This is a genomic window from Zeimonas arvi (assembly GCF_008039575.1).
In the GTDB taxonomy this organism is placed as follows: Bacteria; Pseudomonadota; Gammaproteobacteria; order Burkholderiales; family Burkholderiaceae_E; genus Zeimonas; species Zeimonas arvi.
On the sequence record NZ_VDUY01000010.1, the window covers coordinates 1 to 55,743 of the forward strand.

At 70.1% G+C, this 55,743-nt stretch carries 50 protein-coding genes and 1 riboswitch (1 of these 51 only partly in view); of the genes, 26 read left to right on the forward strand and 24 right to left on the reverse strand.

Features of this window, described 5'->3' with window-relative positions; genetic code table 11:
• Positions 1-313: 313 nt before the first annotated feature.
• On the forward strand, positions 314-616 hold the full coding sequence (locus FHP08_RS17740; RefSeq protein ID WP_147705846.1) for a hypothetical protein: 303 nt from the start codon (positions 314-316) through the stop codon (positions 614-616).
• A 138-nt stretch (positions 617-754) separates the two neighbouring features.
• Here the strand turns inward: FHP08_RS17740 and FHP08_RS17745 are convergent, their stop codons facing one another.
• The gene (locus FHP08_RS17745) at positions 755-1,669 is read right to left on the reverse strand and encodes a DMT family transporter (protein ID WP_147705847.1); all 915 of its coding nucleotides are present in this window, start codon (positions 1,667-1,669) and stop codon (positions 755-757) included.
• A gap of 177 nt (positions 1,670-1,846) precedes the next feature.
• Here FHP08_RS17745 and trxC point away from each other — a divergent pair, with 177 nt between their 5' ends.
• Complete coding sequence (gene trxC / locus FHP08_RS17750) at positions 1,847-2,296, forward strand: thioredoxin TrxC (protein WP_147705848.1); 450 nt, start codon at positions 1,847-1,849, stop codon at positions 2,294-2,296.
• Between the two features lie 31 nt (positions 2,297-2,327).
• Here trxC and FHP08_RS17755 read toward each other — a convergent pair whose 3' ends face one another.
• From FHP08_RS17755 to FHP08_RS17765, 3 genes are all read right to left on the reverse strand, one after another.
• Positions 2,328-2,717 (reverse strand): DUF1850 domain-containing protein, encoded by a 390-nt coding sequence (locus FHP08_RS17755; RefSeq protein ID WP_147705849.1) that lies wholly within the window; start codon positions 2,715-2,717, stop codon positions 2,328-2,330.
• A gap of 19 nt (positions 2,718-2,736) precedes the next feature.
• Positions 2,737-4,797: a TRAP transporter permease gene (locus FHP08_RS17760; protein WP_147705850.1), complete on the reverse strand. Its 2,061-nt coding sequence runs from the start codon at positions 4,795-4,797 to the stop codon at positions 2,737-2,739.
• 125 nt (positions 4,798-4,922) lie between these two features.
• On the reverse strand, positions 4,923-5,876 hold the full coding sequence (locus FHP08_RS17765; RefSeq protein WP_147705851.1) for a TAXI family TRAP transporter solute-binding subunit: 954 nt from the start codon (positions 5,874-5,876) through the stop codon (positions 4,923-4,925).
• Positions 5,877-5,990: 114 nt separating this feature from the next.
• Between FHP08_RS17765 and FHP08_RS17770 the strand changes: the two genes are divergently transcribed.
• The 3 genes from FHP08_RS17770 to FHP08_RS17780 all read left to right on the forward strand — a co-directional run bounded on the left by FHP08_RS17770 (position 5,991) and on the right by FHP08_RS17780 (position 7,537).
• Positions 5,991-6,428 (forward strand): RrF2 family transcriptional regulator, encoded by a 438-nt coding sequence (locus FHP08_RS17770; RefSeq protein ID WP_147705852.1) that lies wholly within the window; start codon positions 5,991-5,993, stop codon positions 6,426-6,428.
• Positions 6,429-6,549: 121 nt separating this feature from the next.
• Complete coding sequence (locus FHP08_RS17775) at positions 6,550-7,185, forward strand: sigma-70 family RNA polymerase sigma factor (RefSeq protein WP_147705853.1); 636 nt, start codon at positions 6,550-6,552, stop codon at positions 7,183-7,185.
• Positions 7,186-7,243: 58 nt separating this feature from the next.
• Positions 7,244-7,537: a hypothetical protein gene (locus FHP08_RS17780; RefSeq protein WP_147705854.1), complete on the forward strand. Its 294-nt coding sequence runs from the start codon at positions 7,244-7,246 to the stop codon at positions 7,535-7,537.
• Between the two features lie 407 nt (positions 7,538-7,944).
• Here FHP08_RS17780 and FHP08_RS17785 read toward each other — a convergent pair whose 3' ends face one another.
• Together FHP08_RS17785 and FHP08_RS17790 are read right to left on the reverse strand one after the other, a co-directional pair.
• Positions 7,945-8,445, reverse strand: a complete 501-nt coding sequence (locus tag FHP08_RS17785; RefSeq protein ID WP_147705855.1) for a group I intron-associated PD-(D/E)XK endonuclease — start codon at positions 8,443-8,445, stop codon at positions 7,945-7,947.
• Between the two features lie 93 nt (positions 8,446-8,538).
• Positions 8,539-9,747 carry an amino acid aminotransferase gene (locus tag FHP08_RS17790; RefSeq protein ID WP_147705856.1) on the reverse strand — a complete coding sequence of 403 codons (1,209 nt, stop codon included), beginning with the start codon at positions 9,745-9,747 and terminating at the stop codon, positions 8,539-8,541.
• 284 nt (positions 9,748-10,031) lie between these two features.
• On the opposite strand from FHP08_RS17790, the gene uvrB reads away from it, so the two are divergent.
• The 6 genes from uvrB (at position 10,032) to FHP08_RS17820 (ending at position 15,253) form a co-directional block, all read left to right on the forward strand.
• Positions 10,032-12,119: an excinuclease ABC subunit UvrB gene (uvrB, locus tag FHP08_RS17795; RefSeq protein ID WP_147705857.1), complete on the forward strand. Its 2,088-nt coding sequence runs from the start codon at positions 10,032-10,034 to the stop codon at positions 12,117-12,119.
• A gap of 91 nt (positions 12,120-12,210) precedes the next feature.
• Positions 12,211-12,702, forward strand: coding sequence for a low molecular weight protein-tyrosine-phosphatase (locus FHP08_RS17800; RefSeq protein WP_147705858.1), 492 nt, complete (start codon positions 12,211-12,213; stop codon positions 12,700-12,702).
• Between the two features lie 292 nt (positions 12,703-12,994).
• The gene (iscR, locus tag FHP08_RS17805; RefSeq protein ID WP_147705859.1) at positions 12,995-13,525 is read left to right on the forward strand and encodes a Fe-S cluster assembly transcriptional regulator IscR; all 531 of its coding nucleotides are present in this window, start codon (positions 12,995-12,997) and stop codon (positions 13,523-13,525) included.
• Positions 13,526-13,617: 92 nt separating this feature from the next.
• Positions 13,618-13,941 (forward strand): iron-sulfur cluster assembly protein IscA, encoded by a 324-nt coding sequence (gene iscA, locus FHP08_RS17810; RefSeq protein WP_147705908.1) that lies wholly within the window; start codon positions 13,618-13,620, stop codon positions 13,939-13,941.
• 50 nt (positions 13,942-13,991) lie between these two features.
• Positions 13,992-14,939, forward strand: a complete 948-nt coding sequence (locus FHP08_RS17815; RefSeq protein WP_147705860.1) for a sodium-dependent bicarbonate transport family permease — start codon at positions 13,992-13,994, stop codon at positions 14,937-14,939.
• An 11-nt stretch (positions 14,940-14,950) separates the two neighbouring features.
• The gene (locus FHP08_RS17820; RefSeq protein WP_147705861.1) at positions 14,951-15,253 is read left to right on the forward strand and encodes a P-II family nitrogen regulator; all 303 of its coding nucleotides are present in this window, start codon (positions 14,951-14,953) and stop codon (positions 15,251-15,253) included.
• Here FHP08_RS17820 and FHP08_RS17825 read toward each other — a convergent pair.
• From FHP08_RS17825 to FHP08_RS17845, 5 genes are all read right to left on the reverse strand, one after another.
• Positions 15,234-16,484 (reverse strand): MFS transporter, encoded by a 1,251-nt coding sequence (locus FHP08_RS17825; RefSeq protein ID WP_147705862.1) that lies wholly within the window; start codon positions 16,482-16,484, stop codon positions 15,234-15,236. The genes FHP08_RS17820 and FHP08_RS17825 overlap by 20 nt on opposite strands.
• 10 nt (positions 16,485-16,494) lie before the next feature.
• A complete protein-coding gene (lysS, locus tag FHP08_RS17830) occupies positions 16,495-18,060 on the reverse strand; it encodes a lysine--tRNA ligase (protein ID WP_147705863.1) in 1,566 nt (521 codons plus the stop codon).
• A gap of 4 nt (positions 18,061-18,064) precedes the next feature.
• Positions 18,065-19,169, reverse strand: a protein-coding gene (gene prfB / locus FHP08_RS17835) for a peptide chain release factor 2 (RefSeq protein WP_147705864.1) whose coding sequence is annotated in 2 segments (ribosomal slippage) — positions 18,065-19,087 and positions 19,089-19,169 — 1,104 coding nt in all. Because the reading frame shifts where the segments join, the coding sequence is not laid out codon by codon here.
• 39 nt (positions 19,170-19,208) lie between these two features.
• Positions 19,209-20,915, reverse strand: a complete 1,707-nt coding sequence (recJ, locus tag FHP08_RS17840; RefSeq protein WP_147705865.1) for a single-stranded-DNA-specific exonuclease RecJ — start codon at positions 20,913-20,915, stop codon at positions 19,209-19,211.
• Positions 20,912-22,072, reverse strand: coding sequence for a hypothetical protein (locus tag FHP08_RS17845; protein WP_147705866.1), 1,161 nt, complete (start codon positions 22,070-22,072; stop codon positions 20,912-20,914). The genes recJ and FHP08_RS17845 overlap by 4 nt, the downstream gene beginning before the upstream one ends.
• Positions 22,073-22,126: 54 nt before the next feature.
• On the opposite strand from FHP08_RS17845, the gene FHP08_RS17850 reads away from it, so the two are divergent.
• The 5 genes from FHP08_RS17850 (at position 22,127) to FHP08_RS17870 (ending at position 29,079) form a co-directional block, all read left to right on the forward strand.
• Entirely contained in the window at positions 22,127-23,383 is a 1,257-nt protein-coding gene (locus FHP08_RS17850) for a lipoprotein-releasing ABC transporter permease subunit (RefSeq protein ID WP_147705867.1), read from the forward strand.
• Positions 23,376-24,122 (forward strand): ABC transporter ATP-binding protein, encoded by a 747-nt coding sequence (locus FHP08_RS17855; RefSeq protein ID WP_147705868.1) that lies wholly within the window; start codon positions 23,376-23,378, stop codon positions 24,120-24,122. Before FHP08_RS17850 ends, FHP08_RS17855 begins: the two co-directional genes overlap by 8 nt.
• 49 nt (positions 24,123-24,171) lie before the next feature.
• Positions 24,172-24,966: a TatD family hydrolase gene (locus tag FHP08_RS17860; protein WP_147705869.1), complete on the forward strand. Its 795-nt coding sequence runs from the start codon at positions 24,172-24,174 to the stop codon at positions 24,964-24,966.
• A gap of 55 nt (positions 24,967-25,021) precedes the next feature.
• Positions 25,022-26,389: an MFS transporter gene (locus FHP08_RS17865; RefSeq protein ID WP_147705870.1), complete on the forward strand. Its 1,368-nt coding sequence runs from the start codon at positions 25,022-25,024 to the stop codon at positions 26,387-26,389.
• A 68-nt stretch (positions 26,390-26,457) separates the two neighbouring features.
• Positions 26,458-29,079 carry a DNA internalization-related competence protein ComEC/Rec2 gene (locus FHP08_RS17870; protein ID WP_147705871.1) on the forward strand — a complete coding sequence of 874 codons (2,622 nt, stop codon included), beginning with the start codon at positions 26,458-26,460 and terminating at the stop codon, positions 29,077-29,079.
• Positions 29,080-29,096: 17 nt separating this feature from the next.
• On the opposite strand, the gene FHP08_RS17875 is transcribed toward FHP08_RS17870, so the two are convergent.
• On the reverse strand, positions 29,097-29,879 hold the full coding sequence (locus FHP08_RS17875) for a 3-hydroxybutyrate dehydrogenase (RefSeq protein ID WP_147705872.1): 783 nt from the start codon (positions 29,877-29,879) through the stop codon (positions 29,097-29,099).
• 103 nt (positions 29,880-29,982) lie between these two features.
• Here FHP08_RS17875 and FHP08_RS17880 point away from each other — a divergent pair, with 103 nt between their 5' ends.
• Together FHP08_RS17880 and FHP08_RS17885 are read left to right on the forward strand one after the other, a co-directional pair.
• Positions 29,983-30,876, forward strand: coding sequence for an alpha/beta fold hydrolase (locus tag FHP08_RS17880; protein WP_147705873.1), 894 nt, complete (start codon positions 29,983-29,985; stop codon positions 30,874-30,876).
• Positions 30,873-31,220, forward strand: a complete 348-nt coding sequence (locus FHP08_RS17885; RefSeq protein ID WP_147705874.1) for a RidA family protein — start codon at positions 30,873-30,875, stop codon at positions 31,218-31,220. The genes FHP08_RS17880 and FHP08_RS17885 overlap by 4 nt, the downstream gene beginning before the upstream one ends.
• 69 nt (positions 31,221-31,289) lie before the next feature.
• On the opposite strand, the gene FHP08_RS17890 is transcribed toward FHP08_RS17885, so the two are convergent.
• Both FHP08_RS17890 and FHP08_RS17895 read right to left on the reverse strand, forming a co-directional pair.
• Positions 31,290-32,375: a Fe(3+) ABC transporter substrate-binding protein gene (locus tag FHP08_RS17890; RefSeq protein WP_147705875.1), complete on the reverse strand. Its 1,086-nt coding sequence runs from the start codon at positions 32,373-32,375 to the stop codon at positions 31,290-31,292.
• A 249-nt stretch (positions 32,376-32,624) separates the two neighbouring features.
• Entirely contained in the window at positions 32,625-33,233 is a 609-nt protein-coding gene (locus FHP08_RS17895; protein WP_147705876.1) for a C40 family peptidase, read from the reverse strand.
• A 232-nt stretch (positions 33,234-33,465) separates the two neighbouring features.
• On the opposite strand from FHP08_RS17895, the gene FHP08_RS17900 reads away from it, so the two are divergent.
• The 4 genes from FHP08_RS17900 (at position 33,466) to FHP08_RS17915 (ending at position 38,169) form a co-directional block, all read left to right on the forward strand.
• Entirely contained in the window at positions 33,466-35,412 is a 1,947-nt protein-coding gene (locus FHP08_RS17900; RefSeq protein ID WP_147705877.1) for a propionate--CoA ligase, read from the forward strand.
• 5 nt (positions 35,413-35,417) lie between these two features.
• On the forward strand, positions 35,418-36,308 hold the full coding sequence (locus tag FHP08_RS17905; RefSeq protein WP_147705878.1) for a YdcF family protein: 891 nt from the start codon (positions 35,418-35,420) through the stop codon (positions 36,306-36,308).
• A 69-nt stretch (positions 36,309-36,377) separates the two neighbouring features.
• The gene (locus FHP08_RS17910) at positions 36,378-36,788 is read left to right on the forward strand and encodes a GlcG/HbpS family heme-binding protein (RefSeq protein WP_147705879.1); all 411 of its coding nucleotides are present in this window, start codon (positions 36,378-36,380) and stop codon (positions 36,786-36,788) included.
• A gap of 25 nt (positions 36,789-36,813) precedes the next feature.
• On the forward strand, positions 36,814-38,169 hold the full coding sequence (locus tag FHP08_RS17915) for an MFS transporter (protein WP_147705880.1): 1,356 nt from the start codon (positions 36,814-36,816) through the stop codon (positions 38,167-38,169).
• Positions 38,170-38,175: 6 nt separating this feature from the next.
• On the opposite strand, the gene FHP08_RS17920 is transcribed toward FHP08_RS17915, so the two are convergent.
• From FHP08_RS17920 to FHP08_RS17930, 3 genes are read right to left on the reverse strand one after another with little or no spacing between them, the layout of a single operon-like run.
• A complete protein-coding gene (locus FHP08_RS17920) occupies positions 38,176-39,702 on the reverse strand; it encodes an amidase (protein WP_147705881.1) in 1,527 nt (508 codons plus the stop codon).
• A 54-nt stretch (positions 39,703-39,756) separates the two neighbouring features.
• A complete protein-coding gene (locus tag FHP08_RS17925) occupies positions 39,757-40,554 on the reverse strand; it encodes a type III pantothenate kinase (protein ID WP_147705882.1) in 798 nt (265 codons plus the stop codon).
• A gap of 24 nt (positions 40,555-40,578) precedes the next feature.
• Positions 40,579-42,087: a M81 family metallopeptidase gene (locus FHP08_RS17930; protein WP_147705883.1), complete on the reverse strand. Its 1,509-nt coding sequence runs from the start codon at positions 42,085-42,087 to the stop codon at positions 40,579-40,581.
• A 148-nt stretch (positions 42,088-42,235) separates the two neighbouring features.
• On the opposite strand from FHP08_RS17930, the gene FHP08_RS17935 reads away from it, so the two are divergent.
• Both FHP08_RS17935 and FHP08_RS17940 read left to right on the forward strand, forming a co-directional pair.
• Complete coding sequence (locus tag FHP08_RS17935; protein ID WP_147705884.1) at positions 42,236-43,678, forward strand: amidase; 1,443 nt, start codon at positions 42,236-42,238, stop codon at positions 43,676-43,678.
• A 49-nt stretch (positions 43,679-43,727) separates the two neighbouring features.
• Positions 43,728-44,129: a TM2 domain-containing protein gene (locus FHP08_RS17940; RefSeq protein ID WP_147705885.1), complete on the forward strand. Its 402-nt coding sequence runs from the start codon at positions 43,728-43,730 to the stop codon at positions 44,127-44,129.
• 298 nt (positions 44,130-44,427) lie between these two features.
• Here FHP08_RS17940 and FHP08_RS17945 read toward each other — a convergent pair whose 3' ends face one another.
• The 7 genes from FHP08_RS17945 to FHP08_RS17975 form a co-directional block, all read right to left on the reverse strand.
• The gene (locus tag FHP08_RS17945; RefSeq protein ID WP_147705886.1) at positions 44,428-45,003 is read right to left on the reverse strand and encodes a TMEM165/GDT1 family protein; all 576 of its coding nucleotides are present in this window, start codon (positions 45,001-45,003) and stop codon (positions 44,428-44,430) included.
• Between the two features lie 3 nt (positions 45,004-45,006).
• Positions 45,007-45,185: riboswitch (yybP-ykoY riboswitch) on the reverse strand.
• A 409-nt stretch (positions 45,186-45,594) separates the two neighbouring features.
• Positions 45,595-47,250, reverse strand: a complete 1,656-nt coding sequence (locus tag FHP08_RS17950) for an ABC transporter ATP-binding protein (protein ID WP_222707933.1) — start codon at positions 47,248-47,250, stop codon at positions 45,595-45,597.
• 4 nt (positions 47,251-47,254) lie between these two features.
• A complete protein-coding gene (locus FHP08_RS17955; RefSeq protein WP_147705887.1) occupies positions 47,255-48,196 on the reverse strand; it encodes an ABC transporter permease in 942 nt (313 codons plus the stop codon).
• Positions 48,196-49,137, reverse strand: a complete 942-nt coding sequence (locus tag FHP08_RS17960) for an ABC transporter permease (RefSeq protein ID WP_147705888.1) — start codon at positions 49,135-49,137, stop codon at positions 48,196-48,198. Before FHP08_RS17960 ends, FHP08_RS17955 begins: the two co-directional genes overlap by 1 nt.
• Before the next feature lie 153 nt (positions 49,138-49,290).
• Complete coding sequence (locus FHP08_RS17965; RefSeq protein ID WP_147705889.1) at positions 49,291-50,883, reverse strand: ABC transporter substrate-binding protein; 1,593 nt, start codon at positions 50,881-50,883, stop codon at positions 49,291-49,293.
• A gap of 128 nt (positions 50,884-51,011) precedes the next feature.
• Positions 51,012-52,535, reverse strand: a complete 1,524-nt coding sequence (locus FHP08_RS17970) for a fumarate hydratase (RefSeq protein ID WP_147705890.1) — start codon at positions 52,533-52,535, stop codon at positions 51,012-51,014.
• Between the two features lie 91 nt (positions 52,536-52,626).
• Positions 52,627-53,229 (reverse strand): TIGR00645 family protein, encoded by a 603-nt coding sequence (locus FHP08_RS17975; RefSeq protein WP_147705891.1) that lies wholly within the window; start codon positions 53,227-53,229, stop codon positions 52,627-52,629.
• Between the two features lie 247 nt (positions 53,230-53,476).
• Here FHP08_RS17975 and acs point away from each other — a divergent pair, with 247 nt between their 5' ends.
• On the forward strand, positions 53,477-55,459 hold the full coding sequence (gene acs / locus FHP08_RS17980) for an acetate--CoA ligase (protein WP_147705892.1): 1,983 nt from the start codon (positions 53,477-53,479) through the stop codon (positions 55,457-55,459).
• Positions 55,460-55,469: 10 nt separating this feature from the next.
• Positions 55,470-55,743, forward strand: the 5' portion of a protein-coding gene (locus FHP08_RS17985; RefSeq protein ID WP_147705893.1) for a hypothetical protein. 11 nt of this gene lie beyond the right edge of the window; the window shows 274 of its 285 coding nt (coding positions 1-274); the start codon lies at positions 55,470-55,472; the stop codon falls past the right edge of the window.

Below are 55,743 nucleotides of genomic sequence, written 5' to 3' on the forward strand. Positions count from 1 at the left end.
CCGTGAAACGCCGCAGCGCCGATGATAGTGAGCACCTCGCTCGTGAAAGTAGGACATCGTCAGGCACTCTCAACGCAAAAAAGCCACCCCTCGGGGTGGCTTTTTTGTTTCAACAGCGCGATCGCGCAGGGCTCCTCGTCCCGGGAGCGTCTGCCGACGCTGACGGATCTCGGGTGCCGTCTTCCGGGCACTGGCGCGGTACATTAGATATTCACAGTAAGAATATGGAATATCCGAAATATCAATTGGAATAATAACGCGACAAGCTCCATAATTCTTGTATTGCAACGCAACATGAATTTGGGAGTGAAAAATGAGCACGCTGGTCACCCATCACAACGGCTTGGATCGCGTCCTGCGGGGCTTGGAGGTCGTGGTCCAGGGTGTCTACGGAGGTGTCCTCGATGCCCGTAATGCTGCGGCGCAGCGAGACGCGCAGGCCGCCGTTCGGACGGCTGAGGTTCCGCGTGCAGCGGCGAAGCCGTCGCTGTTCGCACGGTACAAGGCCGACAGGGCGAAGCGGCGCGCCGATCGCGAGTTCGAGGCGCTGATGCAGTCGGATCCGAGAGTGCGCGCCGAGTTCATGGCCGCGAAGGCGCGCGCCGAGTGGAACTGATGCGCGCGTGATGAATTCCGGGGGATGCGGAAGCCTCCCTCGACCGATGTCTCCTCCTCCACCTCCCAGGTGGATTGAGCCCGAACCCCCGGTTCGGGCTTTTTTTCGTCCCTTGCTTGCGCCCCCCGGCTGGAGGCTTCACCGGCCGGCGCCGGTCGGCGCGCCGCGGGCGGTGGCGAGCCATATCCCCGGAAGCAGCAGGGCAGTGCCCGCCCAGTGGTACCAGCAGGGTTGCTCGCCGAGGATCAGCCAGGTAGCGGCGGCGGCGTAGGGCGGCCCCAGGTAGAGCACCAATCCGGTCCGGGCGGGGCCCAACTGCTTCTGCATGAAAGAGTAGGCCTGGTAGGCGCCGAAGCCTGGCAAGAGCCCGGCCGCGAGGACCAGCAGCACGGTCTGCGTGTCGATCCGCGGCAGGCCGAGGACCAGTGCCTCGACGATCGTGAAGGGCGCGAGCACCAGCAGGCCGGCCATGACGATCGCGGTCAGCCGGGCGAAGGGGTCCAGCACCGTCGGCCGCGCCTGCAGCATCAGCGAGTAGACGGTCCAGGCGCCCGCGGCGGTGACGACCCAGAGATCGCCCGGAGTGAAGCGCAACTGCAAGAAGGCGGCCGGATTGCCCTTAAGGATGATCAGCAGGACGCCGGCGATCGCGATGGCCAGTCCGCCTTTCTGGCGGAGCGTGAGGCGGTCGCCGAACCAGCGGGCCGAGGCCGCGGCGATCAGGACCGGGGAGACAGCGTAGATCAGGCCGATGTTGGTGCCGCTGGTGGTCCGCGCCCCGATGTACACGAAGGCGCCGCAGATCCACATTCCGAGGGCGCCGAATGTCAGCAGGTCCCGCCACTCGCGCCGCCAGGCCGGCCAGTTCGCCCGAAGCGCAGGCCATGCGATCGGCAGCATGAACAGCAGGGCGACCAGCCATCGGAAGAAGGCGAGCGCATGGGGTTCGATCACGCCCACCGAGAGGCGGGCGATCACGTAGTTCGCAGCCCAGAGCGAGGGGGTCACGAAGAGGAGCAGCTGGGCGATTCGGATGCGGGCGTCGAGTTGCATGGCCGGTCGGATGAGGCGAGGCCCGGATGATGTCACGAGTGGCCCGGTGTACGGCTGCTGCGAATCGGGAGGAGGCGCATGCGGTCAGGAACCCGGGGCTCGTCGCCCGGGAGGCGGCGCTTGAATCGCGACGTTCCGGAACCATCTGCCGAGTCGATGCCTCGCGAAGGAGCGACGATGAATCAGGAAAACGGCTCGACGACCCAGGTCCTTTGCCCTGCCTGCCACACGGCCAATCGCGTGCCGGGTGCGCGGCTGTCCGAAGGGCCGATCTGCGGCCGGTGTGGCGAGGCGCTCTTCGCCGGCAAGCCGGTCGAGCTCGATGCCGGAGCGTTCGAGCGCCACGTCGGGCGCGGGGATCTGCCCGTGGTCGTGGACTTCTGGGCGCCTTGGTGCGGGCCCTGCCGGGTGATGGCGCCGGCCTTCGCGCAGGCCGCGGCGCAACTCGAGCCGGCGGTCAGGCTGGCCAAGGTAAACACCGAGGAAGCGCAGGCCCTTGCGGCGCGCCATGTGATCCGGAGCATCCCCACGATGGTGCTCTTCAGGCAGGGCAGGGAGGTGGCTCGCACATCCGGTGCGATGGGGGCCGCCGACATCGTGCGCTGGGTGCGCAGCCGGATCGGCTGAGACCCTGCGCGCCGCCGCGCGACCGCGTGCGTCACCGCCGGCCGGTTCGGCAAGGCACCAGTTCGATCGCGCTGGCACCGGGCGGCGCGAGAGCGCGTAACGGGCGGCAGGCGCCATTCGCGCACAGGCGCCAGTCTTCGGTGAAGTCCGACAGCGCCAGGCTCAGCCGCGGCACCTCGACCCCGCCCGGCGCATGCCAGGCGCCATCGCGCAGGACGGCGCCCTCCGGCGGGTCCATGCCGGCGCCGGAGCCGCGCACGCGCGACTCGACCAGCACCAGGCTGCGTCGCGCGGCGTCGATTCGCCAGTCTTCCTGCCAGCGGATTTTCTCGACCGAGTGCATCCAGTCGAGGGTGAAGCGCTCGACCGGCAAGGCGGCGACGATGGCGGTCGCCACTGCGAGGCACAGCCCGATCGTCATCCGAGGCGCAGCCCGATCGTCATCGCTTGCGCGAACGCAGCCAGTGGATGCCCAGCGCGGCAGCGCATAGCGCGAAGCCGATCTCGTCGGTGATCGGCAGGGCCACGACCAGCATGAATGCGCCGGCCGCCGCCAGGATGCGCTCGGGCCAGCCGAGCGGAGACCACAGGTACCCGATGCTTGCTGCGCCCCACAGCCCGATCGCCAGCAGCGCCTTGAACAGCACGTAGCCGGTGTCGAGCCAGGTGCCGGACTGCAGCATCAGGGCGGGCGCGTAGACGGCCATGAACGGGACCACGAAGCCGGCGATCGCGATGCGCATCGCCTGCACGCCGATTGCCAGGCCCGATGCGCGGGCAATCGGCGATGCCGCATAGGCGGCCAGCGCCACCGGCGGGGTCAGGTCGGCCATGATGCCGAAGTAGAAGACGAACATGTGCGACACGATCAGGGGCACGCCCATCTCCAGCAGCGCGGGGGCGGCCAGCGAGCTGGTGATGATGTAGTTCGGGATCGTGGGGATGCCCATGCCGAGCACCAGACAGGTGAGCATGGTGAGCAGCAGCGACAGGAAGAGGCTGTGCTCGCCGAGCCGGATCACGTAGCCGCCGAAGGTGGTGGCCGCACCCGTCAGCGTCATCACGCCGATGATCACGCCGACCAGGGCGCAGGCTACGCCGACCGACAACGCGTTCTTGGCACCCTCGGACAGGCCGTTCAAGGCCAGGCGCAGCACCTCGCGGCCACCGTGCACCCACAGGTTGACCACGATCAGCAGCCCGATCACCGCGAACACCGCGGTGATGCCCCAGCGCAGGAAGGACGAGGCGAGCAGCCCCAGCCCGGTCCAGAAGATGAAGCGCAGCACGGTGTTCGGCGCGCGCGAGATCGCGGCCGCGCCGAAGATCAGGATCACGGTGGCCGCGAGGCCCACCGTGCCGGAGAACAGCGGCGTGTAGCCGGCGAACAGCAGCCAGACCAGCGCCGCCAGCGGCAGGATCAGGTGCCAGCTTCGCCGCACGGCCGCCCACGGATCCGGGCATTCTTCCTTGGGAATGCCGTGCAGTCCGAGCCGGCCGGCCTCGAGGTGGACCATCCAGAACGCAGTCGCGAAATAGAGGATGGCGGGGATCAGCGCCGCCTTGACGATCTCCAGATAAGGCACACCGATGGTCTCGGCCATGATGAAGGCCACCGCTCCCATCACCGGCGGCATGATCTGACCGCCCATGCTCGCGGTGGCCTCGACGCCGCCGGCGAAGGCCGGCCGGTAGCCGAAGCGCTTCATCAGCGGGATCGTGAACTGACCGGTGGTGACCACATTGGCCACGCCCGACCCGTTGATCGTGCCCATCAGGCCCGAGGCGACGACCGCCACCTTGGCGGGCCCGCCGCGGGTGTGGCCCACGGTGCCGAGCGAGAAGTCGGTGAACAGCCGGATCATGCCGGCCTGCTCGAGGAAGGTGCCGAACAGGATGAACAGGAAGATGTAGGTCGACGAGACGTAGGTCGGAATGCCGTAGATGCCCTCGGTGCCGAAGGACATCTGGTTGATGACCTGGTCGAGGCCGTAGCCGCGGTGCGCGAGCGCGCCGGGCAGGTACTGGCCGAACAGCGCATAGGCCAGGAAGGCCGCGCAAATGAGCGGCAGGGCGGGCCCCATGACCCGGCGCGCGGCCTCGAAGACCAGCACCAGCGCCGCGATGCCGATCCAGAGATCGAGCGCCGTCAGCTCGCCCGAGCGAAGGATCAGCTCTTCCTCGAAGATCCACTGGTAGAAGCCCAGCGCGAAGCCGGCGATGCCGAGCGTCCAGCCGAGCCAGTGGCTGCCGCGCCCGCCGCGCGACCAGGTCGGCAGCGCCGCGAAGGCCAGCAGCATCAGGAAGCCGACGTGCAGCGAGCGCATCACCAGGCTGGACAGCGGCGCATAGGCGGCGGTGTAGATCTGGTAGGCGGAGAAGATCGCGGCGATCCAGAAGATGGTCCGCGTTGCGCTCGGCGAGCGCTGGCCGAAGATGTTGTGAGGGTCGTCGGCGGCGGGGCTTGCGGCCGCTGCGGTCTGGCTGGCCTGGTCGGACATCGGTTGTCTCCGAGCGAAACGAAAGAGGGACGCGACGGTCGCGTCCCTCGGAGCGATTCAGGCGGGCCCGCGCTCGGGTCGCGAGGCGGGCTCCGGTGCGCCTGCTCGAGCGCGATTCCTTCTTCTTACTTCAGGACACCCTTCTCGCGGTAGAACTTCTCCGCGCCCGGGTGCAGCGGCAGCGGCAGGCCCTTCACCGCGCCCTCGAGCGAGATCCGCTTGGCCGCGGCATGCGCCGAAACCATCTGCTCGAGGTTCTCGAACAGCGCCTTGGTCATCTTGTAGGCGACGGTGTCCGAGACGCCTTCGTGGGTGACCAGGAAGTTGTTGATCGCCGCGGTCGGCACGTCGCCCGACTGACCGTCGTAGGTGCCCGCCGGGATGACGGCGGACTGATAGGCCGGGTCGCCGATCTTGGCGATCACGTCGGCCGGCACCGGCACGACGACGATCTTCACCGATGTGGCCAGGTCTCGGATCGAGGCCACGCCAAGGCCCGCCGACTGCAGCGTGGCGTCGAGCTGGCGGTTCTTGATCAGCTCGACCGACTCGCCGAAGGGCAGGTACTCGACCTTGGCGAAGTCCTTGTAGGTCATGCCGGCGGCCTTGAACACGGCGCGCGCGTTCAGCTCGGTGCCCGAGCGCGGCGCGCCGACGGACACGCGCTTGCCTTTCAGGTCGTCCAGGGTCTTGATGCCGGAATCGGCGCTGGCCACGATCTGCACGTAGTTCGGGTAGATGCCGGCGATGGCGCGCAGCTTCTTGAGCGGGGCCTTGAAGCCGACTTCCTCGTTGCCTTTCCAGGCGTCGGAAAGCGCATCGCCGAGCGTGAAGCCGATCTCGCCGCGGCCTGCCTGCAGCAGGTTCAGGTTCTCGACCGAGGCCTTGGTCGACTGGACCGAGGATTTCGCCTCGGGGATCTCCTTGCCGAAGATCTGCGACAGCGCGACGCCGAGCGGGTAGTAGATGCCGCTGGTGCCGCCGGTGAGGACGTTGACGAATTGCTGGGCCTGGGCGGCGCCGCTCAGGCCGAGGCCGATCGCTGCGGCCGCGATGAACCCGCGGATGTGACGGTTCATGGGGTCTCCTCTTCGGGGAATCGGTGAAATGGAACCGGGATTATCTCAAAGATTGGTGGAGATGCCGGCGGGGGCCGTCCCGGGACCGGGCCGGGATTCGGATAAGCTGATGTCATGCGAATCACCCAACATACCGACTACGCGCTGCGCGTGCTGATGTACGTGGGCGGCAACCCGGATCGCCTGGTCACCATCGCCGAGATCGCCGAGCGCTTCGCGATCTCTCGTACCCACCTGATGAAGGTGGTCAACCAGCTGGTGCGCGACGGATTCCTTCACGGCCGGCGAGGCAAGGGCGGGGGGTTGCGGCTGGGCATGAAGGCCGAGGAGATCCGGGTCGGCGCGGTGCTGCGCAACATGGAGACGGACCTGAACCTGGTCGAGTGCTTCGATGCGGGCGGCGCCTGCCTGGTCGATCGCGGCTGCCGGCTCAAGCGGGCGCTGAGCGAGGCACTCGATGCCTTCCTGGCGGTGCTGGACCGCTACACGCTGAAGGACCTCCTGGACAGCCCGGCCACGATGCGGATCGTGACGATGTTGAAGCCGGCCTGACCCGAGAGTCGCCGCTTTCCGGTGGCGCGCCGCGGCGAAGCGGCGCATCATCGACGCTCGCGCAAGGCTCGGGCCCGAACGCCTCGGTCCGCCTCGCACGGGTCTGGGGGCTGGCCGAAAGATGGCGCGCTCCTTTCAGCACCGCGACCTCGAACTGGCGTCGTTGCGCGCGCGCCTGATGCGGTACGCGCGCCTGCTCGCCGCCGACCCGGCGCTTGCCGAAGACCTCGTCCAGGAGACACTGCTCGCGATCGCCGAGGGCCGCGCGGCCTGGCGAGGCGACGCCAGCCTGGCCACCTGGGCGCTCGGCATCCTCAAGCACAAGGCGGCGGACTGGTGGCGCTCGAACGAGAGCCGGTGGCTGACCAATCTCGATGACGGCGGCGCGGTCGACGGAGGGCCGCTCGATTCGCTCTGCCGCGACTGTCCGCACCAGGGTTTCTGCGCGCCCCTCGGGTGCGAGCCCGACGGTGTGCTGGAACGTCGGGAACTGGCCGAGGCGATCGCCCGCTGCGCATCGAGACTGCCTGCCAGGGCCACGCAGGTGTTCGTTCTGCACGAGTGGTATGGCTTCGGCACCGACGAGATCTGCGAGCGGCTCGGCTTGTCCGCGCCGAACTGCCGCACGCTGCTGCATCGAGCCAGGGTGGGCCTGCGCCGGTGCCTGGAAAGAGACTGGCGGCCCGGCGGCGGCGAATCGCTCTCGCATCCGGCGTCACGAATGCCGGGCCGGTCGCGACCAATCCCGGGACGGTAAGACGCGATGCCGCAAGGCCTGTCGCGCACGTCCATTCCGACGTTCATGAGGAGCAATGATGAGAGCGCTGTTGTTCACCGCGCTCGTCGCGGTATCGTCTTCGGCGCCGATGGCGCAGGAGATCGTCGAGGCGAACGACTACTTCGTGCCCAGGCTCACCCGGGCCGAAGTGATCCAGGAACTCGAGCGCGCGCGCCTGCGCGACGAAATGGTCACCCAGGGAGAGGTGACGGTGTTCGCGACCGGCCGTGAGGGCTGGGAGCGCAGCGCCGTGGAGGTCCGGGCGGAAGGCCGCGAGGCGGCCCGCACCTATGCGGCCGGCACCGTCTACGACGGCAACTACCGGAACTGAAACCCGCCGATCGCCGCGGTGACGAGGCGGGCGCGGCGAGCGAGAACGAAAGAGGAATCGAACTGCAGGGGGTTGGAACGACAGGGGGAAGCTGGAACGACAGGGGGCTGGAACGAAAAAGGCCGCGCAGCGATGCGCGGCCTTTCCGTGTAATCTGGCTCCCCGACCAGGGCTCGAACCTGGGACCTGCGGATTACAAGTGCCCGGAAGTTTCCAACCGGCTTGGACTTTCTCTTCGCCTTGGCTTTCGCTTTAGGCGCGCCCCGTAAAGTCTCTACACATGCCCGGCTTCGATCTGAAGATCTCTACCTGCTTGCTCGGGATTGCCTTGGCGCTTTCGGCGCTTTAGGGTTCCCCGAATTAGGGGTGTTTTCACCGTATGGTTTCCCATACGGGCTGCCATTAAGTTAACAGTCCGTCGCTCTACCGACTGAGCTATCGGGGAACAGACAACGATTATAGCCAGACTTTCTCGAATCTGTCGAATCGCGTTCCAGAATGAAGGCAGCGGCGTCGCGCGTGCCACTGACCTGCCCGTTTCGCGCAGGTATCACGCGCAGCCTCACCTCACGGTTGCAGCTCGACACCGACTCGATCGGTACGAAGTAGACCTTGCCCGTGTCCGGGCAGAACACTCCGAACGCGTCGACCTGGTCGCGGTAGTGACGGCGACCGAGGCCGCGGTGGTTTGCCGAAGAGCTCGCCGGAAACGCGATCGACCCCTTGTCGTCGAGGCGACCCGTCCTGCACTGGATTCTGACGAGGCGCTGGCCGTCGTCCGCAATCAAGTCGTACCGAAGGTTGTCGCCGAAGGGCAGGCTGACGCCGTAACCGCACTCGAGTAGCTGCGCCAGGATGCGCGCCGTGCTCAGCTCGCCGACGGACTTGGAATTGAAAAGCGGCGTCATACTGTAAATATATACAGAACGACGCCGATCGTGAAGTCCGGTGCGGCTTGCCGCAGCCGCAGCCGCAGCCGCAGCCGCAGCCGCAGCCGCAGCTTACTCCGCGACCACCTTCGCGATCGCGTCGGCCACCGGGTCGATGTTCCTGCTGTTCAGCGCCGCCAGGCAGATGCGGCCGGTGGCGATCGCGTAGATGCCGAACTCCTCGCGCAGCCGATCGACCTGCGCCGACGTGAGGCCCGAATACGAGAACATGCCCCGCTGCGTCGTCACGAAGGAGAAGTCCTGCTTGACGCCGCGGGCCTTCAGCTTCTCGACCAACTGCACGCGCATCTGCCGGATGCGCTCGCGCATGCCGGCGAGCTCCTGCTCCCAGAGCTTGCGCAGTTCGGGCGTGGACAGCACGGCCGCCACGATCGCCGCGCCGTGGGTCGGCGGGTTCGAGTAGTTGGTGCGGATCACCCGCTTGACCTGGCTGATCACCCGGGTGGTCTCGTCGCGATCGAGCGTGACGATGGACAGGGCGCCGACCCGCTCGCCGTACAGCGAGAAGGACTTCGAGAACGAGCTCGACACGAAGAAGGGCAGGCCGGAGTCCGCGAACAGGCGCAGTGCCGCCGCGTCTTCCTCGATGCCGTCGCCGAAGCCCTGGTAGGCCATGTCGAGGAAGGCGACCAGGCCGCGGCTGCGCACCGCCTGGACCACCTGCTTCCACTGCTCGACGCTCAGGTCGACCCCGGTGGGGTTGTGGCAGCAGGCGTGCAGCACCGCGATCGAGCCGGAAGGCATGGCGTTCAGGGCGGCCAGCATGCCCGCGAAGTTCACGCCGTGCGAGGCCGAGTCGTAGTACGGGTAGGCGTTGACCTTGAAGCCGGCGCCTTCGAACAGCGCGCGGTGGTTCTCCCAGCTGGGGTCGCTGATCCAGACCTCGGCGTTCGGGGCGAGCCGTTTCAGGAAGTCTGCGCCGATCTTCAGGCCGCCGGTTCCGCCCAGGGCCTCGAAGGTGGCGACCCGACCCGCGGCCAGCAGCGGGGAGTCCTTGCCGAACAGCAGTTGCTGCACCGCCTGGTTGTAGGCCCCGAAGCCTTCGATGGGCAGATAGCCGCGCGCCGGCGCCGCCTCGAGGCGGGTCTTCTCGGCTTCCCGCACCGCGGCGAGCAGCGGCAGCTTGCCGTTGTCGTCGTAGTAGACGCCGACGCCGAGGTTCACCTTGTTGGTGCGCGTGTCGGCGTTGAAGGCTTCGGTCAGGCCCAGGATGGGGTCACGGGGCGCCAACTGGACGGCGGCAAACATCGACTGGCTCATGGCGATCGACCAAGTTCCTGATTGTTAAGAAAAATTACCTAATGAAACACAAGTATCTGCACAAAAAATGTGCAGGGCACTAGCTTTTTGGGGGGCGCGCAGCGATAATTCGTCTTTGGCCGAGCGGCGGCGAAAGCGCCGTGAGGCCCAGATGAAAAGCCCTTGCCGGCACGTGGATTTCGGCCGGATTCCGGACTGTCGGGAATCCCGCGAATTCATGCGGCAGCGCAGCAAGGGTCGGTTTTGTCAAGTCTAACACGCTGCCTCCGGAACCCTCCGCCCAGATGACCGATCTCGCGCTCGACAGCACGAAGTTCGTCAGCTTCCCGGGAAGCCCTTTCCAGCTGTACCAGCCTTTCCCCCCGGCTGGCGACCAGCCGGAGGCCATCGCTCGCCTGATCGAAGGCATCCAGGACGGCTTGAGCTTCCAGACGCTGCTGGGCGTGACCGGCTCGGGCAAGACCTTCACGATGGCCAACGTCATCGCGCAGCTCGGCCGGCCGGCGCTGGTCCTTGCGCCGAACAAGACGCTGGCCGCGCAGCTGTACGCGGAGATGCGCGAGTTCTTCCCGAACAACGCGGTCGAGTACTTCGTCTCCTACTACGACTACTACCAGCCCGAAGCCTACGTGCCCCAGCGCGACCTGTTCATCGAGAAGGACTCGTCGATCAACGAGCACATCGAGCAGATGCGGCTGTCGGCCACCAAGTCGCTCCTCGAGCGCCGCGACACGGTGATCGTGGCGACCGTGTCGTGCATCTACGGCATCGGCAACCCGAACGACTATCACGCGATGGTCATGACGCTGCGCGTGAAGGACAAGATGTCCCAGCGCGACGTGCTGGCGCGGCTGGTGTCCATGCAGTACAAGCGCAACGAGACCGATTTCGTGCGCGGCAGTTTCCGGGTGCGCGGCGACACGATCGACATCTTCCCGGCCGAGCACGCCGAGCTCGCGGTGCGGGTCGAGCTGTTCGACGACGAAGTCGAAAGCATCCAGCTCTTCGATCCGCTCACCGGCCGGGTGCAGCAGAAGATCCCGCGCTTCACCGTGTACCCGTCATCGCATTACGTGACGCCGCGGGCGACCGTGCTGCGCGCCATCGAGACGATCAAGGAAGAGCTGCGCGAGCGGCTCGCCTTCTTCAACGCCCAGGGCAAGTTCGTCGAAGCGCAGCGGCTCGAGCAGCGCACCCGCTTCGACATCGAGATGCTGCAGGAGCTCGGCTTCTGCAAGGGCATCGAGAACTACACCCGGCACCTGTCGGGCGCGGCGCCCGGCGAGCCGCCGCCCACGCTGGTCGACTACCTGCCCTCCGACGCGCTGATGATCATCGACGAGAGCCACGTCACGATCGGCCAGCTCGGCGGCATGTATCGTGGCGACCGCTCGCGCAAGGAAACGCTGGTCGACTACGGCTTCCGCCTGCCCTCGGCGCTGGACAACCGGCCGCTCACCTTCGAGGAGTTCGAGTCCAAGGTGCGCCAGTGCGTGTTCGTGTCGGCCACGCCGGCCGTCTACGAGGCGCGCCAGTCCGGGCAGGTGGTCGAGCAGGTGGTGCGGCCCACCGGCCTGGTCGACCCGGTGGTCACCGTCAGGCCGGCCACCAGCCAGGTCGACGACGCGTTGTCCGAGATTCGCGTGCGGGTGGAGCGCGGCGAGCGGGTGCTGGTCACCACGCTCACCAAGCGGATGGCCGAGGATCTCACCGACTACCTGGGCGAGAACGGCGTGCGGGTCCGCTACCTGCACTCGGACATCGACACGGTGGAGCGGGTCGAGATCATCCGCGACCTGCGCCTGGGCACCTTCGACGTGCTGGTGGGCATCAACCTGCTGCGCGAGGGCCTGGACATTCCCGAGGTCTCGCTGGTGGCGATCCTCGACGCCGACAAGGAAGGCTTCCTGCGTTCCGAGCGCAGCCTGATCCAGACGATCGGGCGGGCGGCGCGCAACCTGAACGGCACTGCGATCCTGTACGCCGATCGGGTCACCGACTCGATGCGCAGGGCGATCGACGAGACCGAGCGGCGGCGCCTGAAGCAGGTGGCGTTCAACGTCGAGCACGGCATCGTGCCGCGCGGGGTCAGCAAGCAGATCCGCGACATGATCGACGGCGTCTGGGATCCGCAGCAGGCGCGGCAGGAGCTCAAGGCCGCCGAGCAGCAGGCGGGCTACGACGCGATGTCGGAGAAGGCGCTCGCGAAAGAGATCAAGCGGCTCGAGAAGCAGATGCTCGAGCATGCGAAGAACCTGGAATTCGAGAAGGCCGCGCAGCTGCGCGACCAGCTCGCTGCATTGAAGGAGCGGTTTTTCGGTTCGAACGGAGGGGGCAATGTCGTTCCGTTCGTGGCTGGGAAGGCTGCTTGAATGGCGCCGCTCGCGGAGCGGCGCAAGAACCAAGGATCCTGTTTTCGAGTCTGGAGTTGAAATGGCAAAACGTGAACCGATTTCGCTGGCAATGAACACCCGCATCCTGTTCGTCTGCATGGGCAACATCTGCCGCTCGCCGATGGCCGAGGGCGTGTTCCAGCAGATGGTGCGCCAGGCGGGCCTCGACGAGGTCGTGCAGGTCGGCTCGGCCGGCACCCACGCCTTCCACGCCGGCGAGGCGCCGGACAAGCGCGCGCAGGCCACCGCGAGCAAGCGCGGCTATGACATTTCGGGGCTGCGTGCCCGGCGCATCAAGGACAAGGACTTCGAGGATTACGACATGATCCTCGCCATGGACTGGGACAACCTCGCGCTGCTCCAGCAGATGGCGCCCAAGAGCGCGCACCACAAGCTGCAACTGCTGATGCGCTTCGCCAGCGACCACGAGTCGGCCACGATTCCCGACCCGTACTACGGCAACCAGCAGGGCTTCGAACAGGTGCTCGACTACATCGAGGACGCCTGCAACGGCCTGCTCGAGGTCGCCAAGCGCCGCGCCACGCAAGTTGCCGCGGCCTGAGCGTGTTGCGGGCCACGGGTGGCTCGCAAGCCCGGTCCCGGATTGCGCTGCAATCCGGCGGCGGCAAGCCGGCTGACGGTCGGTTCGGACTCGCCCGGCCGCGGGAGACCGCGGCCGGGCTCCGGCGCCTGTAAGGCAGGCCGGCCGGCGTCGACAATACCCGAGTGAGTTGAATGGGAATTTGTCCACGACAAACCCCCTTCCATCCTCGCGAATTCTCGACTAAAATACTCGGAAACTCGCCGAGCGAGAGCCCGAGTCACCGACTGGCCTCTACCAGACTGGAGCAAGCATGAGACTGACCACCAAGGGGCGTTTCGCGGTCACCGCCATGATCGACCTGGCCATGCGCCAGCATCAGGGTCCCGTCACGCTGGCCGGGATCAGCCAGCGCCAGAAGATCTCGCTGTCCTACCTCGAGCAGTTGTTCGGCAAGCTCCGTCGGCACGAGCTGGTCGAGAGCACGCGCGGGCCGGGCGGTGGCTACACGCTGGCACGTCCTGCCAAGAACGTCACCGTGGCGGACATCATCTTCGCGGTCGACGAGCCGCTCGACGCCACGCAGTGCGGCGGCAAGGAAAACTGCAACGACGACGGCCCCTGCATGACGCACGAGCTCTGGTCGAACCTGAACAAGCGAATGGTCGAGTACCTCGACTCGGTCACGCTGGGCGAGCTGGTCGAGCAGCAGAAGGGCCGCGAGGCGAGCAGCCGGCAGCCCCGCGAGATATCGGTGCTCAAGGAGCACCGCGCCGCGCTGGAGTTCCCCACGTCCACGCTGCAGCCGATCAAGATCGAGAAGGGCCGGATCACCACCATCTGAAGGTCCGGGCGGCGCCGGGGCGGATTCCCTGGCGCCAGCCGGACAGGGCCTCTGTCGTGGACAGGGGCCGAAGCATCGAAGGAGCGCAGCACATGGCAGTCACCTTGACCGAGTCCGCCGCCCGGCACATCGCGGCGCAGTTGCAGCGCCGCGGCAAGGGCGTGGGCCTGCGCCTCGGGGTACGGACCTCGGGCTGCTCGGGATTCGCCTACCAGATCGACTTTGCCGAGCAGACCGATCCGGCGGACGCCGCCTTCGAAAGCCACGGCGTGAAGGTCTTCATCGATCCGAAGAGCCTGCCGTTTCTCGAAGGCACCGAGCTGGACTTTGTTCGCGAGGGGCTCAACGAGGGGTTCAAGTTCAACAATCCGAACGTCACCGCATCGTGCGGTTGCGGCGAATCCTTCTCGGTCTGAGTTCCCTTCGGCTCGGGGCGCCGGTTCCCTGAAGCGGTCGCTCGCCGCGCATGACGCTGGACCCCGTCGTCCTGTTCTTCCTGCTGGGCGTCGGGGCGCGGCTCGCGCGCTCCGACCTGCGCCTGCCGGACGCGCTGTACGAGACGCTGTCGATCTACCTGCTGCTTGCGATCGGGCTGAAGGGCGGCGTCGAGCTCGCGCGGCAGGATCTCTGGTCGCTGCTGCCGGTGGCGTTCACCGCCTTCTTGCTGTCGGCGACGATCCCGCTGATCGCCTTCCCCTTGCTGCGCGGCCCGGTGGGCCTGCCGCGCGCCGATGCGGCGTCGATCGCCGCGCACTATGGCTCGGTGTCGGTCGTGACCTTCGCCGTCGCCCAGAGCGTGCTCGCGCGGGCGGGCGTCGAGGCGCCGCCCGAGTTCGCGGTGCTGGTGGCGATCATGGAGGCGCCGGGCATCGTGGTGGGCATCCTGCTGGCGCGCGGCCTGTCGGGCGGGCAGGGTCCTGCGGCGGGCTGGGGCGTGCTGCTGCACGATGCCCTGTTCGGCAAGGCGGTCTACCTGCTGCTCGGCGGCCTGCTGATCGGCGCGCTGGTGGGCGAGGCCGGGATGGCGCCGCTGCGCCCGCTCTTCGGCGACCTGTTCCGCGGCGCGCTCGCGCTCTTCCTGCTGGAGATGGGCCTGGTCGCGGGCGGCCGGCTGGGTGACCTGCGCCGCGCCGGGCCAAGGCTGGTGGCCTTCGGCCTGCTGGCGCCGCTGCTGTTCGGCGCGATCGGGCTCGGCGCGGGGCTCGCACTCGGCCTCGGTGCGGGCGGCGTCACCCTGTTGGCCACGCTGGCGGCCAGCGCCTCCTACATCGCGGCGCCGGCAGCGATGCGGGTCGCCGTGCCCGAGGCCAACCCCGCCTTGTCGATCGGTGCGGCGCTGGGCGTGACCTTTCCCTTCAACGTGACGATCGGCGTCGGCCTGTACCTCTGGCTGGCGCAGCGCCTGACATCCTGAGGCGATCGACGATGGAAAAGCATCCGAGGAAGCTGCTGGTCGTGATCACCGAAGCGGCGATCGAGAAGGCGGTGGTGCAGGATGCCCGCAGGCTGGGCGCGCATGGCTACACCGCGTCGGCGGTGCGCGGCGGCGGCCTGCAGGGCGAGCGCGAAGGCGCCTGGGAGGCCGACCGCTCGGTCGAGCTGAAGATCGTCTGCGGGCGCGACACCGCCGAGCGGATCGCCGAGCACCTGCTCGCCGCCTACGCGCCCCACTATGCGATGACGGTCTGGCTGGCCGACGTGCAGGTGTTCAGGGCCGAGAAGTTCTAGCGTTCCGGCACTGGCGATCCGGCGCTTTGGTCGTGCGCGGCGGCCGGCCGCGCACGACCAGCGCCATCGCGGCGATCGAGGCCAGCGAACCCGCGGACAGGCCCGCCAGCAGCCACAGCCCGGTCCGCGGGCCGGCGGCCTCGACCAGCGCGGAGAACGCCATCGGCGCCGCGGCCGCCACGGCCAGTGCCGGGCCCGCCACTGTGCCCAGCAGTTCGCCGTAGCCGCGGCTGCCGAACACCGCCAGCGGCAGCGAGCCGCGCACGATGGTCATCAGGCCGTTCGCGCAGCCGTAGAGGATCACGAACAGCGCTGCTGCCGTCGCGTGGCCGGGCCAGGCCAGGGCGACTGCGAAGGCGGCCGGCAGCAGCGCCACCGAGGGCGGGGCGGTCGCCAGTGCGCTGAAGCGGCTCTGCATCAGCATCTCGACCAGGCGCGCGCCGACCTGCGCCACGCCCATCAGCGCCGCGGCCGAGACGACGACCGCGGTGCCCAGGCCCAGGCCGTCGAGCAGCATCGGCAGGTGGGCGGCCATGGTCGACGCGACGAAGGCGTGCAGCGTGAAGGTCGCGGCCAGCAGCCAGAGCGCCAGCCGACGCTGGCGGGCGGGCAGCGACATGCCGGGGTGCGCCGGTGCGGCGGGCCGATCGTCGGCGCCGCGGGCGCCGGCAGGTCCTCCGGCGAAGCGCCAGTGCAGGGGCAGGCAGATGGCCAGGTTGAGCACCGCGTAGACGACGAGCGTGGCACGCCAGCCCAGCGCGGTGTCGAGCCAGTGGCCGATCGGCCAGAACGCGGTCGAGGCCAGGCCGCCCAGCAGCGTCAGCAGCGAGATCGCGCGCCGCGCGTCCGCCCCGGCCAGCGCGGTCAGCGCCGCGAAGGCGCCGTCGTAGAGGATGGAGCGAAGCGCCAGGCCGAGCAGGGTCCAGCCCGCGAGCAGCCCGGCCAGGCCTTGCGCCGCGGCCAGCACCAGCAGCCCGGCGGCGGCGATGACCGAAGCGGCGCTCATCACCTTGCGCGCGCCCAGGCGGTCGATCAGCCGTCCGGCGGGGCGCGCGGTCAGCCCCGCGACCAGGATGCCCCACGAGAAGGCGCCGAGCACGGCGGTGGCGCCCAGCCCGAGGCCGGCGGCCGTCGGGGCGGCCAGCACCGCCGGCATGTAGTGCGTCGTGCCCCAGCCGACGATCTGGGTGACGCCGAGTGCGGCGATCACCGGCCCGAGGGGCGTCGCCATCGCGCGGGCGTCAGTCTTCGCGCTTGAGCGCCGGGAACAGGACCACGTCGCGGATGCTCGGGCTGTCCGTCAGCAGCATGACCAGCCGGTCGATGCCGATCCCGCAGCCGCCGGTCGGCGGCATGCCGTACTCGAGCGCCCGGATGTAGTCGGCGTCGTAGAACATCGCCTCCTCGTCGCCGGCGTCCTTGGCGGCCACCTGGGCATGGAAGCGCTCGGCCTGGTCCTCCGGGTCGTTGAGCTCGGAGAAGCCGTTGGCGATCTCGCGGCCGGTGATGAAGAGCTCGAAGCGCTCGGTGATGCCGGGGCGCGAATCGGAGCTGCGGGCCAGCGGCGAGACCTCGACCGGGTAGTCGACGATGAAGGTCGGGTCCCAGAGCTGGCTTTCGGCGACCTCCTCGAACAAGGCGAGCTGCAGCGCGCCCAGCCCCGCGTTGGCGAGCGGCGGCTGGTCGACCGCCGCGCCGAGCCGCTCGAGCTCGCCGCGCAGGAAGCCGGCATCCTGCAGCTGCGCCGGCATGTACTGCGGCGCGTACTTGGCGATCGCGCCGGTGATCGACAGCCGCTCGAAGGGCCGGCCCAGGTCGATGCTGCGGCCCTGGTAGCTGACCGTGGTGGCGCCGGTGGCGGCGCGCGCCGCGTCGCGGATCACTTCCTCGGTGAAGTCCATGATCCACCGGTAGTCGGTGTACGCGGCGTAGAACTCCATCATCGTGAACTCGGGGTTGTGCCGCGGGCTGATCCCTTCGTTGCGGAAGTTCCGGTTGATCTCGTACACGCGCTCGAAACCGCCGACGATCAGCCGCTTCAGGTACAGCTCGGGCGCGATCCGAAGGAACATCTGCTGGTCGAGCGCGTTGTGGTGCGTCACGAAGGGCTTGGCCGCCGCGCCGCCCGGGATCGGGTGCAGCATCGGCGTCTCGACCTCGAGGAAGCCGTGCGAAGCCATGAAGCTGCGGATCGCGCCCATCGTGCGGCTGCGCGCCACGAAGGTGTCGCGCGACTCCGGCGTGACGATCAGGTCGACGTAGCGCTGCCGGTAGCGCAGCTCCTGGTCGGCGATGCCGTGGAACTTGTCGGGCAGCGGCCGCAGCGACTTGGCGAGCAGCCGGATGGCGGTGCAGCGCACCGACAACTCGCCCTTCATCGTCTTGAACAGCACGCCTTCGCAGCCCACGATGTCGCCGAGGTCCCAGTGCTTGAAGGCCTCGTGGGTCTCGACGCCCACGCCGTCGTCGTTCAGCCAGAGCTGGATGCGCCCGTCGGCGCCGCCGGCGCCGGTGGCCGAGCCGTCCTGGATGGTGGCGAAGCTGGCCTTGCCCTGCACCCGTTTGAGCACGATGCGCCCGCCCAGCGACACGGAGACATGCTCGCCCTCGAGCTGCTCGCGCGTCTTGAAGCCGTAGTGCTGATGCAGCGCGGCCGCGCGGTGCGCGGGCCGGAAGTCGTTCGGGAAGGCGACCCCGTTCTCGCGCAGCCGGGCGAGCTTGGCCCGGCGCTCGGCGACGATCGCGTTGTCCTCGTGGGCGGGGAAGGGGGCGTGCGGCTCGTGCTGCGGGTTCGTTTCGGCGGACAAGGCGTCAGACTCCCTGCTTCAGGCTGGCGGTGATGAACGGATCGAGGTCGCCGTCGAGCACCGCGCGGGTGTTGCTGATCTCGACATTGGTGCGCAGGTCCTTGATCCGCGAGTTGTCGAGCACGTAGGAGCGGATCTGGTGGCCCCAGCCGATGTCGGCCTTGCCGGCCTCGATCTTGTCCTGCTCGGCGCGGCGCTTGCGCATCTCGTGGTCGTAGAGTCGCGCGCGAAGCATCTTCATCGCCGCGTCCTTGTTGGAGTGCTGCGAGCGGTCATTCTGGCATTGCACGACGATGCCGGTCGGGTTGTGAGTGATCCGCACCGCGGACTCGGTCTTGTTCACGTGCTGGCCGCCCGCGCCCGAGGCGCGATAGACGTCGATGCGCAGGTCGGCAGGGTTGATCTCGACCTCGAAGGAGTCGTCGACCTCGGGGTACACGAAGACCGACGCGAACGAGGTGTGCCGCCCGCCGCTGGAGTCGAAGGGCGACTTGCGCACCAGCCGGTGGATGCCGGTCTCGGTGCGCAGGTAGCCGTAGGCGTACTCGCCGATGACCTTGATCGTGGCGCCCTTGATGCCGGCCACGTCGCCCTCGGATTCCTCGAGCACCTCGGTGTCGAAGCCCTTGCGCTCGCAGTAGCGCAGGTACTGGCGCAGCAGCATCGACGCCCAGTCCTGGGCCTCGGTGCCGCCGGCGCCGGCCTGGATCTCGATGAAGCAGTTGCTCGGGTCGGCAGGGTTGGAGAACATCCGGCGGAACTCGAGGTCCTCGACCATGTGCTCGACCTCGTGCACGTCGGCCTCGACCGCGACGAGCGTGTCGTCGTCGTCTTCGCCGCGCGCCATGTCGAACAGCTCGCTGCTGTCGGTGATCTTCGAGTCTATCTCGACCAGTCGCTCGACGACGTTCTCCAGCGATTTCTTCTCCCGGCCGAGCTCCTGGGCCCGGGCCGGGTCGTTCCAGATGTCGGCGGTCTCGAACTCGCGGTTCAGGACGTCGAGCCGGTTCTTCTTCCGGTCGAAGTCAAAGATACCTCCGGAGTTCGGCGGCCCGCTCGCGCAGGTCGCCGATGAGGGAATCGATCTGATTCAGGCGTTCGGCTTCCATGGCGTGATCCTTTCTCTGCGATTCGTGAAAAACCCGACATTATAAGACGGGTGCCACCGCCTCGACCACCAGTTGCACGCGGGCCCGGCCCTGCCAGTCGTCGCGCAGCAACCGGTAGGCCAGCAGGGCTTGCGCGGGCACGGGCTCGGTGCGGCCGAACGCAATCGCCTCGAGCCGTCGCGCGCCGAGCCGCAGCGCGAGCTTCAGGTGGCGCTCGCCGACGATCGACTGGCGTTCCACGACGAAGCGGTCCGAGAAGAGCGGTTCCGGGAAACCCTGGCCCCAGACCTGGGACTCGAGCGTCTCGAGCAGTTCGAGGTCGATGCTGTCGGGGTCGAGCCCGCCGTCGGTCGACAGCACCCGCGCGAAGCAGGCGGGGTCGGCGAGCTCGGCCAGCGCCGCCTCGAAGGCCGCGGCGAGCCGCGCGACCCCGTCGGCGCGCATCGACAGGCCGGCGGCCATCGCGTGGCCGCCGAAGCGCAGCAGCAGGCCGGGCTCTCGCTTGTCGACGAGGTCGAGGACGTCGCGCAGGTGCACGCCCGGAATCGAGCGGCCCGAGCCGCGCAGCACCAGCGGATCGGCGCTCGACGGCGCGAGCGCGATGGCCGGCCGGTGCCGGCGCTCCTTGACCCGGCTTGCCACCAGGCCCACCACACCCTCGTGCCAGCCCTCGCGGAACACCACCAGGCCGAGCCCGCCCTCGGGCAGCGCGTCCAGGTCGGCCATCGCCTCGTCGCGCATCGAGGCTTCGATCTTGCGGCGCTCGCGGTTCATCGCGTCGAGCTCGCGGGCCAGCGCGTCGGCGCGTGTCTCGTCGTCGGCCAGCAGGCATTCGATGCCCAGGGAGGCGTCGGCGAGCCGGCCGGCCGCGTTGATCCGCGGGCCCAGCGCGAAACCCAGGTCGGTGCCGACCGTGCGCCGCGCGTCGCGCTCGGCCACCTGCAGCAGCGCGCGAATGCCGGCGCAGGCGCGCCCGGCGCGGATCCGGCGCAGGCCGGCCGCGACCAGCAGCCGGTTGTTGCGGTCCAGCCTGACCAGGTCGGCCACCGTGCCCAGCGCGACCAGGTCGAGCAGGTTCTGCAGCGGCGCGTCGGCGGCCGCCGCGAGCCCGCGCCGGCGCATCTCGGCGCGCAGCGCGATCAGCAGGTAGAACATGACGCCCACGCCGGCCAGGTGCTTGCTGCCGAAGCCGCAGCCGGGCTGGTTCGGGTCGACGATCGCGTCGGCCGCGGGGAGTTCGGGGCCGGGCAGGTGATGATCGGTGACGATCACCCGCATGCCCGCCGCCCGTGCCGCGCGCACGCCGTCGACGCTGGCGATGCCGCTGTCCACCGTGATCAGCCAGTCGGGCCGGCCCAGGCGCGGGTGTCGCGCAGCCAGTGCGACCACCGGCTCGCCCAGCCCGTAGCCGTGCTCGAAGCGGTTGGGCACCAGGTAGTCGACGCGGGCGCCGAGCATGCGCAGCCCGCGCACCGCCACTGCGCAGGCGGTCGCGCCGTCGCAGTCGTAGTCGGCCACGATGCACAAGGACTCGCCGCGGACGATCGCGTCGGCCAGCAGCCGGGCCGCTTCGGCCAGTCCCTTCATCGCGTCCGGCGGCAGCAGTCCGTCGAGGCCTTCGGCGATCTCCTCCGGGGCGGCGATGCCGCGCGCGGCGAGCAGCCGGGCCAGCACCGGCGGCAGGCCCGCGTCGACCAGCCGGGAGTAAGCCGGCCCGGGCACGGGGCGGACTTCGATCGCGGTCATCGGTGAGCGGCCAGCAGCGCGGCCAGCGAGCGCCTGCGCCACAGGGCCCAGCGGTCGGAGGGCCGGGGCGAGAATTCGACCAGGTCGCGTTCGCCGGCCAGCAGGATCGCCTCGACGGTTTCGCCCGCGGCGGCGAGCCGCTCGACGAGCGCATCGAGCCGGGTCCAGCCCTCGCGCCAGGCGAGCGGGTCGGCGCGCGAGACGGCGAGCCGCCACCAGCCCGGATCGAGCAGCACGGTGTCGGCGTTCTCCTGGATCGCGACCATGCGCACGAAATCGTCGGCGCTGGCCATCGGGTCCAGCGCGCTCACCTCGCTGCCGGCGGACAAGGCGATGCCGGCCACCGCGTCGTCGGCGGTGACCACCGCGTCGAAGGCGCGCACGCCGGCGATGCCGGGGCGGCCTTCGAGCCAGGCGCTGTTCAGCACGGGTCGGCCGGCGGCCTCGCGCGCGAGGTTCACCGGATGCTGGAACCAGAGCATCTGCAACTCGTTGACGATGGCGCGCCAGGCGCGGGCCGCATCGCCCTCGGGTTGCCAGGCGTCGATGTTGCGCCCCGAGGCCAGCCGCGCGCTGCGGCAAGCCAGTCCGCCGAGCGCCTCGAGCCGGGCGCGGCCCGCGTCGGTCGTGGCCCGCAGCGTCCAGGCGTGCGGTGCGTCGGCCGACCAGAGCAGGCCATCGTCGGCGAACAGCACGTTGGCCGCCTCGGCCAGCGCGGCGGCTTCGACCGCTTCGATCTCGTCGGCCTGCGGCACGGCGAGCACCAGGTGGTCCAGGCCCACGTGCAGATGAACCGGTCGCACCAGCAGCGCGGGCAAAGCGGCAGGCGTCGGCCGGTCTCGCGGCCCGGCCGCCTCGGCCTGCCCGGCGCCGCCGGCGATCGGTTGCGCCGTGCCGCCGATCGCGTGAGCTGCATGCGCCGCGATGCTCGCGCCCGGTTCCGCGCCGAAGCGCTCGCGCAGCCAGGCCTCGTCGGGGAGTTCGCGCGGGGTCAGCGCGTCGTCGCGGCGATGGCGGGGCGCGCGGGCGCGCGCCAGCAGGCGCGCCAGCGGGCCGCCTTCGGGCGGCGCGTGGCGGGCGAGCAGGGCAGGGCGGGCGTCGTCGTCTGCGCCGCCCGGAAGGGCCAGCGCGCCGGCGCACAGGATCGTGATCGTCACCCCGGCATTTTAGGGCTTGTGCCGCGGGCGCTGTGGCAAACTGCCGCGTCCGTCATGCAAACTCCCTACGAACTCTTCATCGGCCTGCGCTACACGCGGGCGAGCCGGCGCGCCGGGCGGCGCAACGGCTTCATCTCCTTCATCTCCGGTCTGTCGGTCGCGGGGATCGCGCTCGGCGTGGCGGCGCTGATCGTGGTGCTGTCGGTGATGAACGGCTTCCAGAAGGAAGTCCGCGACCGGATGCTGTCGGTGCTCTCGCACGTCGAGGTGTTCGCCGGGCGCGAGCCGCTTCACGACTGGCAGAAGGTGCTGGCCGACGCCCGCAAGCATCCGCGGGTGATCGGCGGCGCGCCCTACGTGGCGGGCCAGGCGATGCTCACCGTGGACGAAAGCGTGCGCGGCGTGCTCGTGCGCGGCATCGACCCGGCGCTGGAGCCGCAGGTGGCCGACTTCGCCGCGAAGATGGACCGCGGTTCGCTCACCGAGCTCCGGCCGGGCGAGTTCGGCGTGGCGATCGGTCGCGAACTGGCCGGCCAGCTCTTCCTCGACGTCGGCTCGAAGCTCACGCTGATCGCGCCCCAGGGCACCGCCACGCCGGCGGGCCTGGTGCCGCGGCTGCGGCAGCTGACCGTCGTCGCGGTGTTCGCCGCCGGCCACTTCGAGTATGACTCGAGCCTGCTGTTGATGAACATCGACGACGCGGCCAAGCTGTTCCGGGTCGACGGCGTGACCGGCGTTCGCCTGAAGACCGACGACATGATGCAGGCGCCGCGCGTGGCGGGCGACCTCACGAAGATGCTGACCGGGGACCTCTACGTGCGCGACTGGTCGGCGGAGAATCGCAACTGGTTCGCCGCGGTGCAGATCGAGAAGCGGATGATGTTCATCATCCTCACGCTGATCATCGCGGTCGCCGCCTTCAACCTGGTGTCGATGCTGGTGATGACGGTCACCGACAAGCAGTCCGACATCGCGATCCTGCGCACTCTTGGCGCCTCGCCGGCGTCGATCATGAGGATCTTCGTGGTGCAGGGCGCGTCGGTCGGCCTGCTGGGCACCTTCGCCGGCGTGCTGCTGGGCGTGCTGCTCGCGCTGAACGTGGGGCCGGCGGTGAGCTTCGTCGAGACCCTGTTCGGCTTCGAGGTGCTGCCCAAGGGCATCTACTTCATCAGCCACCTGCCGAGTGACCTGCGCGCCGACGACGTGCTGCGGATCGGCCTGACCGCCTGCGTGCTGGCGCTGGCCTCGACCCTGTATCCGAGCTGGCGCGCCTCGCGGGTGCGGCCGGCGGAGGCGCTGCGCCATGAGTGAGGCGATCGTGGCGAGCGAGCCCGGGCAGGCGAATGCGCGCGGCCGGGCCCCGGGAGGCGGCGACGAGCCGCCGGTGCTGGCCTGCTCCGGCCTGCGCAAGACCTACGGCAGCGGCGAGGTGGCGGTGCCGGTGCTGCACGGAATCGACCTGGCGCTGCGCGCGGGCGAGCGGGTCGCGGTGGTCGGCGCCTCGGGCTCGGGAAAGAGCACGCTGCTGCACCTGCTGGGCGGGCTCGACGAGCCCAGTGCCGGCGAGGTGCGCTGGCAGGGCGAGCCGATCGCCGGGCTGTCGCAGGCAGAGATCGGCGCGCGGCGCAATCGGCTGCTCGGCTTCGTCTACCAGTTCCACCACCTGCTGCCGGAGTTCAGCGCGCTCGACAACGTGGCGATGCCCTTGCGAATCCGCCGGGTGCCGACGTCGCAGGCGCGCGAGGCCGCGCGCGAGATGCTCGGCCGGGTCGGGCTGGCCGCGCGGGTCGCGCACACGCCGGGGCAGCTGTCGGGCGGCGAGCGGCAGCGGGTCGCGCTGGCCCGGGCGCTGGTGACCGAGCCGCATGCGGTGCTCGCCGACGAGCCCACCGGCAACCTCGACAGCGCCACCGCCGAGGGCGTGTTCGGGCTGATGAACGAGCTGGCGGCGCACTTCGGCACCGCCTTCGTCGTGGTCACCCACGACATGAGCCTGGCGGCGCGGCTCGACCGCACGATCGTGCTGCGCGACGGTCGGATCGCCGGATAACGGCACCGACCGGCCGCGGCGCGCGGCCCCGGCCTGCGACAATCGCAGCATGCTGATCGACACCCATTGCCACCTCGACGCCGCGGAGTTCGACGTCGATCGCGAGCGCGTCGTCGCGGACGCGAAGGTGGCCGGCGTCGGCATGATCGTGGTGCCGGCCGTCGACGTCGCGAGCTTCGCCCCGGTGCGGTCGCTGGCCGCCGGCCGGCCCGGCATCGGCTACGCACTGGGCATCCACCCGATGTACGTGGATCGAGCGGGGGACGACGATCTCGCGACGCTCAGGCGCGAGGTGGAGGCGGCCATGGCCGATCCGCGCTTCGTGGGCATCGGCGAGATCGGCCTGGATCACTTCGTGCCAGGGCTGGACCACGCACGGCAACTGCGCTTCTTCGAGGCGCAGCTCGCGCTGGCCGCCGAGTTCGGCTTGCCGGTCATCCTGCACTTGCGCCGCGCGCAGGACGCCATCCTGAAGCAGCTCAGGCGCTACCGACCATCCGGCGGCACCGCGCACTCCTTCAACGGGAGCGCGCAACAGGCGGCCCGGTTCCTCGAGCTCGGCTTCGTGCTGGGCTTCGGCGGCGCCATGACCTTCGACGGTTCGTTGCGGATCCGCCGGCTCGCCGCCAGCCTTCCGGCCGACGCGCTGGTCGTCGAAACCGACGCGCCCGACATCCCGCCGGTCTGGCTCGACGGCGGCCGCAACCAGCCGGCCGAACTCGGCCGCATCGCGCAGACCCTGGCCGGGCTGCGCGGCGAGCCGCTCCAGACCGTCGCCGAATTCACCACCCGGAACGCGCTGCGCGCGTTGCCTCGACTTGCCGGCATCGCGCCACTCGCCTGACCGGGCGCCCGCGCCCGGCGGCGAAGGCCTGCCCGCGGCGGCGCGCGCCCGGGCGATGCTCGCGATCGTCGTCGGGCTGACCGCATCGGTGCTCCAGTCCGGAATCGTCAACCTCGCGCTGCCCGACATCGCACGCGAGCTCGAGGCCAGCGCCGCCTCGGCCATCTGGGTGATCAACGCCTTCCAGCTGGGCACGCTGGTCATGTTGCTGCCGCTGGCCGCCTTCGGCGACCGGGCCGGCTACCGCCGGGTCTACCTGGCGGGGCTCGCGCTCTTCACGCTGGCCTCGTTCGCCGCGATGCTGGCCGACTCGATCGGAATGCTGATCGCGGCGCGCGCCGTCCAGGGCCTGGGTGCGGCCGGGGTGCTCAGCGTGAACACCGCGCTGGTCAGGCAGATTCATCCCCCGGCGCTGCTCGGGCGCGGGATGGCGATCCTGTCGATGGTGGTGGCCACCTCGGCGGTGGCGGGGCCGTCGGTGGCCGCGGCGATCCTGTCGGTCGGCGACTGGCCGTGGCTGTTCGCGGTGAACCTGCCGGTGGGCGCCGCGGCCTTCTTCCTCGCGCGCAGCGCCTTGCCGGCGGACCGGCCGCCGCCCGCAGACGCGGACGCAGGCTCGAGCTCGAGCTCGAGCTTTCCGGTCGGCGACGTGCTGATGAACATCCTGATGTTCTCGCTGGTGTTCATCGGGGCGCAGCGGCTCGGCGTCCATGCGGCGGCTGGCCAGGAAGCGCCGTGGCTCGCCTGGGGGTTGCTGGCGGCGGGCCTCGCGGTCGGCGCGGTCTACCTGCGCCGACAGGCGCGCCGCGACGCGCCGATGTTTCCGGTCGACCTTCTGCGGATCCCGGCCTTCTCGCTGTCGATGGGCACGTCGATCTGCGCCTTCTGCGCGCAGGCGCTCGCCTACGTCTCGCTGCCCTTCCTGATGCTCGAGAGCTACGGCCGCTCCCACCTGGACACCGGGCTGTTGATCACCGCCTGGCCGCTCGCCATCGTGGTCCTGGCGCCGGTGGCCGGGCGCCTGATCGGCCGCGTGCCCGACGGCCTGCTGGCCGGCTCGGGCCTGGGCATCCTGGCCGTGGGGCTGGCCCTGCTCGCGACGCTGCCGACCCAGCCGGACAACGCGGACATCGTCTGGCGGATGCTGATCTGCGGCGCCGGCTTCGGCCTGTTCCAGACGCCGAACAACCACGCGATCGTGACCTCGTCGCCGCGCCATCGCAGCGGCGCCGCCAGCGGCATGCTCGGCACGGCCCGGATCACCGGCCAGACCGTCGGCGCAGTGATCCTGGCGGCGATCTTCTCGGCCTGGGGCCGGCACGACGGCTCGGCGGAGAGCGCCGCCATGCTGATCGCATCGGGCTTCGCCGCGGGCGCCGCGGTGTTCAGCGTGCTGCGGGTCCGCCCTCGGCGTCCCGCCTAGGCGCTGGCCAACGGGCCTAGGCAGCGGGGTGGATGCGGGCGGCCGCGCGCCCCGCCTAGCATGGGGCGATGCGCCTGCCCGTCTTCCCGATCGGCCTCCTGCCTCCGCTGCCGGCTGCGGTCCTGGTGGCGGCGCTCCTCGCGCACCGGTTGCCCGAGCTCCCGCCGCGCTGGGTCTCCGCCGTGCTGCTCGCGGCAGGCCTGCTGGCGCTGTCCGCCGCGCGCGGCCGCCGTTCGCGGCTCGGCCTGGGAGTGCCGCCCGGCGTCGGGGCGCCGGGCGGCGGCAGCCCGGCCGCGGTGCCGCGGCGCGAGGCCATCCTGGCGCTCGTCCGGTTCGTGGCGTTGCTGCTGGCCGCGGGCGCCTGGACCATGCTGCGCGCGGGGCAGTCGCTCGAGCTGCGGATCGCTCCGGATCAGGAGGGCGTCGACTTCGTCGTTCGGGGGCATGTCGCCGGCATGCCGCAGGCCTTCGAGCGCGGCGAGCGCTTCCTGTTTCGCATCGAGCGCTGCGTCGGTCCTTCGGCCGGTCCCGCGTCGGTCGACTGTCCGGAAGGGCGCGACGTGCGATTGGCCTGGTACCGACATTTCGGGCAGGCCGGCAAGGTGGAAGACGGCGAACGAACGGGCGGTCCGCGGCGCCAGCCGGGCCCGCAGCCCGGCGAGCGATGGCAGCTGACGGTCCGCCTGAAGCGTCCGCATGGGCTGCTGAATCCCGGCGCCTTCGATTCCGAACTGCGCGCGCTCGAGGAGGGCATCGCCGCGACCGGCTACGTGCGCGCGAGCCGGGACCCGGCCTGGCCGAACCGGCGGCTGGCCGGGCGCAGCTGGCGCCCGGGCCCCGCGATCGAGGCCGCGCGGACCGTGCTGCGCGACGCGATCCTGGCCGCACTGGCCGGCGAGCGAGCCGATGCGGCCGGCGTGGTCGCGGCCTTGTCGATCGGCGACCAGGCCGCGATTCCGGGGGCCTGGTGGGAGACCTTCAACCGGACCGGCGTCGGTCACCTGATGAGCATCTCCGGTCTGCACATCACGATGCTCGCCGGCATGGCCGGCGGCCTCGCGCGCAGGGCGCTGCGCCACCCTCGCATCGGCCGGCCGGCGCTGCTCGAGCGCTGCCCGGCCGACCGCCTGAAGTGGGCCTTCGCGCTGGCCGCGGCCTTCTTCTACTCGGCGCTGGCCGGATGGGGCATCCCGGCGCAGCGCACCTGCTGGATGCTGGCGGTGGCCGGGCTTGCGCTGCTGGGCGGGCGCAGCCAGTCGCTCGCCCGCGTGCTGGCGCTGTCCGCGGCAGTGGTCACCGTGCTCGACCCGTGGGCGCCGCTTTCCGCCGGGTTCTGGCTGTCCTTCGCGTCGGTGTCGGCGATCGTCTGGTACGGCAGCCAGGAAACCCGGCAGCCGCGGCCAGATCCGGGCCGACCCGTGCTCGCGCAGGCGCGCGCGAAGCTCGTTGCGGTCCTGACCGATGCACTCCGCACGCAATGGGCGGCCACGCTGTCCCTGCTGCCGCTGGGCGCGCTGTTCTTCTCCAGCTTCTCGCTGGTAGGGCCGCTCGCCAACGCGTTCGCGATCCCGCTGGTCTCGATCGTGATCACGCCGCTGGCGCTGCTCGGCACCGCCCTGCTGCTGCCGGTCCCGCCGGTGGGCGGGCTCGTGCTCGGCGCAGTCTGCACGGCAACCGGCTGGCTGCTCGACGCGCTCGTGCCGCTGGCCGAGCCGCGCCTGGCGATCGCGGTGCTGTCCGCGCCCGGCTGGCCGGCGACGACCGTCGCCGCGCTCGCCATCGCGGCGCTGCTCGCCCCTTTCCGGGTGCCGGGCCGGCCCGCGGCCTTCGCCGCGCTGCTGCCCCTGTTCGCGCAGGCCGACTCCGGACCGGCGCCGGGCAGCCTGGTGGTCACCGCGCTCGATGTGGGGCAGGGCGCGGCCATCCTGGTCGAGACCCCTTCGGGGCGGCTGCTGTTCGATACCGGCCCCCGCTATGGCGGCGAGTCCGAGGCCGGCGCGCGCGTCCTGGTGCCGTGGCTGCGCTCGCGCGGCATCGAGCGGCTCGAGGCGGTCGTGGTCTCGCACGCCGACGACGATCACGCCGGCGGCAGCGCGAGCGTGCTGGCCGGCATGCGCGTCGACTGGGTCGCCAGCCCGCTGCCCGACGATCATCCCGCGGTGGCCCCCGCGGCCGAGCGCTATCGGTGCTGGCGCGGCGATCGCTGGCGCTGGGGCGAGGTGGCCTTCGAGTTCCTGCATCCGGGGCCCGAGCGCACCACCGCGCAGAAGTCCTCGACGAACGCCACGAGTTGCGTGCTGCGGGTGGAGTCGCCGGCCGGCGCGGTGCTGCTCACCGGCGACATCGAGGCCGCCCAGGAGCGTTTCCTGGTCGAGAAGCTCGAGCCGCGCTGGTTGCGCGCCGACCTTCTGGTCGCGCCGCACCACGGCAGCAACGGCTCCTCGTCGATGCCCTTCCTGCGCGCGGTCTCGCCGACGCTCGCGATCGTGCAGGCCGGCTACCGGAACCGCTTCGGGCATCCCGGCGACAAGGCCCGCGTGCGCTATGAGGCGGCCGGCGCCGCACTGATGCGCACCGATCGCGACGGCGCGATCTCGGTCACCTTGCGCGGGCCGGGGCAGGCGCCGCAGGTCACGCGGCTGCGGCAGGACGACCGCCGCTACTGGCGGGTCCGAGTGGACGCGCCATAGGGCGGGCGAGCTCGTGTCTACTGTGCGGTCCAGCCGCCGTCCATGGCCCAGGCCACGCCGCGCACCTGGCTGGCGGCGTCGGAGCACAGGAAGATCGCCAGCTCGCCGAGCTGCTGGGGCGTCACGAATTCCTGCGAAGGTTGCTTCTCGGAAAGCAGCGCCACCTTGGCCTCGTCGGCGCTGATGCCGGCCGCCGCCGCGCGTGCGTCGATCTGCTTTTGCACCAGCGGGGTCAGCACCCAGCCCGGGCAGATCGCGTTGCAGGTCACGCCGGTGCGCGCGGTCTCGAGCGCCACCGTCTTGGTCAGCCCCACGATGCCGTGCTTGGCGGCGATGTAGGCGGCCTTCTCGACCGAGGCCACCAGGCCGTGCACCGACGCGATGTTGATGATCCGGCCCCAGTCGCGGGCCCGCATGCCGGGCAGCGCGCAGCGGGTGGCGTGGAAGGCGGCCGACAGGTTCAACGCGATGACCGCGTCCCAGCGGTCGGCCGGAAAGCTCTCGACCGGCGCCACGTGCTGGATGCCTGCGTTGTTGACGAGGATGTCGATCGCGCCGTGGCGCTCGACCAGCCGCGCGACCAGCGCCTCGACCTCGGCGGTCTTCATCAGGTCGGCGTGCTCGAACTCGACCTTCACGCCGTGGCGCTTCTCCATGTCGGCGCGCAGCCGCTCGATCTCGGCAGGGTCACCGAAGCCGTTCAGCGCCACGTTGGCGCCGCGGGCGGCCAGCGCATCGGCGATGCCCAGGCCGATGCCGCTCGTGGATCCGGTCACCAGTGCCAGCTTGCCTTCGATCATCTTCGCTCCCTTGTACAATGCCCTGCGATTCTAGCCGCTCGGGGGCAGTCGGCCGCGCGGGCGGTCGCCGTCCCCGGCGCGACACTCAGCCGCCGACCCTGCGATGCAGCCCGACCTCTCCTCGATTCCCGAGCCCGTCCTGCGCCACGTCACCTGCGCTAGCCCCAAGGGGCTGCACCGGATGGCCTACTGGCAGTGGGACGCCCGCAGCGGCGGCCCCGGTGGCGCCGGGACGGTCGTCTGCGTGCACGGCCTCACCCGCAACGGCCGCGACTTCGACGCGCTGGCTGCGCGCCTGTCCGAGCACTATCGCGTCGTCTGCCCGGACATCGCCGGGCGCGGCCGCTCCGCGCGGCTCGCGGACCCGATGCTCTACACGGTGCCGCAATACCTGGCCGACTGCGTCACGCTGATCGCGCGTCTGGACGTCGAGCGGGTGGACTGGGTCGGCACTTCGATGGGCGGGCTGATCGGCATGTCGATGGCCGCGCTGCCCGGCAATGCCGTCGGCCGGCTGGTGCTCAACGACATCGGGCCGCACATCGATCCGGCGGGCCTCGAGCGGATCGCCGGCTACGTGGGCGACGACCCGCGCTTCGACAGCTTCGAGCAGGGCGAGGCCACGCTGCGCGAGCTGATGCGCGACTTCGGCCCGCACACCGACGCGCAATTCAGGCTGCTTTCCCGCCACTACGTGATCCGCAAGGGCGGCGCCTGGGGCTATCACTACGACCCGGCGATCGCCGTGCCTTTCCGGGCGCTGGCCGGGCTGTCCCAGCCCGACCTGTGGCCGATGTGGGACGCGATCGCCTGCCCGGTGCTGGCGATCCGCGGCGCCGAATCGGACATCCTGACCGCCGAGGTCGCTGCGAAGATGGCCGCGAGCGGGCCGCGCGCCCGCGTCGTGGAATTCGCCGGCATCGGCCATGCCCCCACCCTGATCGACGGCGCGCAGGTCGCCGCGGTCGAAGCCTTTCTCAACCAGGAGCGAAAATGACGATCGAGCGTCTGCATGTCGGCCGGAGGATGTCCGAGGCCGTGATCCACAACGGCACCCTCTACCTGGCCGGCCAGGTGGCAGAGGACCCCAGCCAGGACGTCGCCGCGCAGACGCGCCAGGTGCTCGCGGCCATCGACCGCCTGCTGGCCGAGGCCGGCAGCGACAAGACCCGCATCCTGCAGGCCCAGATCTTCCTGGCCGACATGGCCGACTTCGCGGCGATGAACGCGGTCTGGGACGCCTGGGTGCCCGAGGGTCACACCCCGGCCCGCGCGACCGTCGAGGCCAAGCTGGCCACGCCGGCCTACAAGGTGGAGATCAAGGTCGTCGCGGCCAAATGAGGAAGGGCGCCCCGGCGAGCCCGGGGCGCCCTGAAGCCAGGAGGGGGCCGCATCGGGCGCCCCCGCGACTCAGCGCCAGCCCACCCGGTCGATGATCTTCGCCGCGGTGACCTGGGCCCGGCCGATCGACGCCACCGACAGGTCGTCGGCCTTGAACTCGCCCAGCGACTGCAGCGCCTCGTTGGTGGACTTGACGCCCTTGGCGGCCGGCCACTCGTTGCTGCCGTTCGCGAAGTGGAGCTGGGCGCTGTCGCTGGCCAGGTACTCGAGGAACTTGATCGCGGCGTCGCGATGCGGGGCGTTCTTCGCCACGCCGGCGCCCGACACGTTCACGTGGGTGCCCTTGCCCGACTGGTTCGGCCAGATGATCCCGACCTTGGCCATCACTTCGCGGTCGGCCGGCTTGTCCGATTTCATCAGGCGCACCAGGTAGTAGCTGTTGCTCAGCGCGACCTGGCACTCGCCGGTGGCCACCGCGCGAACCTGGTCGGTGTCGCCGCCGCGGGGCTTGCGGGCGAAATTGGCCACCACGCCCGCGGCCCATTGCTCGGCCTTCTGCTCGCCCAGGTGCTCGGTCATCGCGCCGATCAGCGACAGCATGTACGGGTGGGCGCCCGAGCGGGTGCAGACCTTGCCCTTCAGCTCGGGACGGGCGAGGTCTTCATAGTTGCGGACCAGGTCGGGATTCACCGAGGCCTTGTTGTAGACGATGACCCGGGCGCGGGTCGCGAAGCCGTACCACTCGGCGCCCTTTCCGTCGTCCTTGCCGCGCAGGTGGGCCGGGATCCGCTCGTCGAGCACCTTCGACTTCACCGGCTGGAACAGGCCTTCCACCTGCGCCTTCCACAGGCGCGCGGCGTCGACCAGCAGCAGCACGTCGGCCGGGCTGTTCGCGCCCTCGTTGCGCAGGCGCTCGAGCAGCGCCTCGTCGCCGGCCTCGATCCGGTTGACCTTGATGCCGGTCTGCTTCGTGAATTCCTCGTACAGCGCCTCGTCGGTCTGGTAGTGGCGGGCGGAGTAGAGGTTGAGCACCTTGTCGTCGGCCGCTGCGGCCGGCGCCGGCAGGGCGAGGCTCGTGGCAAGGGCGGCCGGCAGAGCGGCGGAGAGGAGGGCGGACAGGAAGGTCCTGCGAAGCGTGGTCGTCACGATGTTCATGTTCCTTCGGTTCGTTGCAGTGTGAGCGGAAGATTAATGCAAACGAGAAGGATTCGCAATACAAGTCGAACAAGGACAAATCCGAGAGCGAGGGCGAGAGCGAGGGCAAAGACCGGGGGAGAAGGGCGAGACCGCTGCGCGGCCCGGGCTGCAGGGCGGGCGGCCCCGCTGTCCCGGGTCAGGCGAGACGGCCGGACGGCCGGAGGGATTCGGCAGGACGGGCGCCCCGGCCGGTGCCGCCGACGCGGCTCAGAGGCCGGATCTGAACTCCGCGGGCAGCGACTGGCGCGGCCGCTCGAAGGCGAACGGAGCCCGCTGCGCGTCCTCGGCCAGCAACCGGCGCGCGCCGTTGAAGCGTTTGGCCCAGTAGCTGCTCTCGAGCGATTCGACCCGCACCTGCTTGCCGCGCGAGGGGGCGTGCACGAACTGGTTGTTGCCGATGTAGATGCCCACGTGCGAGAAGGCGCGGCGCAGCGTGTTGAAGAAGACCAGGTCGCCCGGCTTCAGTTCGTGGCGATCGACCGACTCGCCTTCCCGGCTCATCTCGACCGATCGGCGGGGCAGGACCTTGCCGAGGGTCTCTTCGTAGACGAAGCGGACCAGGCCGCTGCAGTCCAGTCCGGTGTCGGGGGAGTCGCCGCCCCACTTGTAGTTCACGCCGAGCATGGACAGCGAGCGGATCACCAGCTCGGCAGCGGGGTTCGTGGGGTGATCGGCGCTTGCGGCCGCACCGTCGCCGGCCGCGCGTGTCGCGGGGGGCTCTCCCGCGGCCAGGACCCCGGTCGGTGCGGCGGCGAGCCCGGCGACCAGGATGGTCGCCGCCAGGACAATATTTGCGCGAATGGGGTTGCCGAGCATCGGCGGAGGGTATACGAGGAACTTTTGCCTTGTCAAAGCCGGCCCTTCGCCGCCGTCATGCCTGCTGCGGGCCCGAAACCGGCCATCGGTCGCGCGCCGTGGCCACCCGGCCACGCGGTAAGCCCGGGGCAAGCCTCGGCCGTAGAATGGCGCGCAGCGAGAACGACCGCGCCACGCAGCGCGCAGCAACAGGTGCCGCGCCGAGCGCGGCCACGGACAGGAGGAGCAGACGATGAGCGCAGCGCAGGCACCGCAGGCCGTCCCGGCCGGCGGCAAGGGGCCGGAGGACGGGCTGGCCGCCTTCCATCGACGTTCGATCGAGGATCGGGAAGGCTTCTGGGCCGAGCAGGCCGCCCTGATCGACTGGCACGTGCCCTTCGAGCGCGTGCTCGACGACTCCAGGCTGCCCTTCACCCGCTGGTTCGTCGGCGGCCAGACCAACCTGTGCCACAACGCGGTCGACCGGCACCTGGCAGCGCTGGGCGACCGCCCGGCGCTGATCTGGGAGTCGACCGAGGTCGGGCAGTCGCGCACGCTGAGCTTTCGTGAGCTGCACCGGGAGATCAACCGGATGGCCGCGGTCATGCGGTCCTTCGGCGTGGGCCGGGGCGACCGGGTGCTGGTCTACATGCCGATGATCGCCGAGGCGGTGGTCGCGATGCTCGCCTGCGCGCGGATCGGAGCGATCCACTCGGTGGTCTTCGGCGGATTCGCCTCGCAAAGCCTGGCCAGCCGGATCGACGATGCGCAGCCCAGGCTGATCGTCAGCGCCGACGCGGGCTCGCGCAACGGCAAGGTCATCCCGTACAAGCCGCTTCTCGACGAGGCGCTCGAGCTCGCACGCCATTCGCCGAACGCAGTGCTGCTGGTCGACCGCGGCCTGGCGCCCATGATCCGCGTCGACCGGCGCGACCACGACTGGGCCGTGCAGCGCGAGAAGCACCTCGACGCCGAGGTGCCGATCACCTGGCTGGAGTCCAACGAGGTGAGCTACACGCTCTACACCTCGGGCACCACCGGCAAGCCCAAGGGCGTGCAACGCGACGTGGGCGGCTACGCGGTGGCGCTGGCCGCCTCGATGAAGCACATCTTCTGCGGCAACCCGGGCGAGACCTACTTCTCGTCGAGCGACATCGGCTGGGTGGTGGGGCACTCGTACATCGTCTACGGCCCGCTGATCGCCGGGATGGCCACCATCGTCTACGAGGGCACGCCGTTGCGCCCCGATCCGGGCATCCTCTGGGAGCTGGTGGCCCGGCACAGGGTCACCGTCATGTTCTCGGCGCCCACCGCGATCCGCGTGCTCAAGAAGCAGGACCCGTCCTGGCTCAAGCGCCACGACATCTCCTCGCTGCGCGCGCTGTTCCTGGCCGGCGAGCCGCTCGACGAGCCCACCGCGCGGTGGATCGCCGAGGGCCTCGGCTGCCCGGTCATCGACAACTACTGGCAGACCGAGACGGGCTGGCCCATTCTCACGCTCGCGCACGGCATCGAGAGGACGCCGACGCGCTACGGCTCGCCCGGCATGCCGATGTACGGCTACGACGTGCGGCTGCTGCACGAGCAGACCGGCGAGGAGGTGGGGCCTGGCGAGAAGGGCGTGGTGGCGATCGTCCCGCCGCTGCCGCCGGGCTGCATGCAGACGGTCTGGCGCGACGACGAGCGCTTCCTGAACACCTACTTCGCGAGCATCCCGGGCCGGCAGGTCTACTCGACCTTCGACTGGGGGATGCGCGATGGCGACGGCTACTGGTTCATCCTCGGGCGCACCGACGACGTGATCAACGTGGCCGGTCATCGCCTCGGCACCCGCGAGATCGAGGAGAGCCTGTCGAGCCACGCTGCGGTCGCCGAGTGCGCGGTGGTCGGCGTGGCCGATGCGCTGAAGGGGCAGGTCGCGGTGGCCTTCGCGGTGCTGAAGGACCCGTCGCGGATCGCGACCGATGCCGACCGGCTGGCGCTCGAGGGCGAGCTGATGGCCACGGTCGACCGGCAGCTCGGCGCGGTGGCGCGGCCGTCGCGGGTGCACTTCGTGACGATCCTGCCCAAGACCCGCTCGGGCAAGGTGTTGCGACGGGCCATCCAGGCGCTGTGCGAGCGGCGCGACGCCGGCGACCTGACCACAATGGAAGACGCCGCCGCGCTCGAGCAGGTCCGCGCGGCGCTGGCCGGGGGCTGAGCCAGGTGTCGATCGACGACGTGTTCGCCTGGCTTTCGGGGCTTGCCGGGCTCGCGACCGGACTGGCATCGGGCCTTCCCGACTGGCTCGCCGGGGCGGCGGGCGACATCGGCTCGCTGGTGCCCACGCGATTGACAGGCGCGCTGCTGCTGCCGCCGGCCCTGCCCTTGCTGGTCGCGGCGCTGGGCCTGCTGGCCGTGCGCCGCCGGCCGTCGGCAGGCCGCATGCTGGCCTGGACCGGCCTGCTCGCCGGCTGGCTGTTTTCGTGCGGCACCGGCGCGTCGTGGCTGGCATCGCTGGCCGAGGGCGACGCCCGGAGCGGGCTCACCGCCGAGGCGCTGCGCGCCGCGCTGGCCGGGCGCGACGCGCCGCAGGCGATCGTGATCCTGGGGGGAGGGACCCGCGATCATCCGCTGGAAACACCGGCCCGCGAGTTCGTCAAGCCGCTCGCGCTGGAGCGACTGGTGCACGGCGCCTGGATCGCTCGCACGACCCGCCTGCCGGTGCTGGTGAGCGGCGGCGTGCCGCGCGGCGGCATGGCCAGCGAGGCCGCGGTCATGAAGCGCACGCTCGAGGACACGTTCGGCACGCCGGTCCGCTGGGTCGAGGAGGCTTCGCGCGACACCGGCGAGAACGCGCAGCGCAGCGCCGCGATCCTGAAGGCGGCCGGCATCTCGCGGGTCGTGCTGGTCACGCAGGCCTATCACATGCCGCGGGCGGCGGCCTCGTTTCGCCGGGCCGGCCTCACGGTGCTGCCGGCGCCGCACGGGTTTGCCGGCGGGATGCAGGACTGGACCCCGCGCGACCTGGTGCCCAACGGCGAGGCAGCCGCGCTCGCCCATCGCGCGTCGCACGAGCTGCTGGGCAGGCTCTGGTACCGGCTGCGCAATCGCTGACCGCCGATTCCCTGGCCCGGGGCCGCTACAATCGCCGCTCCCCGGACACTCGCAACGAACAGGACGAACATGAACACCAAGCCCTTCCTCACCTCCGACGATGCCCGTGCGATCGCCACCGCGGCCGAGGCCGAGGCCCGGCGCAACGGCTGGGCGGTCACGATCGCGGTGGTCGACGACGGCGGGCACCTGCTCTGGCTGCAGCGTCTCGACAAGGCCGCGCCGCTGTCGAGCTACATCGCACCCGAGAAGGCGCGCACCGCGGCGCTGGGCCGGCGCGAGACCAAGTCCTACGAGGACATGATCAACGGCGGCCGCCACGCCTTCCTGTCGGCGCCGAAGGTCCAGGCGATGCTCGAAGGCGGCGTGCCGATCGTGGTCGACGGCCACTGCGTGGGCGCGGTCGGCGTGTCGGGCGTCAAGTCCAGCGAGGACGTGCAGATCGCCATTGCCGGCATCGCCGCGCTGAAGCTCGGCTGACGCGCTTCCCGCCGCGGCGCGCAGCATGGCGATCTTCGACCGCGACGCGCTGAACCCCGGGGTCGCCCCGCGCGAGGTCTTCGCGTGGTCGATGTACGACTTCGCGAATTCCGGGTTCACCACCGTGGTGCTCACCGCGGTGTTCAACGCCTACTTCGTGGGGGCGGTCGCCGGCAACGCGCCCTGGGCCACGCTGGCCTGGACCGGCGCGCTCGCCCTGTCCAGCCTGCTGGTGATCCTCACCATGCCGGCCATCGGCGCCTGGGCCGACGCGCGCGGGGCCAAGAAGCCGCTGCTGCTGGCCACGACCATCGGCTGCGTGCTCGGCACCGCCGGCCTCGCGCTCGCCCAGCCCGGCAGCGTGACGCTGGCGATCGCGCTGGTCGTCCTGGCCAACTGGTTCTACAACACCGGCGAATCGCTGATCGCCGCCTTCCTGCCCGAGCTCGCGCGGCCGCATGCGCTGGGCAAGGTCTCGGGGTGGGGCTGGGCCTTCGGCTACTTCGGCGGAATGCTCACCCTGGGGCTGTCGCTCGCCTGGGTGCTGTCCGCGCAGGCGCGCGGCGAGACCGCCGCGCAGTTCGTGCCGGTCACCATGCTGATCACCGCCGCGGTGTTCGCGCTCGCCTCGGTGCCCACCTTCCTGGTGCTGCGCGAGCGCGCGCGGCCGCAGGCCGCGGCCATCGGAGCGGCCGAGGCAGGGCGGGCCGAAGGCACCCAGGACGGCCGGGCCGGCGCCGCCGACGCCTTCGCCCGGCTTCGCCGAACCTGGCGAGAGTCCGGCCGCTTCGTCGACTTCCGCCGGCTGCTGGTCTGCGGCGCCTTCTACCAGGCCGGCATCGCGGTGGTGATCGCGCTGGCCGCCGTCTACGCCGAGCAGGTCATGCACTTCACGCAGATCCAGACGATGGCGCTGGTCTTCGTGGTCAACATCGCCTCGGCGCTGGGCGCCTTCGGCTTCGGCTACCTGCAGGACCGGCTCGGCCATCGCCGCGCGCTGGCGCTCACGCTGGGCGGCTGGATCGCGATGGTGCTGGTGGCGGGACTCGGGACCAGCCTCGCCATGTTCTGGCTGGCCGCGGTGCTGGCCGGGTTGTGCATGGGCTCGAGCCAATCCTGCGGCCGGGCCATGGTCGGCGCGCTGGCGCCGGCCGGCCGGCTGGCCGAGTTCTTCGGCCTGTGGGCGCTGGCGGTACGGGTGGCTGCGATCGTGGGACCGCTCACTTACGGGCTGGTGACCTGGCTCACCGTCGGCAACCACCGGCTCGCCATCCTCTGCACCGGACTCTTCTTCGTCGTCGGCCTGGCGCTCCTTGCCGGGATCGACATGGCCCGCGGGGCCCGAGCCGCTCGCGAAGCGGTCGAGCCGGGTCGCCGCTGACGCGGCTCAGCGCCGATAAGGCGCGAACGGCGCCCAGGGGCGCGCCCGCTCGATCTGGGCCGCGGCCTGCAGCACCCGGTGGTCCTCGCCGAATCGGCCGGTCAGCATCACGCCGATCGGCAGGCCCTGGCTGCTGGTCGCGAAGGGCACCGAAGCCGACGGCTGGCCGGTGGCATTGGCCAGCGGCGTGAAGGGCGAGTAGCGGATGATCCCATCCGGCCCGATCCGGTACTCGATGAAATCCGGATGGTTCATCGCGATGCGGCCGAGTTCGATCGGTGGCGTGGCGAGCACCGGGCTCAGCATCAGGTCGTAGCCGGATTCGGGGCTGCCGTCGCCTTCCATGAACTGCCCGACCTGGCGGCCGAGGCGGTGCACCGCGCCCAGCGATTCCAGGTAGCGCGGCGCCGAAAGGCTGCGCCCGAAGGCCACCGCGGAGCGGGTGGTCGGTTCGAGCTCGTCGTCGCCAGCAGCGCGACCGCGGCGGCGCTCGACGATGTCCACCGCCATCGCGGTGCCGCTGGTGATCACGTCGAGCATCGGCTGGAGCACGTCGATCGTGCGCAGCGCCGGCGCGCGCTCCTCGACGATGTGGCCGAAGGATTCGAGCAGGCGGGCGGCCTCGCGCACGGCGGCTTCCACTTCCGGATGGACCGGCGCGCCGTCGAAGGTCCGCCAGGTGCAGGCGATGCGCAGCCGTTCGCGGCGCGGTCCCGCGGCGTCGAGCGCGGCCAGCGCCTCGGCGACCGCGTCGGCGAAGGATGCGGGACGCGCCGGCGCGGCGTAGGGCGCGCCGACGTCGGCACCGGCCGACACTTCGAGCGCCAGTGCGCTGTCGCGCACCGAGCGGGTCACGAAGTGCTCGGTGGCCAGGCCGCCCCATCCCTCGCCGGCCAGCGGGCCGGCCGGAATCAGGCCACGGGTCGGCTTCAGGCCGAACAGGCCGCAGTTGGTGGCCGGGATCCGGATCGAGCCGGCGCCGTCGGAGGCGTGGCCGATGGTGACGATGTCGGCCATCACCGCGGCGGCTGCGCCGCCCGACGAGCCGCCCGGGCTGTGCGCGAGCGACCAGGGATTGCGCGTCGGGCCGCCGTAGGCGGCGGCCTCGGTCGATGGGCTGATCCCCATCTCGGGGCTGGTCGAGCGGCCGAAGAAGACGAAGCCCGCGCGGCGGTACCGGGCCACCAGTGCGCTGTCGACCGGCCAGTCGATGCGCCCGAACAACCGGGAGCCCATCGTCGAGGGCAGGCCGACCGCGGCGGTGGACAGGTCCTTGAGCAGGCTGGGCACGCCCAGGAAGGGGCGCTCGCGCCGCAGCGCCTGCAGGCCGCCGGCGTGGCGGCGCGCGACCGCCAGCTGGTCGTCGACGGCGCGGGCGTGCTCGCGCGCCAGGTCGTAGGCCGGATTGCAGACCGCGTTGATCTCCGGGTTGACCGCCTCGCAGCGGGCGATTGCCGCGTCGAGGGCTTCGAGGGCGCCGAGCTGGCCGGTGGCGATTCGATCGGCCAGGGCGATTGCGTCGTGGGCGGACATGTCTCTGAGCGAAGGGGAAGGGAGGGGGTGAGATCCGGGCGGTCGGGGAGGGCGTCAGGATCGCGTATGCGGCTCGCCAGTCGTCTTGGGCAAGGACGCGGCGATCTGGTAGAGGCCTTCCAGGACCAGGTTCTCGTGATAGGTGAACTCGATGGTCAGGCGCGGGCCCAGGGTGCGCGCCGCGCCCCCGGAGATGATGCAGCGCAGGTCGGGGTGCTTGCGCTTGTGCAGGAAGTACAGGCGCTCGACCGCGCCGGCCTGTGCATGGGCGCAGCCCGAGGCGATCGCGTCGACCGTCTGGCGCGGGTAGTCCACGTAATCACCCTGCGCGTCGGGCAGGGTGGCGGTGTTCAGGTGCAGCGCGCGCACCATCAGGCCCAGGCCGGGCATGATCCCGCCGCCCACGAAGTCGCCTTCGGCGGTGAGCAGGTCCATCGTGGTGGCCGTGCCGCAGACCACGACCAGGGCAGGGCGCTCGCCGAGGATCGCGCGCGCGCCGATCATGGCCGCCCAGCGATCCACGCCCAGCGCTGCCGGATTCAGGTAGCCGTTGCGCACGCCGCACTGCTCCGCCCTGGACGACACCCAGTGCGGTTCCGGCGCGTCGGGCCAGACCTCGAGCGCGCGCAGCACCGGGTTCACCACCTTGGTGCCGGCCACATTGGCGATCACGATCTTCGACGGCGTGGGCAGCCGGCGCCATTCGGCCATCACCATCGAGGTTTCTTCGTGGAGCACCCGCCCGAAGAGCTGGGCCCGGTCCAGCGCCAGCGCCCGGCCTTCGGCCGGGGCCTCGCCGTAGGTGCCCCACTTCAGGAAGGTGTTCCCGATGTCGATAAGCAGGTAGCTCATGGTGGGCGCAGTGTAACGCGGTGCTCAGGCCGGGCGGAACGCGGGGCCCAGCGGCCGCATGCGGATGCCGGGGCGCAGGCGGGTCCAGCGGAAGTCGGCCGGATCGGCCAGCGCCGGACCGGGGGAGCGGACGACCAGCACCTCGCGCGCGATCGGCTGGAAGTCGGCGCGGAAATGCACCGAGCTCTTCAGCGCCACGATCCGCTGGCGGATCGGCTCCACGCCCAGGTGGCGGAACATCTCCTGGTCGCCGGCCTGGCACTTGCTGGAGGCGAGCACCACCCGCACGCCCGGCGCGGCCTCGGAGCGCAGCAGCGCCATCGGCCCGAGTTGCATCCGGAATCCCTTGAACATCGGGCCGGTGCAGGTGAAGCGGCCGTCGCCGATCCGCTCCACGGTGAACCGGCCAGCCAGCGGCACGTGACCGGGCACGCCGGAGATCTCGCCGAGCGCGAAGTCCAGCGTCGCGCCCTGGCCGGCCTCGTGGGCGCGCCGGGCCGAGGGCGGGTCGATCAGCATGCCCAGCACCGCGTCGCGGGCGCGATGCCGGATCAGCGCGGCCAGCAGCGCGGTGGTGTCGCCGTTGCCGCCGGCACCCGGGTTGTCCTGCGTGTCGGCCAGCACCACCGGCGCGCCCGGCTCGCCGCGGGCCATCGCGCGCTCGACCGCCTCGTCGGGGGCGAGCAGCGTGAGCGCGAAGTCCTTCTCGGCATCGGCCACCGCACCGGCCATCTCGTCGACCGCCGCGCGGGTGGCGGCCTCGTCGAGCCCGTAGCCGACGACCGACATCCCGCACTCGGGGAAATCGGCCATCGGGAAACCGGGCGCGAAGGACAGCGCCACGCCGTTGCGCTGCTCGATCCGCTCGAGCAGCGCGTACAGGCCGTTGGCCGGCTCGATGAAGGTGCTCTGGGAAGGAATGCCGGTCAGGTAGTCGAGCGTGCGGTGGGCCTTCGCGAAGCGCCGTCCGGTGCCCAGCATCCGCATCAGCAGGCCGGCGGCGCGGGCGCCGGTGGCCGCCATGTCCACATGCGGATAGGTGCGGTAGATCGACAGCGCATCGGAGTGGGCCACCATGCCGCGGGTGACGTTGGCATGCAGGTCGAGGCTGGCCACCACCGGCACGTCGGGTCCGACGATCTCGCGCACGCGGCGCAGGATCTCGCCCTCGCCGTCGTCGTGGTGCTCGGTGACCATCGCACCGTGCAGGTCGAGATAGACGCCGTCCACGGGCAGCGCCGCGCGCAGCCTGTCGGTCAGCGCGCCGACGATCCGCTCGAAGGCATCCACGGTGACGTGCGCCGACGGCGAGGCCGCCGCCCAGGCGAGCGGGACCAGCGCATGGCCCGCGGCGCGCAGCGACTCGATGGCGCCCTGCACCGGGATGTTGGCGCCCGCCACCGCGTCGAACAGGGTGTCGCCGACCTGCACGCCGGGCCAGCCGCCGCCGTCCTCGAAGGCCGCGTAGTCCGCCCGCGAGGGCGCGAAGGTGTTCGTTTCGTGCTGCATGCCGCCGACGGCGATCCGTGCCATGTTCTCCGACCCTTTCCTGTCGTGTCTTCGTGTCGAAATCCGGATTCGCGAGCGTAGAGGAACGCGCGTTGCGGCGCCACTTTGCTACGCTGCGAGCGGAACGGCGCCGGCAGCGAGCCGGCCGCAAGCCATCGAGGAGACCCGACCGATGAAGCACGACGAGATCGCCTGGCTGGGCGCGGACGAACTGACGAAGGCCTACCGCGACCGCGACCTGTCGCCGGTCGACGTGACCCGGGCGATCCTCGACCGGATCGACGCCCTGAATCCGCAGATCAACGCCTACTGCCTGGTCGACCACGAGGCGGCGCTGGCCGACGCCCAGGCCTCGGAGGCCCGCTGGCAGCGCGGCCAGCCGCTCGGTGCGATCGACGGCGTGCCGGCCTCGGTCAAGGACCTGATCCTCACCAGGGGCTGGCCCACGCTGCGCGGTTCGCTGACCACTGATCCGGCCGGGCCCTGGGACGTCGACGCCCCGGCCACCGCGCGGCTGCGCGAGGCCGGCGCGGTGCTGCTCGGCAAGACCACCACGCCCGAGTTCGGCTGGCGCGGCAGCACCGATTCGCCGGTCTACGGCATCACCCGCAACCCCTGGCGGCTCGACACCACGCCGGGTGGCTCCTCGGGCGGCGCGACCGCCGCGGTCGCCGCCGGGCTGGGACCCTTCGCGCTGGGCACCGACGGCGGCGGCTCGGTGCGGATCCCGGCCGCCTTCACCGGTACGGTGGGCCTGAAGGCGCACTTCGGGCGCATACCTGCCTACCCCCTGTCGCCGATGGGCACGGTCGCGCACATCGGCCCGCAGACCCGTACCGTCGCCGACTGCGCGCGGCTGTTCGAGGTGATCGCGCGGCCCGATTCGCGCGACTGGATGTCCTTGCCGCCCACCGATCGCGACTGGAGCGCCGATGTCGCTGCCGGCCGCCGGGCCGACGGGCTCGAGGGGCTGCGCATCGCCTACAGCCCGCGGCTGGGCTACGTGAAGTGGGTCGACGCCCGGATCGAGCATGCGCTCGACGCCGCCGCGAAGAAGTTCGCCGAGCTCGGCGCGATCGTCGAGCAGGCCGATCCCGGCTTCGACGACTGCGCCGACGTGTTCCGCGTGCACTGGTTCAGCTCGGCCCGCCACCTGCTGCACCGGCTCCCGGAAGACAAGCTGCAGCGCCTGGACCCGGGGCTGCGCGAGGTGATCGATTACGCCGAGCGCTACACGATCGCCGACTTCATGGACGCGCAACTGAGGCGCGGCCAGATGGCCGTCGCGATGGCGAAGCTGCACCAGCGATACGACCTGCTGCTGACCCCCGCGACCGCGGTCCTGCCCTTCGCGGTGGGCCGCGTGATGCCCGAGCCGCCCACCGGGCTGGACAGCGGCATGACGCAGGACTGGACCTGGTGGACGCCGTTCTCGTATCCGTTCAACCTGACCCAGCAACCCGCGATCGTGCTGGGCTGCGGCTTCAGCGACGACGGCCTGCCGATCTCGCTGCAGCTGGTGGCGCCGAACCATCGCGAGGACCTCTGTTTGCGGGCGGCGGCGGCCTACGAGGCGGCCACCGAGTGGCACCGGGTGCGCCCGCCGATCGGTTGAAGCGGGAGGACGCCATGCGGGAGAGGGCAACGCAGATGAAGGAAAGGGCATGACCCGCGTCGGGGACACGCACTCGAAAGTCGTCGGCTACGCGCTGTGGATCGTCGGATTCACCGGCGCGCACCGTTTCTACTACGGCAAGCCGGTCACCGGCACCCTCTGGTTCTTCACCCTGGGCCTGCTCGGGATCGGCTGGCTGATCGACCTATTCCTGATCCCGTCGATGGACAGGCAAGCCGACTACCGCTTCCACGAAGGGCCCATCGACTACTCGGTGGCCTGGATCCTGCTCACCTTTCTCGGCCTGTTCGGCGTGCACCGGATGTACATGGGCAAGTGGCTCACCGGCATCCTGTACCTGCTCACGCTGGGGCTGTTCGGGCTGGGGTGGCTGTACGACTACTGGACGCTGAACGACCAGATCACGGTGCGCAATCGCGCGCGGGGTTGACGCCCGGAAGGGCGCCTTGCCTTGTGGCTCGCGCCCGGACCGGCGAGGGGGTGCGCCTTCCCCCCGGACACGGTGCTGCGGCCCCGCCTGCGGCGGGGCTGCCCTCGCCTTCCTCGTCCGCGGCGGGTCGGGCGCAACTCGCGCTTCCTCTGGAAGCGCTCAGACAGCGCCCTCCCTTTTCGCCGCTCCCTCCGGAAGCGCTCGGCTTGCACAGTGTCCGGGGGGAAGGCGCACCCCCTCTCCGGCCCGGGAGGTCTTGGCGTGCGAGGGCAGGGCGTCCGTCGCGAGCGGTCGCGGGCTAGAAGCCCAGGCGTTCGCCGGCGCCCAGCAGCGTGGCGATGCCCAGCACGGCGAAGATCGCGGCGGCGATGCCGTGGACGAGCTTCACGTGCAGCTTGTGGGCGATCCGGTCGCCGAGCAGCACGGCGGGCACGTTGGCGATCATCATGCCCAGCGTGGTGCCGGCGACCACGGCCACGAAGGCCTTGTACTGGGCGGCCAGGGCCACGGTGGCGATCTGGGTCTTGTCGCCCATCTCGGCGAGGAAGAAGGCGACCAGCGTGGTGCCGAACACCCCCATGTGCGCGAGCTTCGCGTCCTTCTCGTCGAACTTGTCCGGCACGAGGATCCAGGCGGCCATCGCGAGGAAGGACAGGCCGAGCACCCAGCGCAGCGTCTCGGGGCTCATCAGCGAAGTGACCCAGGCGCCGATCGCGCCGGCGAACGCGTGGTTGAAGATCGTGGCGACCAGGATGCCCAGCACGATCGGCCAGGGCTTGCGGAACTTGGCGGCGAGGATGAAGGACAGCAGCTGCGTCTTGTCGCCGAATTCGGCCAGCGCGACGATGCCAGTGGAAACGAGAAAGGCTTCCAATCGAGAGCTCCCTGGCCGGAACGGACACCGATGACCATGCGCGCCCCGGCCAGTCCGGCGGCCTCATGGTCAAAGGTCTTGCCAGGTCGAGAGACTGCGCGCGCCATGGCCGGTGGGCCAAGTGTGTTGACGCGGGCCCCTTCGAATGCTGCGAAGGGCGGCTACTCCCCAATGACGGGGCGCATTCTACCCGAGTTGCCTTTGGGCGTGCGCCCGGGCCGGTCGGGATAAGCGCCCGGGCTCGTCCCCGACCGGCCGTGCATGTCGTGCGCTTCGTCGGCCGCAGTGTTGCCCTGGCAGCAAACGTCGCGAGGCGCCAGCGTAAGCGGCCGAGTGACCGCCTGAACACCGCGACCTCGAGGGCAGGGAGCGGGGGCCGGCTTCTCCGGACACTGTGCCAGCCGAGCGCTTCGGAAGGGAGCGGCGATCAGCGAGGGCGCTGTCCGAGCGGTCCCGCAGGGACCGCGAGTTGCGCCCGAGCCGCCGCGGACGACGAAGGCGAGGGCAGCCCCGCCAAAGGCGGGGCCGCAGCACCGTGTCCGGAGAAGCCGGCCCCCGCTCCCTGCCCGGGCGCAGACGCTCCGGGAGCGGTCAGCCCGCCGCGAACGCGAAGTCGCGCCCGGGGGCCGCGGCGAACAGCGCCCGCGTGTACTCGTGCTTCGGGTTCCCGAACACTTCCCCCGCCGGCCCGTATTCCACCACCTGCCCTTTCGACATGACCATCACGTGGTCGCAGACTTGCGCCGCCACCCGCAGGTCGTGGGTGATGAACAGCATCGCCAGGTGCAGCCGGTCGCGGATCTCGTCGAGCAGGCGCATCACCTGGGCCTGCACCGACACGTCGAGCGCCGACACCGCCTCGTCGGCGATCAGCAGCTCGGGCTCCATGGCCAGCGCGCGGGCGATGCAGATGCGCTGGCGCTGGCCGCCCGAGAACTGGTGCGGGTAGCGGTCGAGCGACGCCGGGTCGAGCCGGACCAGTTCCATCAGCTCGCGGGCACGGGCCATCGCCTTGCTGCGTGGCGTGCCGTAGTTCAGCGGCCCCTCGATGATCGACTCGCCCACGGTGCGGCGAGGGTTCAGCGAGCGGTAGGGATCCTGGAAGACCACCTGGATGCGCCGGCGCAGCGGCCGCAGCTCGCGGTGCGACATCCGCGCGATGTTCTCGCCGCCGATCTCGACCGTGCCGGTGGTCGGGTCGATGAGCCGTGCGATGCAGCGGGCCACGGTGGACTTGCCCGAGCCGGACTCGCCGACGATGCCCAGGGTCTGGCCGCGCCGGATCTGCAGCGACACCTCGGCGGCGGCGCGCACTTCGTGCTTCGGCGCGAAGAAGCCGCCGCTCGAGTAGATCTTGCCCAGCTTTTCGGTCTTCAGCACCACCGGGGCGTTTTCGTCGGCGCCGCGGTGGCGCGGCTTCACGCTGGGCACCGAGCCGATCAGCATCTTCGTGTACGCGTGCTGCGGGTCGGTAAGCACCGCCTGCTTCGTGCCGGTCTCGACCATGTCGCCCAGCCGCAGGACCGCCACGCGATCGGCGATTTCGGCCACCACGCCGAAATCGTGGGTGATGAACAGCACGCCGGTGCCGTGCTTGTGCTGCAGGTCGGCGATCAGCCGCAGGATCTGCGCCTGGGTGGTCACGTCGAGCGCGGTGGTCGGCTCGTCGGCGATCAGCAGCACCGGCTCCAGGATCAGCGCCATCGCGATCATGATCCGCTGGCGCTGGCCGCCCGAAAGCTGGTGCGGGTAGGAGTCGTACATCCGGTCGGGGTCGGGCAGGCCGACTTCATCGATCACCTGGTGCACCCGCTGGCGGCGCTCGGCGGGCCCCAGCTTCGTGTGCATGGCCAGCACTTCGTCGATCTGCGCGCCGCAGCGCATGACCGGGTTCAGCGCGGTCATCGGCTCCTGGAAGATCATCGACATCCGCACGCAGCGCAGCTCGCGCAGCCGCGATTCGCTGGCCTGCGCGATGTTTTCGCCCTCGAGCAGGATCTCGCCGCCGAGCACCGGCAGCTGCTTGGGCAGCAGGCCCATCACCGCCTGCGCGATCACCGACTTGCCCGAGCCGGACTCGCCGACCAGGCAGACGATCTCACCGCGGTTCACCGTGAGGCTCACGCCGGCCACCGCGCGCTTGCGATCACCGCCCCGCGGCAGGGCGATCGACAGGTCGCGGATCTGGAGGACGGGGCCGGTCGCGGGCATGTCGCGGGTCTGCTTGTTGATCTGGGAGGTGTTCATCGGATCAGACCCGCTTGGCCATCTTCGGGTCCAGCGTGTCGCGCAGCCCGTCGCCCAGGATGTTCACCGCCAGCACGGTGACCGCCAGGAAGATGCCAGGGAAGAACACGTTGTGCGGATACTGCTGGAACTGCACCCGCCCTTCGGCCATGATGTTGCCCCAGGTGGGGATGTCGGTGGGCAGGCCCACGCCGAGGAAGGACAGGATGGCCTCCAAGAGGATCGCCGACGCGCAGATGTAGGTCGCCTGCACGATCAACGGCGCTACCGTGTTGGGCAGGATGTGCCCGAACATGATCTTCCAGCCCGGCGTGCCCAGCGACAGCGCGGCCTCCACGTAAGGTTCCTCGCGGATCGTGAGCACCAGCGAGCGCACCAGGCGCGTCACCCGCGGGATCTCGGGAATCGCGATCGCCACGATGACGGTGATCAGGCTGGCCTTCCACAGCGCGACCAGTGCGATTGCGATCAGGATGCCGGGGATCGCCATGATGCCGTCCATGACGCGCATCAGGGGGCCGTCGAGCCAGCGGAGGTAGCCCGAGCCCAGTCCGGCTAGAACGCCCAGGAAGGTGGAGACCACCGCGCAGGCGATGCCCACGATCAGCGAGACCTGGGTGCCATAGATCACGCGGCTGTAGATGTCGCGGCCGAAGGAGTCCGATCCCATCAGAAACTCGTGGGCGACCATCTCGCCTTCCATCGTCATGATCTCGCCGGTCGCGCCCGGCAGCAGGTCGCGGCTCGAGGGATCGAAGAGCGTGGGGTCGACGGTGCCCAGCAGCGGTGCGGCCAGCGCGATGGCGACCAGCAGCGCCAGCGCAACCCCACCGATGCGAACGCTCCAGTTCTGCCCGAGACGCTTCCAGATCGAGGGGCGCTCGACGATGTCGGCCGCTTCGACGGACAGCGTGTCGTCGATGGTGGGCGTGGTCGGATTCGTCATCAGTAGCGGATCCTCGGGTCGAACACCAGATAGGAGAGGTCCACGAGCAGGTTGATCAGCACGTAGACGAAGGAGAAGAACAGGATCACGCCCTGGATCGTGGGGAAGTCGCGCGCCAGCACTGCGTCGACCGTGAGCCGGCCGAGTCCTGGGATGCCGAACACCGACTCGGTCACCACGACCCCGCCGATCAGCAGCGCGATCCCGATGCCGATCACCGTCACGATGGGCACCGCCGCATTGGCCAGCGCGTGGCGGATCAACACCCGCATCTCGGGAAGGCCCTTGGCGCGCGCGGTGCGCACGTAGTCCTCGGTGAGCACTTCGGCGACCGCGGCCCGGGTGACGCGCGCGATCAGCGCGATGTAGATCACCGCCAGCGCCAGCGCCGGCAGGATGATGTGCCGCAGGAAGGGAACGATGCCATCGGCCAGCCGCGAGTAGCCCTGCACCGGCAGCCACTCGAGCTTGATCGACACCAGCCAGATCAGCAGGTAGCCGAGCACGAACACCGGCAGCGAGAAGCCGAGCACCGAGAAGCCCATCAGCGCGCGGTCCAGCCAGCCGCCGTGGCGCCAGGCGGCCAGCACGCCGAGCGGCACCGACACCCCGACCGCCAGCACGATGGTCACGAAGGCCAGGGCGAAGGTCGGTTCGAGCCGCTGCGCGATCAGCTCGGTGACCTGCATCTTGAAGTAGTAGGACTCGCCGAGCTCGCCCTGCAGCAGTTGCGAGAACCAGATGCCGAACTGCACCGGCAGGGGCTTCTCGAGCCCCAGCTGCTCGCGGATCTGCTGGATGTTCTCGGCGCTCGCCGCGTCGCCGGCGATGATCGCGGCCGGGTCGCCCGGCGTGAGCCGCAACATCAGGAAGACCAGCACCGCCACGATCAGCAGCACCGGGATCGTGGCCGCGATCCGCTTGATCAGAAAACCTGTCATCGATTCGTGTCCGGAAGAGGGGGCGGCGCAGTGGCGCCGCCAGTGCCCGACCCGGTTGCGCGGTCAGCCCGGCCTTCGGGCGCTCGCGCGGTCAGGCCACCGGCCCGGGAACCGGGCCGGTGGCGGCCTGCGGGGCAGGCCGCCGGCCAGGACCTACTTCTTGATGTTCCAGTAGAGGTTGCCCGGCGCGGTCACCAGGCCGGTGATGCCCTTGCGGACCGCCGCCGGCTGTACGTACTCGCCCAGCGGCGCGTGGGTGCCGTACTCGAAGGCCTTCTTCTGGATTTCCTGCGCGAGCGACTTCTTCTTGCCTTCGTCGGTCTCGCGCGCGAACTGGTCGCGCAGCTTCTCGATCTCCGGTGAATCGGCCCAGCCGAACCAGGCCTTGTCGCCGCCCGCGCCGATCGCCGCGTTGGTCAGCGGATTCCAGATGTCGGGCGACACCCAGGCCGTCGCGAAGATATGCCAGCCACCCTGCGCCGGCGGGTCCTTCTTGGCACGGCGCGAGACCAGCGTGTTCCAGTCCATCGACTGCAGGTCGACCTTGAAGCCGGCCAGGCGCAGCAGCTGGGCGGCCACGTCCGGCAGCTTGGTGATCGAGGCCAGGTCGGTGGGCTTCATGATCACGATCGGCGTGCCGTCGTAACCCGAGGCCTTCAGCAACTCCTGCGCCTTCTTCAGGTTGCCCTTGCCCAGGTTCTGTGCCTCGGCGCCGGCGTTCGACGCGTAGGGCGTGCCGCAGGTGAACATCGACGCGCAGATCTTGTAGAGCTTCGGATCGCCGACCTGGGCCTTCAGGAAGGCCTCCTGGTTGAGCGCCATCAGCGCCGCCGCCTTGACCTTCGGGTTGTCGAAGGGCTTGTGCAGGTGGTTGAAGCGCAGCATGTACTGGAAGCCCAGCGGATTCCAGTTGACGATCTCGATGTTCGGGTCGGCGCGCAGCGCGGCGTAGGACTCGAAAGCCGGCTGCTCGATCATGTCGACCTCGCCCCGGATCAGCGCATTGACCTGCTGCTGCGCGTCGCGCAGCGCCAGGTTCCACTCGACCCGGTCGACGTAGACGTTCTTGCCGCCGGCGGTGCCAGAAGGCGGCTCGTTGCGCGGCACGTACTTGTCGAACTTGGCGTAGACCGCCTTGTCGCCCGGTTTGTACTGGTCGCGCACGAACACGTACGGACCCGAGCCGGTGTAGTCTTCGATCTGCTTGTCGGCCGGAGTCTCGGCGACCCGCTTCGGCATGATGAAGGGCACGTTCGACGACGGCTTGCCGAGCGCCTCGAGCACGAAGCCGCAGGCCTCGCGCAGGAAGATCCGGAAGGTGTCGGGCGCCGGCGAGTCCATCCGGTCCACGAATGTGAACAGCTTCTGGCCCATCGCGTCGCGCTTGCCCCAGCGGGCCAGCGATGCGGTCACGTCTTCGCCGGTGACTGGCGCGCCGTCGTGGAACAGCAGGCCCTTGCGCAGCTTGAAGGTCCAGAGGCGGTTGTCGTCGCTGACCGTCCAGGACTCGACCATCTGCGGCTTGATCTGGCTCTTGGCGTCGGTGCCGAAGAGGGTGTCGTAGATCATGTAGCCGTGGTTGCGGACCATGTACTGCGTGGTCCAGATCGGGTCGAGGATCGCCAGGTTCGAGTGCGGGATGACCTTGAGCACCTTGTCCTGGGCGGCGACCTGTCCGCCGTGCAGGGTCGCCATGGCGACGATGCCCGCCGCGATGACCGACCTGAGCCTGAAACTGACTGCCATGAAATGCCTCCGCTGTGGATGGTTCGACAACGCGTTCGCGGGCGTCGTTCAGGATCCGGCCATCGGCCGGATCCGGGACAATGTTACCGCGAGAATCGAGGCGCCGGCGCCACGGCGGTGCAGGACGATCAGGCCGTCGTGACCGGGATCTTCCCGATCCGGGCCTGCCACTCGGCCGGACCGGTCTGGTGCACCGAGGTGCCGCTCGAGTCGACCGCCACAGTGACCGGCATGTCCCGGACCTCGAACTCGTAGATCGCTTCCATCCCCAGGTCGGCGAAGCCGACCACCCTGGCCTTGCGGATCGCCTTGGAGACCAGGTAGGCGGCGCCGCCCACCGCCATCAGGTAGGCCGCCTTGTGCTTGCGGATGGCGTCGATGGCCGTCGGGCCGCGCTCGGCCTTGCCGATCATCGAGATCAGCCCCGTCTGCGACAGCATCATGTCGGTGAACTTGTCCATCCGGGTCGACGTGGTCGGGCCGGCCGGGCCCACCGCCTCGTCGCGCACCGGGTCGACCGGGCCCACGTAGTAGATGACCCGGTTCGTGAAGTCCACCGGCAGTGTCTCGCCGCGGGCCAGCATGTCCTGGATCCGCTTGTGGGCGGCATCGCGGCCGGTGAGCATCTTGCCCGACAACAGCAAGGTCTGGCCCGGCTTCCACGAGGCGACCTCTTCCTTCGTGAGCGTGTCCAGGTCCACCCGCTTCGACTGCTTGACGTCGGGCGTCCAGCTCACGTCCGGCCAGGTGGAGAGCGGCGGCGGCTCGCAGTAGGCGGGGCCCGAGCCGTCGAGCACGAAATGCGCGTGCCGCGTGGCCGCGCAGTTCGGGATCATCGCCACCGGCTTGGAGGCCGCGTGGGTCGGGTACATCGCGATCTTGACGTCGAGCACCGTGGTCAGGCCGCCCAGGCCCTGGGCGCCGATGCCCAGCGCGTTGACCTTCTCGTAGAGCTCGATGCGCAGTTCCTCGACCTTGTTCGCCGGCCCGCGCTTCAGCAGGTCGAACATGTCGATCGGGTCCATCAGCGACTCCTTGGCCATCAGCATCGCCTTCTCGGCGGTGCCGCCGATGCCGATGCCAAGCATGCCCGGCGGGCACCAGCCGGCGCCCATGGTGGGCACGGTCTTGAGCACCCAGTCGACGACCGAATCCGACGGGTTGAGCATGACGAGCTTGGACTTGTTCTCCGAGCCGCCGCCCTTGGCCGCCACGGTGACGTCGACCTTGTCGCCCGGCACCAGCTCCATCTGGATCACCGCCGGCGTGTTGTCCTTCGTGTTCTTGCGCTCGAACTGCGGGTCGGCCACCACCGAGGCGCGCAGCGTGTTGTCCGGGCTCAGGTAGCCCCGGCGCACCCCCTCGTTGACCGCGTCGGCGATCGATCCGGAGAAGCCCTCGAAGCGCACGCCCATGCCGATCTTCAGGAACACGTTGACGATGCCGGTGTCCTGGCAGATCGGGCGGTGTCCCTCGGCGCACATCCGCGAGTTTGTCAGGATCTGCGCGATCGCGTCGCGCGCGGCCGGGCTCTGCTCCGACTGGTAGGCCCGCGCCAGGTGCTCGATGAAGTCCTGCGGGTGGTAGTAGCTGATGAACTGCAGCGCCGCGGCCACCGATTCGATCAGGTCGTCCTGCTTGATCACGGTCATGGTTCGGTCCTCGTCGGAATGATGGAAGGCGATTGCCGCGCGCAATGCGCGGCGCTCGGCGGTTCGGCTCGCAGGGGCCCGGCCCGCCGGATCAGTGTCCGTTGCGCTCGCGGTGGCCACCCTTGTGCGCGACGGCCAGGGTGCCCGCCATCAGGCGGTCGATGATCGCGATGGCGATTGCCGAGACCAGGAACACCACGTGGATCACGGTCTGCCAGAGCAGCGTCTGCTGGGGCAGCGTGCCGGCCGAGATGAAGCTCTTGAGCAGATGGATCGAGGAGATCCCGATGATCGCAGTGGCAAGCTTGACCTTGAGCACGTTCGCGTTCACGTGCGACAGCCATTCGGGCTGGTCGGGGTGGCCTTCGAGCCGCAGCCGCGACACGAAGGTCTCGTAGCCGCCCACGATGACCATGATGAGCAGGTTGGAGATCATCACCACGTCGATCAGCGACAGGACGATGATCATGATCACCGTTTCCTTGCTCCGCTCGGTGATGTTGAGCCGATCGACCGTGCTGTCGAGCGCGCCAGGGTTCCAGAGCAATTCGACCAAATGGACCAGTTCCTCTGCGAACAGCCAGACGTAGACCACCTGGGCGACGATCAGGCCGAGGTACAGGGGCAACTGGAGCCAGCGGCTGGCGAAGATCAGGCGCGGAAGCGGGGCGATCGGCTTGTCGGCGGGAGGCATCAAGGAGGGACTCCTTGCGGAAATCCGGCGGAGTTTAGCGGATTTGCCGAACAGGCCCGCGCGGATTCGCACGTCTGGAGCGGCGCGCTATCCTCGGGAAGCGTCTCCGGGCGAAGGGCGAGTCGGCCTCCGGAGCGCAGGGGCGGGCGCGGTTGCGCAAATGCCTGATCCGTAAGGCTTCCGTAAGGGACCCTGCGTAACTTGCTCCCGCATAAGCAGAAATCCAGCAAGAAAATGGAGGGGGGACATGTCCGCTCAGATCGAATCGGTGCTCCAGGAAGGGCGTTTGTTTCCGCCCCCGAAGGGCTTCGTCAGCAAGGCCGCGATCGCCGGAATGGACCAGTACCAGGCGCTCTGCGCCGAGGCCGAGAAGGATCATGCGGGCTTCTGGGCCCGCCTGGCGCGCGAGCACCTGGTGTGGCACAAGCCGTTCAGCCGGGCGCTGGACGATTCGAACGCGCCGTTCTTCAAGTGGTTCGACGATGGCGAACTGAACGTCTCCTGGAACTGCCTGGACCGGCACCTCGGCACCCCGGTCGAGAACAAGACCGCGATCGTCTTCGAGGCCGACGACGGCAAGGTCAGCAAGGTCACCTATCGGGAGCTGCACGAGCGGGTGTGTCGTTTCGCCAATGGCCTGCGGGCGCTGGGCTTCCAGAAGGGCGAGCGTGCCATCGTCTACATGCCGATGTCCGTCGAGGGCGTCGTGGCCATGCAGGCCTGCGCCCGGCTCGGCATCATCCACTCGGTCGTGTTCGGCGGCTTCTCGGCCAAGAGCATCCATGAGCGGATCATCGATGCCGGCGCCACGCTGGTGATCACCGCCGACGAGCAGGTGCGCGGCGGCAAGCACATCCCGCTCAAGCCCGCCATCGACGAAGCCTTCGCCATGGGGGGCTGCGACAGTGTCCGCAAGGTGGTGGTCTACCGCCGCACCGGCGGCGACGTGGCCATGCAGCCGGGGCGCGACATGGCCTGGGACGAAGTCGTGGCCGGCCAGTCCGCGCAGTGCGAGCCCGCGTGGGTCGGCGCCGAGCATCCGTTGTTCATCCTCTACACCTCGGGCTCCACCGGCAAGCCCAAGGGCGTGCAGCACGCGTCGGCAGGCTATCTGCTGATGGCCGCCCTGACGATGAAGTGGACCTTCGACATCAAGCCGGAGGACATCTTCTGGTGCACCGCCGACATCGGCTGGGTCACCGGACACACCTACATCACCTATGGCCCGCTGGCCTGCGGCGCCACCCAGGTGGTGTTCGAGGGCGTGCCCACCTTCCCGCATGCCGGCCGCTTCTGGGAGATGATCGACCGGCACAAGGTCAGCATCTTCTACACCGCGCCCACCGCGATCCGCTCGCTGGTCAAGGCCGGCGAGTCCAGCCCCGACCACCATCCGCGCAAGTACGACCTGTCCTCGCTGCGCCTGCTCGGCTCGGTCGGCGAGCCGATCAACCCCGAGGCCTGGATGTGGTACTACACGAACGTCGGCCGCGAGCGTTGCCCGATCGTCGACACCTGGTGGCAGACCGAGACTGGCGGCCACATGATCACGCCGCTTCCGGGCGTGCATGCGCTCAAGCCCGGCTCCTGCACGATGCCGCTGCCCGGCGTGGCCGCAGCGATCGTCGACGAGACCGGCACCGACGTCGAAAAGGGCAAGGGCGGCTTTCTGGTCATCAAGAAGCCCTGGCCCTCGATGATCCGCACGATCTGGGGCGACCCCGAGCGCTTCCGCAAGAGCTACTACCCGGACGACTTCAAGGGCCGCTACTACCTGGCCGGCGACGGCGCCAGCCGGGACCTCGATGGCTACTTCTGGATCATGGGCCGCATCGACGACGTGCTCAACGTGTCGGGCCACCGGCTCGGCACGATGGAGATCGAGTCGGCGCTGGTGTCCAACCCGCTCGTGGCCGAGGCGGCGGTGGTCGGCAGGCCCGACGACATGACCGGCGAGGCGGTGGTGGCCTTCGTGGTGCTCAAGCAGGCGCGGCCGTCCGCGGAAGAAGCGAAGAGGATCGCCAACGACCTGCGCAACTGGGTCGGCAAGGAGATCGGCGCGATCGCCAAGCCCAAGGACATCCGCTTCGGCGAGAACCTGCCCAAGACCCGGTCCGGGAAGATCATGCGCAGGCTGCTGCGCTCGGTGGCCAAGGGCGAGGAGATCACTCAGGACGTCTCCACGCTCGAGAATCCGGCCATCCTCGACCAGCTCAAGCAGGCCAACTGAGGCCCCACCCATGGCGAGCGTGGTCATCGTGCTGAAGGGCCTGGTGGAGTTCGCGGGGCTGCTGCTGCTCGCGCGAGGCGCAGTGTTCGTGCTGAGCTTCGGCAAGCATTCGCAGAACCCGATCTACCAGGCCCTGGTCTTCCTGACCCGCCCCCTGGTGCGGGTCGCGCGCGCGATCACGCCCGCCGCCGTCGTCGACAGGCATGTTGCGGCGGTCGCCTTCTTTCTCTTGTTCTGGGTCTGGGTCGGGCTGGTCCTCCTGAAGGCCACCTACGCCCCTGTCG

Excerpts from the sequence above, each read along its gene's own strand:
- FHP08_RS17920 (WP_147705881.1), bottom strand. The coding sequence starts at position 39,702 with ATGTCCGCCCACGACGCAATCGCCCTGGCCGATCGAATCGCCACCGGC.
- FHP08_RS17885 (WP_147705874.1), top strand. The coding sequence starts at position 30,873 with ATGACGATCGAGCGTCTGCATGTCGGCCGGAGGATGTCCGAGGCCGTG.
- FHP08_RS17940 (WP_147705885.1), top strand. The coding sequence starts at position 43,728 with ATGACCCGCGTCGGGGACACGCACTCGAAAGTCGTCGGCTACGCGCTG.
- FHP08_RS17960 (WP_147705888.1), bottom strand. The coding sequence starts at position 49,137 with ATGACAGGTTTTCTGATCAAGCGGATCGCGGCCACGATCCCGGTGCTG.
- FHP08_RS17970 (WP_147705890.1), bottom strand. The coding sequence starts at position 52,535 with ATGACCGTGATCAAGCAGGACGACCTGATCGAATCGGTGGCCGCGGCG.
- trxC (WP_147705848.1), top strand. The coding sequence starts at position 1,847 with ATGAATCAGGAAAACGGCTCGACGACCCAGGTCCTTTGCCCTGCCTGC.
- FHP08_RS17935 (WP_147705884.1), top strand. The coding sequence starts at position 42,236 with ATGAAGCACGACGAGATCGCCTGGCTGGGCGCGGACGAACTGACGAAG.
- FHP08_RS17820 (WP_147705861.1), top strand. The coding sequence starts at position 14,951 with ATGGAAAAGCATCCGAGGAAGCTGCTGGTCGTGATCACCGAAGCGGCG.
- FHP08_RS17855 (WP_147705868.1), top strand. The coding sequence starts at position 23,376 with ATGAGTGAGGCGATCGTGGCGAGCGAGCCCGGGCAGGCGAATGCGCGC.
- FHP08_RS17890 (WP_147705875.1), bottom strand. The coding sequence starts at position 32,375 with ATGAACATCGTGACGACCACGCTTCGCAGGACCTTCCTGTCCGCCCTC.
- FHP08_RS17910 (WP_147705879.1), top strand. The coding sequence starts at position 36,378 with ATGAACACCAAGCCCTTCCTCACCTCCGACGATGCCCGTGCGATCGCC.
- FHP08_RS17760 (WP_147705850.1), bottom strand. The coding sequence starts at position 4,797 with ATGTCCGACCAGGCCAGCCAGACCGCAGCGGCCGCAAGCCCCGCCGCC.
- FHP08_RS17790 (WP_147705856.1), bottom strand. The coding sequence starts at position 9,747 with ATGAGCCAGTCGATGTTTGCCGCCGTCCAGTTGGCGCCCCGTGACCCC.
- FHP08_RS17815 (WP_147705860.1), top strand. The coding sequence starts at position 13,992 with ATGACGCTGGACCCCGTCGTCCTGTTCTTCCTGCTGGGCGTCGGGGCG.
- iscR (WP_147705859.1), top strand. The coding sequence starts at position 12,995 with ATGAGACTGACCACCAAGGGGCGTTTCGCGGTCACCGCCATGATCGAC.
- recJ (WP_147705865.1), bottom strand. The coding sequence starts at position 20,915 with ATGACCGCGATCGAAGTCCGCCCCGTGCCCGGGCCGGCTTACTCCCGG.
- FHP08_RS17740 (WP_147705846.1), top strand. The coding sequence starts at position 314 with ATGAGCACGCTGGTCACCCATCACAACGGCTTGGATCGCGTCCTGCGG.
- iscA (WP_147705908.1), top strand. The coding sequence starts at position 13,618 with ATGGCAGTCACCTTGACCGAGTCCGCCGCCCGGCACATCGCGGCGCAG.
- FHP08_RS17860 (WP_147705869.1), top strand. The coding sequence starts at position 24,172 with ATGCTGATCGACACCCATTGCCACCTCGACGCCGCGGAGTTCGACGTC.
- FHP08_RS17930 (WP_147705883.1), bottom strand. The coding sequence starts at position 42,087 with ATGGCACGGATCGCCGTCGGCGGCATGCAGCACGAAACGAACACCTTC.
- FHP08_RS17800 (WP_147705858.1), top strand. The coding sequence starts at position 12,211 with ATGAACACCCGCATCCTGTTCGTCTGCATGGGCAACATCTGCCGCTCG.
- uvrB (WP_147705857.1), top strand. The coding sequence starts at position 10,032 with ATGACCGATCTCGCGCTCGACAGCACGAAGTTCGTCAGCTTCCCGGGA.
- FHP08_RS17965 (WP_147705889.1), bottom strand. The coding sequence starts at position 50,883 with ATGGCAGTCAGTTTCAGGCTCAGGTCGGTCATCGCGGCGGGCATCGTC.
- FHP08_RS17870 (WP_147705871.1), top strand. The coding sequence starts at position 26,458 with ATGCGCCTGCCCGTCTTCCCGATCGGCCTCCTGCCTCCGCTGCCGGCT.
- FHP08_RS17775 (WP_147705853.1), top strand. The coding sequence starts at position 6,550 with ATGGCGCGCTCCTTTCAGCACCGCGACCTCGAACTGGCGTCGTTGCGC.
- FHP08_RS17825 (WP_147705862.1), bottom strand. The coding sequence starts at position 16,484 with ATGGCGACGCCCCTCGGGCCGGTGATCGCCGCACTCGGCGTCACCCAG.
- FHP08_RS17955 (WP_147705887.1), bottom strand. The coding sequence starts at position 48,196 with ATGACGAATCCGACCACGCCCACCATCGACGACACGCTGTCCGTCGAA.
- FHP08_RS17745 (WP_147705847.1), bottom strand. The coding sequence starts at position 1,669 with ATGCAACTCGACGCCCGCATCCGAATCGCCCAGCTGCTCCTCTTCGTG.
- FHP08_RS17925 (WP_147705882.1), bottom strand. The coding sequence starts at position 40,554 with ATGAGCTACCTGCTTATCGACATCGGGAACACCTTCCTGAAGTGGGGC.
- FHP08_RS17780 (WP_147705854.1), top strand. The coding sequence starts at position 7,244 with ATGAGAGCGCTGTTGTTCACCGCGCTCGTCGCGGTATCGTCTTCGGCG.
- FHP08_RS17895 (WP_147705876.1), bottom strand. The coding sequence starts at position 33,233 with ATGCTCGGCAACCCCATTCGCGCAAATATTGTCCTGGCGGCGACCATC.
- FHP08_RS17915 (WP_147705880.1), top strand. The coding sequence starts at position 36,814 with ATGGCGATCTTCGACCGCGACGCGCTGAACCCCGGGGTCGCCCCGCGC.
- FHP08_RS17865 (WP_147705870.1), top strand. The coding sequence starts at position 25,022 with ATGCTCGCGATCGTCGTCGGGCTGACCGCATCGGTGCTCCAGTCCGGA.
- FHP08_RS17880 (WP_147705873.1), top strand. The coding sequence starts at position 29,983 with ATGCAGCCCGACCTCTCCTCGATTCCCGAGCCCGTCCTGCGCCACGTC.
- FHP08_RS17900 (WP_147705877.1), top strand. The coding sequence starts at position 33,466 with ATGAGCGCAGCGCAGGCACCGCAGGCCGTCCCGGCCGGCGGCAAGGGG.
- FHP08_RS17875 (WP_147705872.1), bottom strand. The coding sequence starts at position 29,879 with ATGATCGAAGGCAAGCTGGCACTGGTGACCGGATCCACGAGCGGCATC.
- FHP08_RS17765 (WP_147705851.1), bottom strand. The coding sequence starts at position 5,876 with ATGAACCGTCACATCCGCGGGTTCATCGCGGCCGCAGCGATCGGCCTC.
- FHP08_RS17785 (WP_147705855.1), bottom strand. The coding sequence starts at position 8,445 with ATGACGCCGCTTTTCAATTCCAAGTCCGTCGGCGAGCTGAGCACGGCG.
- FHP08_RS17755 (WP_147705849.1), bottom strand. The coding sequence starts at position 2,717 with ATGACGATCGGGCTGTGCCTCGCAGTGGCGACCGCCATCGTCGCCGCC.
- FHP08_RS17950 (WP_222707933.1), bottom strand. The coding sequence starts at position 47,250 with ATGAACACCTCCCAGATCAACAAGCAGACCCGCGACATGCCCGCGACC.
- FHP08_RS17770 (WP_147705852.1), top strand. The coding sequence starts at position 5,991 with ATGCGAATCACCCAACATACCGACTACGCGCTGCGCGTGCTGATGTAC.
- acs (WP_147705892.1), top strand. The coding sequence starts at position 53,477 with ATGTCCGCTCAGATCGAATCGGTGCTCCAGGAAGGGCGTTTGTTTCCG.
- FHP08_RS17850 (WP_147705867.1), top strand. The coding sequence starts at position 22,127 with ATGCAAACTCCCTACGAACTCTTCATCGGCCTGCGCTACACGCGGGCG.
- FHP08_RS17975 (WP_147705891.1), bottom strand. The coding sequence starts at position 53,229 with ATGCCTCCCGCCGACAAGCCGATCGCCCCGCTTCCGCGCCTGATCTTC.